The 53,179-nt window shown below is 74.5% G+C and carries 57 protein-coding genes and 2 pseudogenes; 33 read left to right on the top strand and 26 right to left on the bottom strand.

The features are described 5' to 3' along the window. Positions 1 to 46: 46 nt before the first annotated feature. From ACSUPR_RS01930 to ACSUPR_RS01915, 4 genes are all read left to right on the top strand, one after another. The gene (locus ACSUPR_RS01930) at positions 47 to 850 is read left to right on the top strand and encodes a class I SAM-dependent methyltransferase (protein ID WP_436888989.1); all 804 of its coding nucleotides are present in this window, start codon (positions 47 to 49) and stop codon (positions 848 to 850) included. Positions 851 to 1,860: 1,010 nt separating this feature from the next. Beyond that, on the top strand, positions 1,861 to 2,856 hold the full coding sequence (locus ACSUPR_RS01925; protein WP_436888988.1) for an RNA polymerase subunit sigma-70: 996 nt from the start codon (positions 1,861 to 1,863) through the stop codon (positions 2,854 to 2,856). A gap of 5 nt (positions 2,857 to 2,861) precedes the next feature. After that, on the top strand, positions 2,862 to 3,347 hold the full coding sequence (locus tag ACSUPR_RS01920) for a hypothetical protein (RefSeq protein WP_436888986.1): 486 nt from the start codon (positions 2,862 to 2,864) through the stop codon (positions 3,345 to 3,347). A gap of 129 nt (positions 3,348 to 3,476) precedes the next feature. Beyond that, a complete protein-coding gene (locus ACSUPR_RS01915; RefSeq protein WP_436888984.1) occupies positions 3,477 to 4,298 on the top strand; it encodes an MBL fold metallo-hydrolase in 822 nt (273 codons plus the stop codon). A 166-nt stretch (positions 4,299 to 4,464) separates the two neighbouring features. Here the strand turns inward: ACSUPR_RS01915 and ACSUPR_RS01910 are convergent, their stop codons facing one another. Beyond that, positions 4,465 to 4,692 (bottom strand): hypothetical protein, encoded by a 228-nt coding sequence (locus tag ACSUPR_RS01910; RefSeq protein WP_436888982.1) that lies wholly within the window; start codon positions 4,690 to 4,692, stop codon positions 4,465 to 4,467. A 646-nt stretch (positions 4,693 to 5,338) separates the two neighbouring features. Further along, on the bottom strand, positions 5,339 to 6,283 hold the full coding sequence (locus tag ACSUPR_RS01905) for an alpha/beta fold hydrolase (RefSeq protein WP_436888981.1): 945 nt from the start codon (positions 6,281 to 6,283) through the stop codon (positions 5,339 to 5,341). 188 nt (positions 6,284 to 6,471) lie between these two features. Here ACSUPR_RS01905 and ACSUPR_RS01900 point away from each other — a divergent pair, with 188 nt between their 5' ends. Then, positions 6,472 to 7,419 (top strand): helix-turn-helix transcriptional regulator, encoded by a 948-nt coding sequence (locus ACSUPR_RS01900; protein ID WP_436888979.1) that lies wholly within the window; start codon positions 6,472 to 6,474, stop codon positions 7,417 to 7,419. A gap of 291 nt (positions 7,420 to 7,710) precedes the next feature. Further along, positions 7,711 to 8,175 (top strand): hypothetical protein, encoded by a 465-nt coding sequence (locus ACSUPR_RS01895; RefSeq protein ID WP_436888977.1) that lies wholly within the window; start codon positions 7,711 to 7,713, stop codon positions 8,173 to 8,175. Between the two features lie 166 nt (positions 8,176 to 8,341). Here the strand turns inward: ACSUPR_RS01895 and ACSUPR_RS01890 are convergent, their stop codons facing one another. After that, positions 8,342 to 8,815: an RrF2 family transcriptional regulator gene (locus ACSUPR_RS01890; protein ID WP_436888975.1), complete on the bottom strand. Its 474-nt coding sequence runs from the start codon at positions 8,813 to 8,815 to the stop codon at positions 8,342 to 8,344. Between the two features lie 91 nt (positions 8,816 to 8,906). Between ACSUPR_RS01890 and ACSUPR_RS01885 the strand changes: the two genes are divergently transcribed. Beyond that, on the top strand, positions 8,907 to 9,665 hold the full coding sequence (locus ACSUPR_RS01885; RefSeq protein ID WP_436888973.1) for an SDR family oxidoreductase: 759 nt from the start codon (positions 8,907 to 8,909) through the stop codon (positions 9,663 to 9,665). Positions 9,666 to 9,736: 71 nt separating this feature from the next. Here the strand turns inward: ACSUPR_RS01885 and ACSUPR_RS01880 are convergent, their stop codons facing one another. Next, positions 9,737 to 10,225: a macro domain-containing protein gene (locus ACSUPR_RS01880; RefSeq protein WP_436888971.1), complete on the bottom strand. Its 489-nt coding sequence runs from the start codon at positions 10,223 to 10,225 to the stop codon at positions 9,737 to 9,739. 112 nt (positions 10,226 to 10,337) lie between these two features. On the opposite strand from ACSUPR_RS01880, the gene ACSUPR_RS01875 reads away from it, so the two are divergent. Next, positions 10,338 to 10,757 (top strand): MarR family winged helix-turn-helix transcriptional regulator, encoded by a 420-nt coding sequence (locus ACSUPR_RS01875; protein WP_436888969.1) that lies wholly within the window; start codon positions 10,338 to 10,340, stop codon positions 10,755 to 10,757. A 6-nt stretch (positions 10,758 to 10,763) separates the two neighbouring features. Here the strand turns inward: ACSUPR_RS01875 and ACSUPR_RS01870 are convergent, their stop codons facing one another. After that, entirely contained in the window at positions 10,764 to 11,324 is a 561-nt protein-coding gene (locus ACSUPR_RS01870; protein WP_436888967.1) for a GNAT family N-acetyltransferase, read from the bottom strand. A gap of 466 nt (positions 11,325 to 11,790) precedes the next feature. Here ACSUPR_RS01870 and ACSUPR_RS01865 point away from each other — a divergent pair, with 466 nt between their 5' ends. After that, positions 11,791 to 13,674 (top strand): ABC transporter ATP-binding protein, encoded by a 1,884-nt coding sequence (locus ACSUPR_RS01865; RefSeq protein ID WP_436888965.1) that lies wholly within the window; start codon positions 11,791 to 11,793, stop codon positions 13,672 to 13,674. Between the two features lie 229 nt (positions 13,675 to 13,903). After that, entirely contained in the window at positions 13,904 to 14,158 is a 255-nt protein-coding gene (locus ACSUPR_RS01860; RefSeq protein WP_436888963.1) for a hypothetical protein, read from the top strand. 53 nt (positions 14,159 to 14,211) lie between these two features. Here the strand turns inward: ACSUPR_RS01860 and ACSUPR_RS01855 are convergent, their stop codons facing one another. The 3 genes from ACSUPR_RS01855 to ACSUPR_RS01845 all read right to left on the bottom strand — a co-directional run bounded on the left by ACSUPR_RS01855 (position 14,212) and on the right by ACSUPR_RS01845 (position 16,706). After that, complete coding sequence (locus tag ACSUPR_RS01855; protein WP_436892201.1) at positions 14,212 to 14,754, bottom strand: sugar O-acetyltransferase; 543 nt, start codon at positions 14,752 to 14,754, stop codon at positions 14,212 to 14,214. 132 nt (positions 14,755 to 14,886) lie between these two features. Then, positions 14,887 to 16,053, bottom strand: a complete 1,167-nt coding sequence (locus tag ACSUPR_RS01850; RefSeq protein ID WP_436888961.1) for an acyltransferase family protein — start codon at positions 16,051 to 16,053, stop codon at positions 14,887 to 14,889. A 32-nt stretch (positions 16,054 to 16,085) separates the two neighbouring features. Beyond that, positions 16,086 to 16,706: a TetR/AcrR family transcriptional regulator gene (locus ACSUPR_RS01845; RefSeq protein ID WP_436888959.1), complete on the bottom strand. Its 621-nt coding sequence runs from the start codon at positions 16,704 to 16,706 to the stop codon at positions 16,086 to 16,088. A gap of 128 nt (positions 16,707 to 16,834) precedes the next feature. Here ACSUPR_RS01845 and ACSUPR_RS01840 point away from each other — a divergent pair, with 128 nt between their 5' ends. From ACSUPR_RS01840 to ACSUPR_RS01830, 3 genes are all read left to right on the top strand, one after another. After that, complete coding sequence (locus ACSUPR_RS01840) at positions 16,835 to 17,581, top strand: class I SAM-dependent methyltransferase (RefSeq protein ID WP_436888957.1); 747 nt, start codon at positions 16,835 to 16,837, stop codon at positions 17,579 to 17,581. Between the two features lie 103 nt (positions 17,582 to 17,684). After that, on the top strand, positions 17,685 to 18,404 hold the full coding sequence (locus ACSUPR_RS01835; protein WP_436888955.1) for a hypothetical protein: 720 nt from the start codon (positions 17,685 to 17,687) through the stop codon (positions 18,402 to 18,404). Positions 18,405 to 18,580: 176 nt separating this feature from the next. Continuing rightward, positions 18,581 to 18,967, top strand: a complete 387-nt coding sequence (locus ACSUPR_RS01830) for a hypothetical protein (RefSeq protein WP_436888953.1) — start codon at positions 18,581 to 18,583, stop codon at positions 18,965 to 18,967. Positions 18,968 to 19,151: 184 nt separating this feature from the next. Here the strand turns inward: ACSUPR_RS01830 and ACSUPR_RS01825 are convergent, their stop codons facing one another. Continuing rightward, positions 19,152 to 20,210: a saccharopine dehydrogenase NADP-binding domain-containing protein gene (locus ACSUPR_RS01825; protein ID WP_436888951.1), complete on the bottom strand. Its 1,059-nt coding sequence runs from the start codon at positions 20,208 to 20,210 to the stop codon at positions 19,152 to 19,154. A 72-nt stretch (positions 20,211 to 20,282) separates the two neighbouring features. Here ACSUPR_RS01825 and ACSUPR_RS01820 point away from each other — a divergent pair, with 72 nt between their 5' ends. Then, positions 20,283 to 21,239, top strand: a complete 957-nt coding sequence (locus tag ACSUPR_RS01820; protein ID WP_436888950.1) for a GlxA family transcriptional regulator — start codon at positions 20,283 to 20,285, stop codon at positions 21,237 to 21,239. A gap of 153 nt (positions 21,240 to 21,392) precedes the next feature. Then, entirely contained in the window at positions 21,393 to 21,548 is a 156-nt protein-coding gene (locus ACSUPR_RS01815) for a hypothetical protein (RefSeq protein WP_436888948.1), read from the top strand. 128 nt (positions 21,549 to 21,676) lie between these two features. Here ACSUPR_RS01815 and ACSUPR_RS01810 read toward each other — a convergent pair whose 3' ends face one another. Next, on the bottom strand, positions 21,677 to 22,222 hold the full coding sequence (locus ACSUPR_RS01810) for an EF-hand domain-containing protein (RefSeq protein ID WP_436888947.1): 546 nt from the start codon (positions 22,220 to 22,222) through the stop codon (positions 21,677 to 21,679). A 582-nt stretch (positions 22,223 to 22,804) separates the two neighbouring features. Between ACSUPR_RS01810 and ACSUPR_RS01805 the strand changes: the two are divergent. Beyond that, positions 22,805 to 23,191 (top strand): annotated as a pseudogene (locus ACSUPR_RS01805) (DUF4158 domain-containing protein); the annotation flags it as partial. A 234-nt stretch (positions 23,192 to 23,425) separates the two neighbouring features. On the opposite strand, the gene ACSUPR_RS01800 reads toward ACSUPR_RS01805, so the two are convergent. Beyond that, entirely contained in the window at positions 23,426 to 24,286 is an 861-nt protein-coding gene (locus tag ACSUPR_RS01800) for a helix-turn-helix transcriptional regulator (RefSeq protein WP_436892199.1), read from the bottom strand. Positions 24,287 to 24,373: 87 nt separating this feature from the next. Between ACSUPR_RS01800 and ACSUPR_RS01795 the strand changes: the two genes are divergently transcribed. Then, a complete protein-coding gene (locus ACSUPR_RS01795; protein WP_436892198.1) occupies positions 24,374 to 25,138 on the top strand; it encodes an SDR family oxidoreductase in 765 nt (254 codons plus the stop codon). 303 nt (positions 25,139 to 25,441) lie between these two features. Next, positions 25,442 to 25,651, top strand: coding sequence for a 4-oxalocrotonate tautomerase family protein (locus ACSUPR_RS01790; protein WP_436888945.1), 210 nt, complete (start codon positions 25,442 to 25,444; stop codon positions 25,649 to 25,651). Between the two features lie 326 nt (positions 25,652 to 25,977). On the opposite strand, the gene ACSUPR_RS01785 is transcribed toward ACSUPR_RS01790, so the two are convergent. Further along, positions 25,978 to 28,245 (bottom strand): ATP-binding cassette domain-containing protein, encoded by a 2,268-nt coding sequence (locus tag ACSUPR_RS01785; RefSeq protein ID WP_436888943.1) that lies wholly within the window; start codon positions 28,243 to 28,245, stop codon positions 25,978 to 25,980. A 70-nt stretch (positions 28,246 to 28,315) separates the two neighbouring features. On the opposite strand from ACSUPR_RS01785, the gene ACSUPR_RS01780 reads away from it, so the two are divergent. Beyond that, positions 28,316 to 29,125 carry a TetR/AcrR family transcriptional regulator gene (locus tag ACSUPR_RS01780; RefSeq protein ID WP_436888941.1) on the top strand — a complete coding sequence of 270 codons (810 nt, stop codon included), beginning with the start codon at positions 28,316 to 28,318 and terminating at the stop codon, positions 29,123 to 29,125. Here the strand turns inward: ACSUPR_RS01780 and ACSUPR_RS01775 are convergent. Then, a complete protein-coding gene (locus ACSUPR_RS01775; protein ID WP_436888940.1) occupies positions 29,114 to 29,953 on the bottom strand; it encodes an alpha/beta fold hydrolase in 840 nt (279 codons plus the stop codon). The genes ACSUPR_RS01780 and ACSUPR_RS01775 overlap by 12 nt on opposite strands. A 268-nt stretch (positions 29,954 to 30,221) precedes the next feature. On the opposite strand from ACSUPR_RS01775, the gene ACSUPR_RS01770 reads away from it, so the two are divergent. The 3 genes from ACSUPR_RS01770 to ACSUPR_RS01760 all read left to right on the top strand — a co-directional run bounded on the left by ACSUPR_RS01770 (position 30,222) and on the right by ACSUPR_RS01760 (position 33,206). After that, positions 30,222 to 31,520, top strand: a complete 1,299-nt coding sequence (locus tag ACSUPR_RS01770; protein WP_436888938.1) for an MFS transporter — start codon at positions 30,222 to 30,224, stop codon at positions 31,518 to 31,520. A 71-nt stretch (positions 31,521 to 31,591) separates the two neighbouring features. Next, entirely contained in the window at positions 31,592 to 31,948 is a 357-nt protein-coding gene (locus tag ACSUPR_RS01765) for a hypothetical protein (RefSeq protein ID WP_436888936.1), read from the top strand. A gap of 85 nt (positions 31,949 to 32,033) precedes the next feature. Further along, entirely contained in the window at positions 32,034 to 33,206 is a 1,173-nt protein-coding gene (locus tag ACSUPR_RS01760) for a GDSL-type esterase/lipase family protein (protein ID WP_436888934.1), read from the top strand. A 132-nt stretch (positions 33,207 to 33,338) separates the two neighbouring features. Here ACSUPR_RS01760 and ACSUPR_RS01755 read toward each other — a convergent pair. From ACSUPR_RS01755 to gdhA, 5 genes and pseudogenes are all read right to left on the bottom strand, one after another. Further along, positions 33,339 to 33,557, bottom strand: a pseudogene (locus ACSUPR_RS01755) (SDR family NAD(P)-dependent oxidoreductase); the annotation flags it as partial. Positions 33,558 to 33,615: 58 nt separating this feature from the next. Beyond that, positions 33,616 to 33,951 (bottom strand): ArsR/SmtB family transcription factor, encoded by a 336-nt coding sequence (locus ACSUPR_RS01750; RefSeq protein WP_436888932.1) that lies wholly within the window; start codon positions 33,949 to 33,951, stop codon positions 33,616 to 33,618. Positions 33,952 to 34,147: 196 nt separating this feature from the next. Further along, on the bottom strand, positions 34,148 to 34,987 hold the full coding sequence (locus ACSUPR_RS01745; protein WP_436888930.1) for a MerR family transcriptional regulator: 840 nt from the start codon (positions 34,985 to 34,987) through the stop codon (positions 34,148 to 34,150). An 11-nt stretch (positions 34,988 to 34,998) separates the two neighbouring features. Continuing rightward, entirely contained in the window at positions 34,999 to 35,889 is an 891-nt protein-coding gene (locus ACSUPR_RS01740) for a DUF2268 domain-containing protein (RefSeq protein ID WP_436888928.1), read from the bottom strand. Between the two features lie 104 nt (positions 35,890 to 35,993). Continuing rightward, positions 35,994 to 37,373 (bottom strand): NADP-specific glutamate dehydrogenase, encoded by a 1,380-nt coding sequence (gdhA, locus tag ACSUPR_RS01735; RefSeq protein ID WP_436888926.1) that lies wholly within the window; start codon positions 37,371 to 37,373, stop codon positions 35,994 to 35,996. Between the two features lie 230 nt (positions 37,374 to 37,603). On the opposite strand from gdhA, the gene ACSUPR_RS01730 reads away from it, so the two are divergent. The 4 genes from ACSUPR_RS01730 (at position 37,604) to ACSUPR_RS01715 (ending at position 41,008) form a co-directional block, all read left to right on the top strand. After that, positions 37,604 to 38,281: a GNAT family N-acetyltransferase gene (locus ACSUPR_RS01730; protein WP_436888924.1), complete on the top strand. Its 678-nt coding sequence runs from the start codon at positions 37,604 to 37,606 to the stop codon at positions 38,279 to 38,281. A gap of 38 nt (positions 38,282 to 38,319) precedes the next feature. Then, positions 38,320 to 38,823, top strand: coding sequence for a hypothetical protein (locus tag ACSUPR_RS01725; RefSeq protein ID WP_436888922.1), 504 nt, complete (start codon positions 38,320 to 38,322; stop codon positions 38,821 to 38,823). Next, complete coding sequence (locus ACSUPR_RS01720) at positions 38,820 to 39,875, top strand: Gfo/Idh/MocA family protein (RefSeq protein WP_436888920.1); 1,056 nt, start codon at positions 38,820 to 38,822, stop codon at positions 39,873 to 39,875. Before ACSUPR_RS01725 ends, ACSUPR_RS01720 begins: the two co-directional genes overlap by 4 nt. 332 nt (positions 39,876 to 40,207) lie before the next feature. Next, positions 40,208 to 41,008, top strand: a complete 801-nt coding sequence (locus ACSUPR_RS01715; protein WP_436888918.1) for a phosphotransferase — start codon at positions 40,208 to 40,210, stop codon at positions 41,006 to 41,008. Positions 41,009 to 41,081: 73 nt separating this feature from the next. Here the strand turns inward: ACSUPR_RS01715 and ACSUPR_RS01710 are convergent, their stop codons facing one another. Then, positions 41,082 to 41,645: a helix-turn-helix domain-containing protein gene (locus tag ACSUPR_RS01710; RefSeq protein ID WP_436888917.1), complete on the bottom strand. Its 564-nt coding sequence runs from the start codon at positions 41,643 to 41,645 to the stop codon at positions 41,082 to 41,084. Between the two features lie 41 nt (positions 41,646 to 41,686). Between ACSUPR_RS01710 and ACSUPR_RS01705 the strand changes: the two genes are divergently transcribed. Further along, positions 41,687 to 42,205, top strand: a complete 519-nt coding sequence (locus tag ACSUPR_RS01705; protein ID WP_436888915.1) for an N-acetyltransferase family protein — start codon at positions 41,687 to 41,689, stop codon at positions 42,203 to 42,205. 100 nt (positions 42,206 to 42,305) lie between these two features. Then, on the top strand, positions 42,306 to 43,268 hold the full coding sequence (locus ACSUPR_RS01700) for an EamA family transporter (RefSeq protein WP_436888913.1): 963 nt from the start codon (positions 42,306 to 42,308) through the stop codon (positions 43,266 to 43,268). A 40-nt stretch (positions 43,269 to 43,308) separates the two neighbouring features. Here the strand turns inward: ACSUPR_RS01700 and ACSUPR_RS01695 are convergent, their stop codons facing one another. Continuing rightward, positions 43,309 to 43,701, bottom strand: coding sequence for a DUF2784 domain-containing protein (locus ACSUPR_RS01695; RefSeq protein ID WP_436888912.1), 393 nt, complete (start codon positions 43,699 to 43,701; stop codon positions 43,309 to 43,311). A gap of 117 nt (positions 43,702 to 43,818) precedes the next feature. Here ACSUPR_RS01695 and ACSUPR_RS01690 point away from each other — a divergent pair, with 117 nt between their 5' ends. Continuing rightward, on the top strand, positions 43,819 to 44,658 hold the full coding sequence (locus tag ACSUPR_RS01690) for an SDR family oxidoreductase (protein ID WP_436888910.1): 840 nt from the start codon (positions 43,819 to 43,821) through the stop codon (positions 44,656 to 44,658). 46 nt (positions 44,659 to 44,704) lie between these two features. Here the strand turns inward: ACSUPR_RS01690 and ACSUPR_RS01685 are convergent, their stop codons facing one another. After that, entirely contained in the window at positions 44,705 to 45,151 is a 447-nt protein-coding gene (locus ACSUPR_RS01685; RefSeq protein ID WP_436888908.1) for an HIT family protein, read from the bottom strand. Between the two features lie 146 nt (positions 45,152 to 45,297). On the opposite strand from ACSUPR_RS01685, the gene ACSUPR_RS01680 reads away from it, so the two are divergent. The 3 genes from ACSUPR_RS01680 to ACSUPR_RS01670 all read left to right on the top strand — a co-directional run bounded on the left by ACSUPR_RS01680 (position 45,298) and on the right by ACSUPR_RS01670 (position 48,305). Then, the gene (locus ACSUPR_RS01680) at positions 45,298 to 46,305 is read left to right on the top strand and encodes a DUF2804 domain-containing protein (protein ID WP_436888907.1); all 1,008 of its coding nucleotides are present in this window, start codon (positions 45,298 to 45,300) and stop codon (positions 46,303 to 46,305) included. A 342-nt stretch (positions 46,306 to 46,647) separates the two neighbouring features. Further along, positions 46,648 to 48,192, top strand: a complete 1,545-nt coding sequence (locus ACSUPR_RS01675) for a sodium-dependent transporter (protein ID WP_436888905.1) — start codon at positions 46,648 to 46,650, stop codon at positions 48,190 to 48,192. Continuing rightward, a complete protein-coding gene (locus tag ACSUPR_RS01670; protein WP_436888903.1) occupies positions 48,192 to 48,305 on the top strand; it encodes a methionine/alanine import family NSS transporter small subunit in 114 nt (37 codons plus the stop codon). The genes ACSUPR_RS01675 and ACSUPR_RS01670 overlap by 1 nt, the downstream gene beginning before the upstream one ends. A gap of 73 nt (positions 48,306 to 48,378) precedes the next feature. Here the strand turns inward: ACSUPR_RS01670 and ACSUPR_RS01665 are convergent, their stop codons facing one another. The 4 genes from ACSUPR_RS01665 to ACSUPR_RS01650 form a co-directional block, all read right to left on the bottom strand. After that, a complete protein-coding gene (locus ACSUPR_RS01665) occupies positions 48,379 to 48,924 on the bottom strand; it encodes a type 1 glutamine amidotransferase domain-containing protein (RefSeq protein ID WP_436888901.1) in 546 nt (181 codons plus the stop codon). Between the two features lie 113 nt (positions 48,925 to 49,037). Continuing rightward, a complete protein-coding gene (locus tag ACSUPR_RS01660; RefSeq protein ID WP_436888900.1) occupies positions 49,038 to 49,871 on the bottom strand; it encodes an SDR family oxidoreductase in 834 nt (277 codons plus the stop codon). Between the two features lie 101 nt (positions 49,872 to 49,972). Continuing rightward, on the bottom strand, positions 49,973 to 50,674 hold the full coding sequence (locus ACSUPR_RS01655) for a hypothetical protein (RefSeq protein WP_436888899.1): 702 nt from the start codon (positions 50,672 to 50,674) through the stop codon (positions 49,973 to 49,975). Positions 50,675 to 50,720: 46 nt separating this feature from the next. After that, the gene (locus ACSUPR_RS01650; protein WP_436888897.1) at positions 50,721 to 51,335 is read right to left on the bottom strand and encodes a helix-turn-helix domain-containing protein; all 615 of its coding nucleotides are present in this window, start codon (positions 51,333 to 51,335) and stop codon (positions 50,721 to 50,723) included. 130 nt (positions 51,336 to 51,465) lie between these two features. Here ACSUPR_RS01650 and ACSUPR_RS01645 point away from each other — a divergent pair, with 130 nt between their 5' ends. Continuing rightward, on the top strand, positions 51,466 to 52,191 hold the full coding sequence (locus ACSUPR_RS01645; RefSeq protein WP_436888896.1) for a Clp protease N-terminal domain-containing protein: 726 nt from the start codon (positions 51,466 to 51,468) through the stop codon (positions 52,189 to 52,191). Positions 52,192 to 52,236: 45 nt separating this feature from the next. On the opposite strand, the gene ACSUPR_RS01640 is transcribed toward ACSUPR_RS01645, so the two are convergent. Next, positions 52,237 to 53,007 (bottom strand): MerR family transcriptional regulator, encoded by a 771-nt coding sequence (locus ACSUPR_RS01640; RefSeq protein ID WP_436888894.1) that lies wholly within the window; start codon positions 53,005 to 53,007, stop codon positions 52,237 to 52,239. Between the last annotated feature and the right edge of the window lie 172 nt (positions 53,008 to 53,179).

The following is a 53,179-nucleotide window of genomic DNA, read 5'->3' as shown; positions in this document are numbered from 1 at the left end:
TGTCGGGCTACCGCGAACACGGCGGTCCCCGACGGAAAGGGCGACGATGACGCGCTACACCCACGGCCAGCACCCCTCGGTCACCGACTCCTACCGCTGGCGCAACGCCGCCAACTCGGCGGGGTACGCGCTGGCGGAGATGACGCCGGGCCGATCCCTGCTGGACATCGGCTGCGGGCCGGGCACCATCACCGTCGACCTGGCCGCGCGCGTGGCCCCGGGGCGGGTGGTGGCGCTGGACTCCTCCGCCGAGGCGGTGGAACTGGCCCGCGCCACCGCCGAGAAGGAGGGTGCGGACAACGTCGAGTTCCGGGTCGGCGACGTCCACGACCTGGACCTGCCCGATGACTCGTTCGACGTCGTGCACGCCCACCAGGTGCTGCAGCACGTGGCCGACCCGGTGCGGGCCCTGGCCGAGATGCGCCGGGTGACCGCCCCGGGCGGGGTGGTGGCGGCCTGCGACAGCGACTACTCGGGCATGTACTGGTACCCGCGCCCGCCGGAGCTGGACGAGTGGATGGACCTGTACCAGCGGGTGGCCCGCGGCAACGGCGGGGAACCCGACGCGGGACGGCGCCTGCGCGCCTGGGCGCGCGCCGCCGGGTTCGAGGAGGAGGGGATCACCTACGCCGCCGAGGTGTGGGACCACTCCTCCCCCGAGCGCCGCTCCTGGTGGGGAGGCATGTGGTCGCGCCGCATCCTGGAGTCGGACCTGGCCCGCCAGGCCGTGGACGAGGGCTACGCCACCCGCGCCGACCTGGAGCGCATCTCCGCCGGCTGGGCGGCCTGGAGCCGGGACCCCGACGCGGTGTACGTCGTCCCCCGCGGCACCGTCCTGTGCCGGGTCTGAATCCGGCTTCCCGTCCCTGGGACGGCCCCGGAGGGCCTTCGCGGGCCCGCGAGGCGCCGCGACCGTCCGTCCCCCGCCCGCCGTCATCGCCGAGGACCGGCGCGGGGCCCGCATGTGCCGGGGTTCCCCGTCCCTGGGGTGGACAAGGTGAGCCGGAAAGGGGCGGCAGACCGGTGAGACGGTCTTCTGGGCGGAGGTGAGACCGCCCTTCGGGGCCGAGCCGAAGGGGGGACCCGCCTACGCCGGAGAACCGCGCACGGGTAACGACCGGACCGGCGGAGGACCGGCCTGCGGGAACCCGGCGGCCGGTGGGGCGGCTCGTCTCCACCGCGCGCCGCTCCGGTGGTGAGCGGCGCGCGGCCTGCGAGGCGGACGCCCGGAGCGTTCGGCGCCCCTTGCGCGTGTAGGCGCGCAGCGACAGCGGGACGGAGATGACCGGCGGCGCGGCCGACCGGACCAGGACGGCGGGCACCGGATGTTCGAGTGGCCAGGCCACGTCTCCGGGCGGTGCGCCCGGGTCGCCGGACGGCTCCCGTGAGGCGGCGGTGAGCGCGCTCACCGGGTTCCGGTCGGCCAGGAAGCGCGACCAGCCCGGCATTCCGCCGGTCGGGACGAACGCCTTCGACAGCGTTGTGAACGGCAGGCCCGGCGGTGGGACGAGACCGGCACGGTCGGGCTCGCGCACGACATCGGAGAGCCGCAAGCGGCCGCCCGGCGGGGCGACGCTGCGGCGGTCGGCGGCCACCGTGGGATCGGTCCCGGCCAGGGTGTTCGGCACGGTCGCCGCCGTGCCCGGGGCGGCGGGGTCTTCGAGGGTCGCGTCGATGCGGTCGCCGATCGCGGAAGGCCACCGGCAGGGTGGGCGCCCCGGGGAGCCGGCGACAGCCGATCAGGGGAGCCCACCGGTACCGAGGCCGTACCCAGGCATGGCGACCGGCCCCGGTGATGAGTTTTCGCGCCCGTACCCGTCATAACCACGTGGGGACACGATGAGACGGAAGGATGACGTGATGGGTGCGGACACACGGCTGGAGGAGATGGGCGTGAGCGGTCCGGGCGAGGTCGACGAGCCGGCGTTCTCGGGACTTGCGGAGCGGCACCGGCGGGAGCTGCACGTGCACTGCTACCGGATGCTCGGGTCGTTCGAGGACGCCGAGGACACCGTGCAGGAGACGTTCATGCGTGCCTGGCGGCGGCGGGAGACCTTCGAGGGGCGGTCGACGTTCCGGGCCTGGTTGTACAGGATCGCCACCAACGTCTGCCTGGACCTGCTCGCCGAGCGCCGTCCGGAGCCTGCGACCGGCGGTGAGGTGCCGTGGCTGCAACCCTACCCGGACCGGCTGCTCGACGAGTTGCCCGCGGACGACGCCGACGAACCGGAGGCCGTCGCCGTCGCGCGGGAGACCATCGAGCTGGCCTACCTGGTCGCAGTCCAGCACCTCGCGCCGCGCCCGCGGGCCGTGCTGATCCTGCGGGATGTGCTCGGCTGGCCGGCGAAGGACGTCGCGCAGATCCTGGGGGACTCCGTCAACTCCGTGAACAGCGCGCTGCAGCGGGCCCGCGCCGGCATGCGGGAGCACCTGCCCGCCGAGCGGCAGGACTGGACCGGCGGCGAGGAGGACGCCGGGACGCGTGAGCTGGTGCGCCGCTACACCGAGGCGAGCGTGGCCACGGACGTCAAGGCGCTCGCCTCGATGCTGCGCGAGGACGTCCGTTTCTCGATGCCTCCCACGCCGGGGCTGTACGTCGGCCGCGACACGGTGGTGGACTACATGGTCGAGAGCGGCTTCGAGGGCATGAAGGGCCTGCGCGCCGTCCAGACCACCGTGAACCGGCAGCCCGCCCTCGCCTTCTACCTCTGGCAGCAGGAGGGCGCGTACCTGCCGCTGACGATCGACGTCCTGCGCGTCACCGGCGGGGCGATCACCGGGATCGTCACGTTCCACGACGACCGGTTCCCGCGGCTCGGGCTGCCGGAGCACCTGCCGGCCGACGGCACGGAGTAGTCCCGGTGCGGACGCTCGCGCTGCGCGGCGGCGCGCGTATCGCCGTGGTCGCGGCGGAGTGGCACGACGCGTTCTGCCTCGTCACCGGCGGCCGAGTGCAGCTGGAGCTGCGCGATGGCGAGCCGGGCCCGGTCCTCGAACGCGGTGCCGGGTTCTGGCTCCGCGGCACCGGCGTCCGCGCGCTGCGGAACCCGGGCCGCCGCACGGCGAGGGTGGGCGTCATCACTGCGCCCGGGAGCCGGGGGCCTCGCATTCCGGTCACGCCACCCCGTACACCCATGACCCAACGACGGAGGAACGGCATGAACAGCACGAAGGAAACCGGGACCGCGGCCGCCGGCCGGACCGGCCGTCCCCACCGACTCCGCCGACTCGTCGGCACCGGCTTCACCGCCGCGCTCGCGGCGATGCGGGCAGCGGTCGTGTCGTGGAAGCCGGGCGCGCGCGATGACCGGTGCGGGAGGTTCGGCGAAGGCGAACCGCCGTCCTGACCGGATGCTCGGCCCCGAGCAGCAGGTCGGGCTCCGGCGGATGCACGCCGGCGGCGACCACACGACCACCGACCTCACCGAGCCGTCCACGAACGGCTCGACCAATCCGCGAAGAAAGGCAGGACCGCCGTGCTGACACAGGTCGCGGAGGGTGTGCTGATCCACCGGAGCGAGTTGCTCCGGAACAACGCCGTTGTCGTGCAAGGCCGGACCGGCGTGTTGCTCATCGACCCCGGGCTCACCGGCGGCGAACTGACCTGCCTTGCGAACGACCTGTCCGAGATGGGCCGGCCCGTCGTGGCAGGCTTCTCGACGCATCCTGACTGGGATCACGTGCTCTGGCACGCCGACCTCGGCGAAGTGCCCCGTTACGGCACGGCCCGCTGCGCGGCCGGCATGCGAGACGTGCGGTCGGACGCGGACTGGAAGGCCCGCGTCGCCGAGGGGCTACCGCCGGAGATCGCCGAGGAGACACCGCTGGACCTGTACGGCCTCATCACCGGTCTGCCCGCCGGAACCGTGCGGATCCCCTGGGACGGCCCTGGAGTCCGGATCATCGAGCATCCGGCGCACGCCCCGGGCCATGCGGCGCTGTTGGTCGAGGAACGCGGGGTGCTCGTCGCCGGCGACATGCTGTCCGATGTCTTCGTTCCGATGCTCGACGACTTCAACGGTACCGATGACCCGGTCGAGGGCTACCTCGTCGGGCTGCGACTGCTCGAGGGCGTGGCGGGCGGCGTCGATGTCGTCATCCCCGGTCACGGGTCCGTCTGCGGAGCCGATCAGGTGCACGCACGGATCGAACAGGACCGCGCGTACGTACACGCCCTGCGTGAGGGCGGTGTTCCCGACGACCCGCGGGTCGACTCGCCCGAGCCCGGCTGGGAATGGGTGAGCGACATCCACGCGGGGCAACTTCGGCGGCTCGCCCGAAGAAGGGGAGCGTCATGAACCGTGGGACGGCGACGGCGCCGCCGGGCGCGTGAGCGTCCAGTGGCCGGAACGGGGCCTTCGGAGAACGACCCTCAGCGGACGCGGCGTTCGGCCGCCGGTCCATCCGCCGTCGCCAGAGGCCCTTCGTCGTGCGCACAGGCAGTGGTCATGCTCGGTCACCAGGTCAGCCGGTGCCGGCGATCTGTTCCAGTGGGTGGATGGTGCGGGCCGGGGTGAGGGCCTCAGGGGTCAGTCGAAAGTACTGTTCCAGGTCGGCCACCGACGGTTCGTCGGGGCAGCGGCCGTAGCGGGCGATCCGGTCACCGGAGAGGTACTCGTGCGGCACGGCCACGAACGCGGGGGCCGCGAACAGGGCGGCCCGGCCCCACCGCCGAACCGTCGCCCGGGTCACGGCGGCGGCCCCCGCCGAAGCCCCGGACGAATTCCTCCCGCCCCTCCTCGACCGCACCGTCCACCGAGGCGCGGCACACGCCACACGCGGGTGCTCCTCCGTGCTCGTATCCCCCGCACCCGGCACACCGCCGCGGCTCGGCTCCCACCGCAGGTCGTCCCATCCGCCCTCCCCGTCCGATGCAGACGGTACGGGAGGAGCCCGCCGGGGCGGGCATGGTCTTCCACGTCCGCGGACCCGCCAGGGTGGGGGGCGATGCCCTTTTCCCCCACCGGCGGTCAGGCGCCGAGGCCGGCGGGGCGGGGACGCATGCCGCATGCGGATCTCCTCGAAGGGCACGGCGGCCGCCCCCGACAGGTGGGGGCGGCCGGGGCGGCCCGAGCATAGTCCAGGGCGTGGCAGGCGCTGCACCGCCCTCACCCGTACCGGCTGCGCCGCAGCCGTCCGCCCCGGCCGACGCCGACCTGCGGGGCGCCACCTACCTGGGCCCGCCTTGGATCCGCGCACCAGGGGTCTCCTCCTCCGGCAGGCGCCCCCCGTGCCCGCCTGCCCCCTTCTCCCCTGCCGCTGCGGCCCGGCCGGGCCACAGCGGATCATGTCCCGATGACGGTCGCCGGCTTCGCACTCCTCCGGTGGAAGTCCGGGGTCAGACGGCCTCCTGGCGTTCCAGCCACGCCAGGATCGCCCGGTTGGTCTCCTCCGGCTTCTCCTGCTGGATCCAATGGCCGCAATCCAGTTCGATCACCTCCACGTCGGGCACGAACTCCGCCGGGTTCTCGGACTTGGGGATCGAATCCCGGGTGCCGTGGATCATGAGCGTGGGCTGCCGGATGACCGGGTCCGCGTCCGCCAGCAAATGCCAGTTGCGGTCGACGTTCCTGTACCAGTTCACGCTGCCCGTGAATCCTGTCGATTCGAAGGCGGAGACGAAAACGGCGAGTTCGCCCTCGCTCATCACGGGCTCACCGAGCGGTGTCCCCGCTCTGGCGAGGTCGATCAGCGCCATACCCGGCCGAGGCTCTTCGGGGGGCTGGTTCTTCCGGTACAGGTTGCGGAGGAACCGGGACGTGTTCTCTGAGAACACGGCGTCGGCGACGCCCGGCCGTCGGTTGAAGTGGACGAAGTAGAAGTCCTCGCCGAGCGTTTCCTCCATCACCTCGACCCAGGGCCTCTCTCCGCGCTCGAGGTAGGGCAGGCTCAGGTTGACCACCTTGTCCACGCGCTTCGGATGCAGCAGGGCCATCCCCCAGACGACCATCGCGCCCCAGTCATGGCCGACGAAGGTGGCGTCCTCGTATCCGTAGTGGTCGAGGAGTGCGACGAGGTCGCCCGTCAGGTGCTCGATGTCATAGTCCGTCACCTCGGCCGGACGGGACGAGGCGCCGTAGCCCCGCTGGTTCGGGACGATGACGTGGTGGCCCGCTGCGGCGAGGGCGGGCACCTGGTGGCGCCAGGAGAAGGCATGCTCCGGCCAGCCGTGGCAGAGCACGATGGGTTTCCCCGCGTTCTCCCGGCCCGCTTCGAACACCTCGAGTTCCACACCGTTCACCGGAATGAGGGTGGGCTCGGGAAAGTCCTTTGGATCGAACATTGCGTTCCCTCTTCATCTTCTCGGGGTTCTCAGGCGGCGAAGGCGCCCGCGGACGGCTTTCGCACGCCCCTGGGAGACCGGGGGCCGATACGGTCCCGGGTGGTGGGACCCTCGGCCAGGTCGTGTCTCCATCCTGTCGACCGAAACCGGTCACCCCATGACCGGTTTCATATGAAAATGTTGTCGGCATGCGAACCGACCGGCTGGTGGCCGTCCTCCTCCTGCTGCAACGGCGCGGGCAGGTGACGGCGGCGGAGGTCGCCCGGGAGCTGGAGGTCTCCGAGCGCACCGCCCGCCGCGACCTGGACGCCCTGGCCATGGCCGGGGTCCCCGTGTACTCCACGCAGGGCCGGGGCGGCGGCTGGCGCCTCGTGGGCGGCGCCAGCACCGACCTGTCCGGGTTGACCGCGGGTGAGGCCCGCGCCCTGTTCCTGGTCGCCGGCCCGGCCTCGGCCACGACGCCGACCGTGAAGGCGGCCCTGCGCAAGCTCGTCCAGGCCCTGCCGGAGCCCTTCCGGGTGCAGGCCGAGGCGGCGGCGTCGTCGTTGGTCACGGACCCGGAACGATGGGGGACGAGTCGGGTCGGGCACCGGCCGCCCCGCTTCCTCGGCGAACTCCAGGACGCGGTGATCCGCGGAGTCCAGGTGCGGCTCGGCTACGTCGACCGCGATGGCGCCGAGACCGGGAGGACCGTCCACCCGCTGGGCATCGTCGCCAAAGGCCCGTCGTGGTACCTCGTCTCCGACACCGAGGCCGGCCGGCGGACCTTCCGGATCGACCGCGTGTCCTCCGCCGAGCCGACCTCAGATCCCGTGCACCGTCCCGCGGACTTCGACCTCGCCGAGAGCTGGCGCGAGATCGCCGACGAGGTCGACCGCAGGCGAACGCCCCTCGAGGTCCAGGCGGTGTGCGTGCCCCGCGGGATGGACGTGCTCCGGATGGCGTTCGGCGGTCGGCTCGACGTGGGCGGCTCCGCGGCCGACGGCCGCATCGAGGTCGTGATCCGCGGCTCCGACGAGTACGTGCTCGCCGGCGAGCTCGCCGGGCTGGTCGAATGGCTCGAGGTGACCGGCCCCGCGGGTGTGCGGGACCGCCTGGCCTCGATCGGCGGCGCGCTCGTCGAGCGATACGGCTGAGATCCTCCCGCGGTGTCGGGCTCCGGGGCCCCACGGCCCGGCGGTGCCGGGGGCCGACGCCCCTGCCCCGTCGTTCCCATGCCGACACGCGCCGCACGCCCCCGCCGCGGCGAGCGGAAAACCGGTCGGCCGGGGGCGCCGGCCCCGGCTACCCTTTCGGAGGCCGTGCGAGAGACCGAGGAGGTGGTACCCGTGAACGCAGTATCGACACGGGTGCTCTCCTGCGGGGTCACGGTCGGGCGGTAGGTCGTCCGGGAGCGCCGTCCACGAGCACTCCCGAAGGACACGACCATGCACTTCACCTCCGAACAGCGCCTCGACGACGATCTCCTGGAGCGCGCGTTCACCCTCGACGGCATCCCCGGCGTCCTGTGGACGCCCCGATCCGCTTCGGCCTCCGCACCTGCACCGCTGGTCCTGCTCGGCCACCCCGGCGGCCCGGTCGGGTACTCGGGCGGGATCATCTCCCTCGGTATCCGGCTGGCGGCGGTCGATCCGCGTATCGCGGCCGCCGTTCTCTTCGCCGGGACCTTCGTTCCCCGTTCCATGTTCGACGACGCCCGCCGGATCACCGTTCCGCTGCACGTACTCCTGCAGTGGGACGACGAGCACAACGACCGACGGCTGGCGCTGGACCTGTTCGACGCCCTCGGCTCCGGGGAGAAGACCCTGAACGCCGACATGGGCGGGCACACCGGCGTCCCGCGGTCCGCGGGCGAGGAGGCCGCCCGGTTCCTCGCCCGGCACCTGAGGTAGGGCCGGGCCGCGGCGGCGGCAGAAGGAGCACGAGGCACCCGCCCGCCGGGGCGGCGGGCCTTCGGACCGCCTGCGACTCCGGCTCCGAGATCATGTGCCGCTGGGCCGGGCGTCCCGTGGGCCGGGCGTCCCGCGACGCCTCCCGGCGGCCGCCCGCCCGCCCGCGTCAGCGCGCGGCGGCCAGGCGGGAGCGGGTGCGGGCGGGGGCGCCGGGGGGCAGGGCGGCCAGGATGTCGGCGAGCGTGCTCCCCGCCAGGCTCCGGCGCCAGGCCTGGTGGGCCTCGTCCATCTTCCGCGCCAGCACGCACCTGTCCCGGCACTCCTCGGGAGGAAGCGCCCCCGCCCCCCGCTGCCGGATCTCCGCGCACAGGTAGGGCGAGGACGCGCCGTCCACGGCCTCGACGATCTGGAGCAGGTCGATCTCCCCGGCCGGGCGCGCCAGCCGGAAGCCGCCCCGCGGCCCCGGCGTCGCGCTCAGCACCCCGGCCTTGACCAGTGCCTTGAGCTGCTTGGCCAGGTACGGCGCGGGCAGGTCGAAGTACAGGGACAGCTGTGCGGTGGACGCGGTGTCCCCGGGTTCGAGCTGGGCCAGGGCGGTGGCGCAGTGCAGGACCCACTCGGTGCTCGCGGGAAGCTTCATCGGGCCATTCTACTGGAGACATTGTGGATCTTTTTAGTCCACGATAGGTTCGTTCCGTCGACCACCACAACGACCGGAAGAAGGAAGCACCATGCGCGTCGCCGTCGCCGGGGCCACCGGCAACATCGGATCCCGCACCCTCGCCGCCCTGCGCCGCCGGGGCCACGAGGTCGTCGGGATCAGCCGCTCCCAGGGCGTGGACCTGGCCACCGGCGAAGGGCTCGCCGAGGCCCTGCACGGGGTCGAGGCGGTCGTGGACGCCACCAACATCGCGGCCGCCGACCGCGAGGGCTCGGTGGAGCGCTTCGCGGCACTGACCCGCACCCTGCTCGCCGCCGAGGCGCGCGCCGGTGTGCGCCACCACGTCCTGCTCTCGATCGTGGGCATCCACCGGGTCGAGGGCAACGCCCACTACGCGGGCAAGCGCGAGCAGGAGCGCCTGGTGGAGAGCGGCCCGGTGCCCTGGACGATCGTGCCCGCCACCCAGTTCCACGACTTCGCCGCGATGGTGGCCGGGTGGACCGAACAGGACGGGGAGGCCGCCATCGCCCCGCTGCTGGTGCAGCCGATCGCGCCCGGGGACGTCGCCGAGATCCTCGCCGAGGTCGCGGTGGGCGCGCCGGCGGGGCGCCACGCCGACATCGCGGGTCCCGAGACCCAGGACCTGGTCGACATGGCCCGGCGCACCCTGAAGGCCCAAGGGCGGCGGGTGCGCCTGGTGCCGACCTGGTCCGGGATCTTCGGCACGGCCATGGCCGGTGAGGTGCTGCTGCCCGGTGAGGGGGCGCGCATCGCACCCACGACCTTCGAGGAGTGGCTGGAGTCCCAGGCGGCCGGTCCGGCGTCGTAGCGGGGCGGCCCGGCGGGGACGCGGGGAACCCGGGATCTCCCGCTCGCGGGGCCCGGCGTCCCGCAGGCCCCCTAGTCGGCGTCGTAGACGGTGACGGCCACACCACGGGCGCACAGTGCCTCGCGGACCAGCGGCTCCACGCGCTCCCACCTCCCGCCCGCCAGACCGCAGCCGATGCGCGGCATGTGCACGGTAGCGCCCAGCTCCAGGGCGTGGTCGGCCACCGTGCGCAGGGCGGTGGCGATCGCCTCGTAGCGCACCGGCGGGCCGCCGCTGCCGCGCCTGGTGCCGTTCTGGCCGACCATGTTCGCCACCCGGATATCGGGCGCGACCTCGACCAGGCGCACCGCGCCCAGGCCGAAATCGTTGCGGGCCCGGTCGCGGTGCCAGGCGCGGTAGTCGCGCTCGGGTTCGGGCCAGCGCCGGGACAGGGCCAGGACGAACCCCCTGCCCCAGCCGCCGCGGTCGTTGCACACGTGGGCGATGATCTTGGGCCCGGCGGCCCGGGGGCTGGTGGCGTCGCCTCGGATGACGCGCAGGGGGGCGGGGGTGTCGGACATGCCGGGCACGTTAGCGGGCGGGTAGGACACTCACCGCGGGGAGAGACACCCGGAAGATAAAGATGTATCTTCAGCGGTGTCGATAGTACGAGTTCGTCTCCAGGGGGAGAACATGTCCGACCTGCCCATCGGCTACTGGCTCAAGCACCTGGACCGGCTCATCGAGAACGACTTCGACCGGACCCTGGCCTCGGAGGCCCTGACCCGCCGCCACTGGCAGGTGCTCCACTCCCTGCACGGGGAGCCCGGCACCCTGGCCGACCTGGACCGCAGGCTCGCCGCCTTCCTGGACGAGACCGAGGTGAGCGTGGCCCCCGCCGTGGAGGAGCTGCGCCGGCGCGGCTGGCTCGAGGGCCTGGTCGCCCTGGACCTGACCGCCGCGGGCCGCCGGGCGCACGAGGACCTGTTCGCCAAGGTGGGCAGCGCCCGCGAGCGCCTCTCGCGCGGTATCAGCGCCGAGGAGTACCGGACCGCCGTGGACGTCCTGGAGCGGATGTCGGCCAACCTGGAGGCCGGGCCCGACGCCCGGTGAACCCGCTCAGGCGGGCAGTTCCCGGGTCAGCTCCACGAAGGCCAGGTCGTCGCGGCGCGGAAGCCCGAATGCCTCGTCGCCGTAGGGGAAGGGCTCGGTGCGGCCGGTGTTGGTGTACCCGCGCCGCTCGTACCAGGCGATCAGCTCCGGGCGCTGCTTGAGGACCTTCATGCGCATGAGGCGGCAGCCCCACTCACGGGAGGCGGTGCGCTCGGCCTCGGCCAGGACGCGCCGCCCCAGGCCGCCCCCCTGGATGTCGGGGCGCACCGAGAACATCCCGAAGTAGGCGCCGTTGACGCCGCGCTGGAGTTCGCAGCAGGCCACCAGGTCGCCCCCGGCCTCGGCGATCAGGACCAGGGTGTTGGTGCGCTCCAGCAGCGCGGCCATCCCCTGGGCGTCCACGCGCTGGCCTTCCAGCAGGTCGGCCTCGGTGGTCCACCCCCCGCGGGAGGAGTCGCCGCGGTAGCAGGAGTTGACCAGCTCGACCAGGGCGGGCACGTCGGCCCGCCCGGCTCGGCGGTAGGTCAACTCCGGGCCGGTGGTCTTCTCCGTGCTGTCCGTGCTCACCCGTGCCTCCCCCGTGATGGTGTCGCTGCGCACACCCTAACGGCCCGCACCAGGCACCCGAAATCCGGACCTTGGTCACAGGAGGCGCAAAAGGGGAACCCTCAGGCCTCGTCGGCACCCTCCTTCTCCCGGTGCCCGGCCGCCTGGCTTCCGGCGCTCGCCGCCTACGACGCCGCCATGGTCGCGCCCGGCGCCCTGCTCCACCTGGGGCACCGGCTGCCGGGAGAGCGGGTGCGCCCCCGCCTGGAGAAGCGGCGGGCCGGGGTGGAGGCGAACGGGTGCGGGGCGCCGCCCTGGATCGCCGGCCTCCTCGTGCTAGGCCAGGGCCTGTGGCTCACCGGCGCCCTGGAGGGGTTCGGGGCCTTCGCCGGCCGAGTCCTGCCGCCCGGGTTGACCTCAACATTAGTTTAGGTCATAGCGTTCCCGGTGTGTCCGCCCCACCCAGAACGGAACCGGTGACCCCGACATGAGCATGGAGATGGCCGCGTGGAACTCGATCTACCACGCCATGCACGCCCGTGAGGACCAACGCCCCTTCTCCCTACCGGTCCTACGCCGCATCGCCGCCTTCGCCCGGCCCCACACCCGCGTCCTGACCTGGTTCCTCGCCCTGAGCGTGGCCGTGTCGGTGCTGGCGGTCGCCGCACCGCTGCTGGCCGGCCGGGTCGTGGACACCATCGTCAAGGGCGGGACGCCCGACACCGTCCTGCTCCTGGCCGGGCTCATCGCCGCCGTCGCCCTGCTGGAGGCCGGCCTGGGCCTCATCGTGCGGCGCCTGTCGGCCGGGCTCGGCGAGGGCCTCATCCTGGACCTGCGCACCACCGTCTACGACCACGTCCAGCGCATGCCGGTCGCGTTCTTCACCCGCACCCGCACCGGAGCCCTGGTCAGCCGCCTCAACAACGACGTCATCGGCGCCCAGCGGGCCTTCAGCAGCGTCCTGTCCGGAGTGGTCAGCAACCTGGTCACCCTCGTCCTCGCCCTGGCCGTGATGCTCACCCTGTCCTGGTGGATCACCCTGGCCGCCCTGGTGCTGCTGCCCGTGTTCGTCTACCCCGCCCGCCGCATGGGCGCCCGCCTGGCCCGCATCGAACGCGAGCGCACCCAGCACAACTCCGCCATGAGCACCCAGATGACCGAGCGCTTCTCCGCCCCCGGCGCCACCCTGGTCAAGCTCTTCGGCTCCCCCGACCGCGAGTCCGCCGAGTTCGCCCGCCGCGCCGGACGCGTCCGCGACATCGGCGTGCGCACCGCCATGGTCCAGGAGGTGTTCTTCACCGCCCTGACCCTGGTCTCGGCCCTGGCACTGGCCCTGGTCTACGGGCTGGGCGGATTCCACGCGCTGGCCGGGAACCTGGACGCCGGCACCGTCGTGGCCCTGGGCATGCTCCTGACCCGCCTGTACGCACCGCTCACCGCCCTGGCCGGGGCCCGCGTGGAGGTCATGAGCGCCCTGGTGGCCTTCAGCCGCGTCTTCGAGATCCTGGACCTGCGACCCCTGGTGCACGAGGCCCCCGACGCCGCCGAACTGCCGCCCGGCCCGCTGTCCCTGGAGTTCGACCGGGTCTCCTTCGCCTACCCCGCCGCCGACAAGGTGTCCCTGGCCTCCCTGGAGGAGGTCGCCACCCTGGAGCCCGCCGAGGGGCGCCAGGTCCTGCACGATGTGTCCTTCACCGTCGAGCCCGGCACCACCGTCGCCCTGGTCGGCTCCTCCGGCGCGGGCAAGTCCACCATCGCCCAGCTCGCCCCGCGCCTGTACGACGCCGACTCCGGGACCGTCCGCCTGGGCGGGCGCGACGTGCGCGAGCTCTCCTTCTCCTCGATCCGCTCGGCGCTGGGCATGGTCACCCAGGACGGGCACCTGTTCCACGAGTCCATCCGCGCCAACCTGACCCTGAACCGCCCCGACGCCACCGACGAGGAGATCTGGGACGCCCTGCGCCGCGCCCGCCTGGAGGAGCTGGTGGCGTCCCTGCCCGACGGTCTGGACACCGTCGTCGGCGAACGCGGCTACCGGTTCTCCGGAGGCGAGCGCCAGCGCCTGACCATCGCCCGGCTCCTGCTGGGCGACCCCGAGGTCGTCATCCTCGACGAGGCCACCTCCGCGCTGGACTCCACCTCCGAGGCCGCCGTCCAGGCGGCCCTGGCCGAGGCACTGGAGGGGCGCACCGCCCTGGTCATCGCCCACCGGCTGGCCACGGTCCGCGCCGCCGACACCATCCTGGTCGTGGAGGAGGGGCGCATCGTCGAACGCGGTGACCACGCCGCGCTGCTGGCCCTGGGCGGGCGCTACGCGGAGCTGTACCGCACCCAGTTCGCGACCGGGGAGACCTCCCCCGCCGCCCACTGAGGGCCCCGCCGACCCCGTCCCCCGGTGGCGCCACACCGGGGGACGGTCCTGTGCCGGGGCCGCACCCCCGAAGCGCCCGAGCAGGGCCGGCGGCAGCGGCACTCCGACCGCCGTCCCGTACGGGGCAGCCGGACCGGGCCGGGCCCGGGGCGGCCGAGGCGCACCCCGCGGTTCGGAGGCGGCCGGGGACAGCGCCTCGAATGTGGCGTCGTAGCTGCACAGGCACGCCATGACCAGCGGACCCGCTGCGACCGCGGCCCCGACCGGCCCGGCGCTCGGAGCCCCCTCCGCCACCAGGGGCACGGTCCTGCCGGGGCTGCGGTTCCACGCCGTCGTCGGTCGGCCGGAGCGGGCGAAGGCCCTCGCCGGTGCCGAGCCCGCGAGCCCGAGCCCCCTGACGGTCGCCTCCGGGCGCTCCCCCATCCCGGCGCCCAACGCGCTGGGCACCTGGGGCGAGGAGAACATGGAGCGCCTGCAGAACTGACGCCGGGGGCCGCCCCGCGGCGGGGCGGCCCCCGGCGAAGGGGTCGGGCGGGGTCAGGAGTCGGGGTCGATCTCGCGGATCACCCGGGCCGGGTTGCCCACCGCGACCACGTTCGCGGGCAGGTCGCGGGTGACCACCGCGCCCGCGCCCACCACCGTGTTCTCGCCGATGCTCACCCCCGGGCAGACGATGGCGCCGCCGCCCAGCCACACGTTGTCGCCGATGGTGATGGGCTCGGCCGCCTCCCACTTGTCGCGGCGCGGGCCCGGCTCGATCGGGTGCGTGGGCGTGAGCAGCTGGACGTTGGGGCCGATCTGCACGTCCGCGCCGATCCGGATCGGCGCCACGTCCAGCATCACCGCACCGCAGTTGACGAACGAGCGGGGGCCGATGGTGATGTGGTAACCGAAGTCGACCCGCAGCGGCGACCGGATCCAGGTGTCCTCGCCCAGGTCGCCGAGGAGTTCGGACAGCACCTCGCGGCGCTCGGGGTCGTCCGGCTCCATGGTGTTGTAGCGGTGCGCGAGCTTCTCGGCGCGGATCAGCTCGGCCTGGAGCTCGGGGTCGTCGGACCGGTAGAGCTCACCGGCGAGCATGCGTTCCTTCTGACTGGCCACACGGGTCCTTTCCCAGGGATGGTCGACCCCCGCACCCTAGCCTCCCCGCCTCCCCGCGGACATCCGGAAAAAGCGGGGCCGCCCCGCACGGGGCGGCCCCGCCGGATCAGGTCACAGGACCTTCCCGGCACCCGGGACCGCCCGGACCGCCGCGGCCAGCGCCCAGCAGCCGGGCACCGCCAGCGCGGACAGGGCCAGGAACTTCACCGCCGCGGGCGCCTCCCACCCGGCCAGCAGCACCCCGCCGGCGACCAGCACCAGCGGGTGCAGGACGTAGACGGCGAACGCGTTGGCGGACAGGAACCGGGCGAGGGGCCCGCCGCCGGTGACGAACCGGCGGAAGAACACCAGCAGCGCCAGCATCGTCCCGACCGACAGGAAGGTCTCCAGTACCAGCAGGACCAGCGCCTGCGGGGTGCCCGCGGTGATCTCCGGCCCGCCCAGGGCCCCCTGGGCCAGGGCGAAGACGACCAGTGCCGCCAGCGCCGTGCCCGCCCCGTACCACCCGGCCGCGCCGGGCAGGCGGGTGAACAGGTTGCGCCGGAAGGCGAGGACGCCGACCGCGAACAGGGAGACGTACTGCGGCAGGTAGTCGGGGCTGGGCAGGCCCAGGACCGGCCAGTAGGGGGCCGGGTTGACCCACCGCCACAGGAACGACACCGCGGCCAGGGCCAGGGTGAACCCCACCACCGGCCACAGCCACCGCAGCGGCGCGTCGTCGGCCGGGCGGGGCGCCGGGGCCTGGGCGCGGTCCCGGCGCAGCCGCCGGACGAGCGCGTAGGCCAGGCAGAAGACCAGCAGCACCTCCACGAACCACATGGGCCCCGGGTCGTAGGAGACGAGCACGAACAGCCAGTACGGCAGGTCGCCCACCAGGCCCTCGGCGACCGCGCCCCGGTAGGCCGGGACCATCAGCAGCGGCCGCGCCAGCAGCACGAACAACAGGAACGGCACCCCCAGGCGGACCAGGCGCTCGCGTACGAACCCGCGCCCGCCCCGGCGGTCCGCCGAACCCGGCGTGAAGTAGCCCGACAGGAGGAAGAACAGGCCCATGAAGTAGGTCTGGTTGAGGACGATGAACAGGTCCAGCAGCCCGGCGGAGGCGTCCCCCACCGGTTCCAGGTAGAACCACACGGGGATGTTGCTGTAGGTCAGGGCCGCGTGGTGGAGCACGACCAGGACGGTCAGCGCCACCCGCAGGTTGTCGATGTAGTGCAGGCGGGTGCGGGACCCGCCGCCGGGTCCGGCGGCCGTGTCGGGTGGGGCGTGCTGTGACATGGTGTCCTCGTCCAAGGGGATGGGGGTGCGGCTCAGTCGGGCCGCACCGCGCGTACCAACAGGTCTGCGAGCTCGCGGGCGTGGGCGAGCAGGTCGGTCCCGGGCCGGGAGATCCAGTAGCCGAACATCGCGTCGATGGCCGCCTGCTGGGTGACCGCCATGACCCGGACGTCGAAGGGGCGCATCTCCCCGGCCTCCTGCCCCTGCCTGTACAGCCCCTCCAGGGACTCGTACAGGGGCTCGGCGGCCACGGCGCCGTAGCGGGGGACCCCGTCGGCGTCGCGGGCGTGGATGAAGATCTCGGTGACCGCCCGCAGCCGGTCCGGATGGGCCAGCCCGTACTCGGCCACGCCCATGACGTGGGCGCGCACGGCGTCGAGGGTGTTCTCCTGCCCGGTGAGCCGGGGCAGGAGTGATTCGGCGATGTCGGTGTACACCGTGATGACCACCTGGTCCATCAGCTCGTCCTTTCCGGCGAAGTGGTAGGAGATGACGCCCTTGCTGACGCCCGCCGTGGCCGCGATACGGGCCAGGGAGGCCTTGGGGAATCCGGCCCCGGCGATGGCCTCGATCGCCGCCGCGATGATCTGCTTCCGCCGGGCCTCCTCGATGAAGGACCTTTTCTGACCGCTCGGCTCATTTTTTGACCGCATGGCCAGAATCTAGCACGGGCGGCCTGGAATCCATCGGGGATGCCCCTGAGCCGTCCCCGGTCCGCCCCCGGGACCCGGGTGCGGAGAACCCCTCGCTCCGCCCCGGCCGTGCGGCTGGCGTCCCCGGCATGGACACCGACCCCAGGGAGACCGTGCGGCGCGGCTACGACGCCCTGTCCCACCGCTACGACGAGGCCTTCGGTACCGACACCAAGTACGGGCCGTGGATCGCCGACCTGCTGGACCGGCTGCCGGAGACCGCCGAGGTGCTGGGCCTGGGCTGCGGCACCGGGGTACCGGTGGCCCGCGACCTGGCCGCGGCCGGGCACCGGGTGCGCGGGGTGGACATCAGCGGGGTGCAGATCGAGCGGGCGCGCGCCCTGGTGCCCGCCGCCGAGTTCGTCCGGGCCGGCGCCGCCGCCCTGGACCTGCCCGAGCACGCCCTGGACGCGGTGGTGTGCCTGTACGCGCTCATCCACCTGCCGCTGGCCGAGCAGCCCGCGCTGCTGGGCCGGATCGGCCGGTGGCTGCGCCCGGGCGGGCTGCTGTTGGTCACCACCGGGCACCGTGCCTGGACCGGGACGGACCCGGACTGGCTGGGCGGCGGCGTCCCTATGCGGTGGAGCCACGGGGACGCCGCCCACTACCGGGAGTGGATCACGGCGGCGGGGCTGGTGGTGCAGGACGAGGAGTTCGTGCCCGAGGGGAGGTCGGACACGCCCTGTTCCGCGCCCGCCGCCCCTGACCGGGCACCGGGTGCGGGGGTCGTGCACAGGACCGGTCCGGCCTGGAGAAACCGGTGGGGGCGGAGTACCCTGGAGGTCGGCGCGGTCCCGCGCCCAACCCCCGGTTCCGGTGCCCACGCCGCCGGCTGAGAGGGGGCAAAGGGGACCTTCGAGTCCTCGGGACGCCGGTCTGATGCGCCCCACCGGCGGGGCGGGCGAGCGTGGGTCGGGTCGCCGTCGCCGAGGAGCCGCCATGACCAGGCACAAGTCCTTCAAGCAGCAGGTGCGCACCCGGATGGCCAAGACCGGGGAGAGCTACACCGCGGCCCGCTCCCACCTGCTCCCCGCCGCACCCGCTCCCGCTCCCGACCCGGCCGGGACGCCCGAGCCGGACCGCACCCCCGGGCCCGCGGCCCGGCCCACCGCCGCCATGCGCGCCCGGGTGTCCTCCGAGGCGGTCCGCGAGCGCACCGGGCACGGCTACGACGAGTGGTTCGCCCGGCTGGACGCCTGGGGCGCCACCGAGCGCACCCACAAGGAGATCGCCGCCCACCTGGTGCAGGACCTGGAGGTCCCGGGCTGGTGGGCCCAGTCCCTGACGGTCGCCTACGAGCAGGAGCGCGGCATGCGCGCCCCCGGCCAGCGCAAGGACGGGTACTCGGCCGGCGTCTCCAGGACGGTGCGGGCACCGATGGAGGAGATCTTCGCGGCGTTCGTGGAGGAGTCCGTCCGCGAGCGCTGGCTGGCGGACCCGGAGCTGACGGTGCTCTCGGACAACCCGCCCAGGCGGGTCACCGCCGACCTGGACGACGGCACCCGGGTGGTCCTCTACCTCACCGCCCGGGGCACCGACCGGGTGTCGGTGGCGGTGGAGCAGTCCCGGCTGGCCGACCAGGAGGCGGCCGCCGAGGCCAAGGAGTTCTGGCGCGAACACCTGGGCCGCCTCAAGGCCCTGCTGGAGCCATCCTCCTGACCTGGCCCCTCGCAGGTCCGGTGCGGCCGTCCCACGGACGGCCGCACCGGGAACACCGCTCCCCCTGCCCGGGCCGCCGCGCGGGCACCCGTCCCACCGACCGCGCTCTCCGGCGGCGCCGGTGAGCACGGCACCGACCGCGGGACGCCCACCACGGGCGGTACGCTGGCCCCGTGATGCACAAGAGGACGGGTGGACGACGGCTCCTCGCCGTGCTCGCCGCTTGCGCGGTGCTCGTCTCGGGGTGCTCGGGGGCGGTCGACCCGGAGAAGCTGCCCGGCGTGTACCGCAACGACGACGGCGGGCAGATCGAGCTCTCGGCCGACGGCACGTTCTCGGCCACCGGTGTGACGATGGGCGAGGGCGCGGACCCGGTCGATTTCGGCGGCAGCTGGGAGTACGAGGACCCGGACGTCTCAAGCGGTTTCGTGTACCTGGGAGTCGAGGACGGCGGACTCGGCATGACCGCCGGGGTCCAGCTCCATGTAGGCGACCAGGACACGCTGTACTTCCGGTCCGACCCGGACGGACCGGTCAGGCAGGAGCTCCGCAGGACGGGCTGAGCGCCCCGGCGGCGCCGGGCGGTGAAGCCGCGGAGCCCCCTGCGCACTCCTTTCCCTCCCAGCCCGGACGCCTCTCGCCGGACACCTCCCCGCACACCCGTGCCACCGGCCGGTCCGCAACCGTGGCGCCGGGCGGACGGCGCCGCGCCGCTCGGGAGCGGTCGGCTCCCGAACGGCGCCGCACTCACCGCACCGCGTCCGCCGGGGCGCGTGCGGGCAGCTCCACGGCCAGCGGATCCGGTGCCAGCGCCGCCAGGAAGCCGGCGGCGTCGAACGCCTCGCCCGGGGACAGGGCCCCGACCCCGCGGAAACGCCCGTCCAGCAGGCGCACCACCGCCTCGGCCAGCAGCGGCGCGGTCACCGCGTAGATGTCCCGGCCCGAGGCCGCGGCCCGCCGCTCGACCCCGTCCACCCGCACCCGCACGTCGACGGCGAACCGCTGGGCCGATCGCCCGGTCCCGTCGGCCGCCTCCGGCGCCGGTGTGGCCGGGTCGCGCAGCTCGGCCAGGGGCGCCTCGTTGAGATAGGAGGTGATCCGCTCCGCCCCCAGGTGGCGGTGCATCAGCACGATCTCGGAGAAGGGCAGCGGAACGACCGCCTGGCGCCCCAGCGGTGCGGGGAAGTCCCAGTCGCGGCGGCCGCGGCCGGATCCCTCCAGCGGCACCAGCCGCCCGCCGTCCACGACCAGGCGGGGCGCCGTGTTGCGCTCACCGGTGACGCGCGTACCCGCGGTGGGCCGCCACCCGTCCAGGCCGACGGCCACGGTGACCTCCCGGACCGGGTCGCCGTCGGCCGCGGCGGTGGCCAGCAGGTCGGCCAGCCCGCCGTAGAACGCCATCGCGGGCAGGACCGCCACCCCCGCCGCGGCGGCGGCCCGCCCGTGCTCGCGGTGGACGGCCGCCGCCGCGGGCTGCTCGGCACTGACGTCCAGGTAGTGGGCCCCGGCCGCCACGGCGGCCGCCGCCACCGGTCCGGCCGTGTCCAGGAACGGCCCGGCGGCGTTGACCACCGCGGCCGTCCCCTCCGCCGCCGCGGCCAGCGCCCGCGCGTCCGCCGCCGGCCGCACCTCCAGGCCCGGGTACTCCCGGGCCAGGCCGGCGAGCCGCTCCGCGCTGCGCCCGGACAGCACCGGCTCCAGCCCGCGCCGCACCAGCTCGGCCACCGTGAACCGGCCGGTGTGACCGTAGGACCCGTACACCAGCACCTTGCCGCCCGCGGGCGGAACCGTCATCGAGGAGTTCATGGCCCCCATCCTTCTCTCCCCCCGGGCGCACCGGCCAGCGTCCGATCCGACGCCCTGCGTACACTTTCGGACATGCACACGGTCGGGATCGCCCTGCACGAGCACACGATGCCCTACGAGACGGCGATCGCCGCCGAGGTCTTCGGGGTGGACCGCTCCGACCTGTCCGCCGACGGCGACTGGTACCGGCTGAGCGCGCACACCGCCGACGGCGCTCCCGCTCCCCTGCTGCCGGGGGCGCCCGCCCGCCGCTGGGAGGACCTGGCCGGGGTGGACACCGTGGTCGTGCCCGCCTCCCACCGGCCGCTGGAGGAGCCCGACCCGGTGTTCCTGGCGGCGCTGCGCGCCGCCCACGCCGCCGGGCGGCGGGTGGTCTCGCTGTGCACGGGGGCGTTCGTGCTGGCCGCCGCGGGGCTGCTGGACGGCCTCCCGGCCACCACGCACTGGATGCACGCCGCGGAGCTGGCCCGCCGCCACCCGCGTGTGGACGTGCGCGCCGACGTCCTGTACACCGACGGCGGCCGGGTCCTGACCGCGGCGGGCAAGACCGCGGCCCTGGACCTGTGCCTGCACCTGGTGCGCACCGACCACGGGGTCGCGGCCGCCAACGGGCTGGCCCGCCGCCTGGTGGCCCCCGCCCACCGGCCCGGCGGGCAGGCCCAGTTCATCGCTGCCCCGGCGGTACCGCGCACCCGCGACGGCCTGGGCCGGGCCCTGGAATGGGCCCGCGCCCGGCTGGACCGTCCGCTCACCGTGGCCGACCTGGCCCGGCAGGCGGGACTGAGCCCCCGCCAGCTGGCCCGGCGCATGCACGCCGAGACCGGGACCGCACCCCTGGAGTGGCTGCACCGCCAGCGCGTGGGCCTGGCCAGGGAGCTGCTGGAGGGCACCGACGCCACCGTGGAGCAGATCGCCGCCCGCTGCGGCATGGGCACGGCCACCACCCTGCGCCGCCACTTCCACCGGGCCGTCGGGGTGAGCCCCCTGGCCTACCGTTCGGCCTTCCGCGCCTCCCGCGCGCCCCGCTGATCCCGTTCCGGCGCCCCTCGCGCAGCGCACCGGGAACCGCCTGCACAGGCCTGCGCGCGGCCGGGACCGTCGCCCTGGACGTCGCCGATGTCCGCCTGTCGGCCCCGCGAGGGCGGCGTGCGGGTAGGCGGAGAGGACCGCGAACACCGTGGTGTGCGCCCTGGGACCGCGGCGGGGATCGGCCCGGCCGACGACGAGGCCTTCGGGCCGCACGTGCTGCGCCGCACCCTCGGCACCGACCGCCGCCGCACCTTGCCGAGCGAGGCCGACGGGACCCGCGTGCTGGAGGCGCTCACCATCGACCGCTGAACAGGTGAAGGTCCGCCGCCGAATCCCGCGGTCATTCTCCCCGGCCCCGCTTCGGACACGGAAAAGCCCCCGTGCGCCCCAGGTGGTCGCACGGAGGCCGTCATGGCCGGGGCGTGACCTGCGGCGGGTCAGACCGTCCCGAGGAGGACCCCGCCGGCGCCGCGCTCGTCCGGGGAGTAGAAGAACTCCCGCCAGGCGCGGAGCACCTCCTGCCGGGACAGGACACCGTCGCCGTCGATGTCCATCACGTCGAAGCGCTCGCGGGCTTCGGGACCCGGGACTTTCAGGGCGCCGAGCAGGGTCTGGAACTCGTCGCGGCTGATCTGGTTGTCGCCGTCCGCGTCCAGGACGTCGAAGATGGCGTGCGGCACGCCGTCCAGCATGTTGAACCGGCTCATGTCCATGATCACCATCCGCAGCGCCTGGATGTACTCCTCACGGGAGAGTCGACCGCCCTGGCCCCGGCCGTGGCGCAGCAGCTCCATCCACCACATCTGGAAGGTCGCCTTCAGGGCGTGGGCCCTGCGGTCGGCGCTGTCCACCTTGGCGGCGTCCAGGTAGGCCTTCACCAGGCGGTCGTAGTCGGACCAGTCGATGTGGCCGTCGTTGTCGGTGTCGTGGGCGTCGAAGAGACGGTCGAACTTGCCGTCGATCGCGGTGGGCGTGGTGGTCACGCGCGTCCTTCCACTTCTCGGGCGGGCGCGGATCGCCCCCCGTGGCACCGTCATCTTCACGGGCACGGCGGTGCGGCGGGGGGAGAACGGGTCGGTGTCGGCACAGGTGCTGTGTGCGGCGGGGTTCTGGTGGGGGTATGGGCCGGTACGGCAGGCCCGCGCCGGGCGGATCCGGTGGGCCCGAAGGACGTCTTTGTGCGTGACCGAGACCATCTCACCCCGCAGGCCGCGCGAACGCGACGGGCCCCGCCGGAGGACGCCGGGGAGCCCGCTGTCGGGAGTGAGGCCGGCCCGGAAGGAACCGCTGGTGGGGCTTGTTCTGTCGGTCCACTGGACGGGCTCGTCGCCGGCGTCCGCACCGGTGACCGACAGGACCCTGCCGCTGTGGCGGCTCTCCAGGGCGGAATAAGGGGATCGTGGAGGATTACCACAGGATTCGGCGGTAGAGCCGTGTCCTAGGCGACGGTTCGGCGGTGGGGCCGGGCCGCCCTGTTCGCGGCCCCCGCGTTCGTGGCCGTGCCGCACGAGTACCTCTCCGGTGACCGGATCGCCCGCTACGGCCGCTGCCCCGACGAACCGTCGATGGCCGACCTGGAACAGTGCTCTCGCCTGACCCCTGAGGCCCTCACCCCGGCCTCCAGCAAACACACACCCGCCACCCGGCTGGGGTGGGCGGTGCAGTGGGGCACCGCGCGCATGCTCGGCATCTTCCAGGCCGACCACCCCGCTCGGGCGCCCGAGCGCGCGGTGGCCTTCGTCGCCGACCAGCTCGACGTCGACCCGGGATGCCTGCCCGAGCACCGGTCCCGAGAGAAAACCGCCTACGAGCACGCCTGGCAGATCCGCGACACCTTCGGCCACCGCCGGTTCGCCGCCGGGGAAGAGGACCTGCGCGCCTACCTGGCCGCCCGGGTGTGGGCCGGCGAGGAAGGGCCGCGGGCTCTGTTCGACCGGGCCGTGCTCTACCTGAACGAGCACCAGATCCTGCTGCCCGGCCTGAGCGTGCTCTCCCGGCTGGTGCGCCAGGCTCGGCGGGAGGAGAACGCCCGCCCGCACACCCACCTGGCCGGGCGCGTCCCCACCACCGTGCACGCCGACCTTCTCGACCTGCTGCGGGTGCATGACGACGCCCGCTTCTCCGAGCCGGAACTGCTGCGCACCGAACCCGACCGCATCTCCAGCCCCGGCCTGGTCCAGGCGCTGTCAGAGTGCCGGTCCGGTGACCTCCTGGGTGCCCAGGACGGCGAGCAGGTCGAGGAGGTCGGCGCTGTCGGTACCGACCGCGGGGGTGAACCAGAGCAGCCGCTGTCGGCCGTCCTCGCTGAACAGGTGGAGGCAGTTGACCTCGATCAGGCCGAGCACGGGGTGGTCGAGGCGTTTGCGGTCGTGGCGCCGGAACGCCACGTCGTGTTCGGCCCACAGGGCGGCGAATTCGGGAGAGGCGTCGACCAGCGAGCTGATCATCGAGCGGGCTTCGGTGTCCTTGGCGTCTCGTCTGGCGGCGGCTGCCCGCAGGTCGGCGACGAAGGCCCGGGACTGGCCCTCGTGGTCGGCTTCGGGATACATCCGCCGGGCGCCGGGGTCGGTGAACCACCGGTGGACGAAGCTGGCCCGAGCACCGCGGAAGCCGGAGTGGTCCCCCAGCAGCGCCACCGCCAGCGGGTTCTGTACGAGGGTGACGTGCAGGTCGGTGATGACCTGCGCGGGTGTCGACGTCAGACGGGTGAGCAGGTCGAGCATGCCGGGGTGGACGTGCGAGGCCGGTCCGCCGTGCGCGGGCACCGGCCGGTCGGCCAGGTGGTAGAGGTAGTCGCGCTCGTCAGCGGTCAGGCGCAGAGCCCTCGCCAGCGCGGCGACCATCTGCTCGGAGGGCTGGGATCCGGCGCCGCGTTCGAGTTCGTTGTAGTAGTCCACCGACGCGCCCGCGAGCTGGGCGACCTCCTCGCGGCGCAGCCCGGGCACCCGGCGGCGGAGCCCGTGGGGAAGTCCCACATCGGCTGGACGGATGCGTTCACGCCGCGAGCGCAGGAAAGCCCCCAGCTCGGTGTATCTCACAGAACCCATGCCATCCATTCTGCGCCCGGCCGGGCCGCCGACCCAGGGGACGGGATCCCCTGGTTCCGCCGGTCGGCGGCGTGCACCGTGGAGGGCATGACTACGGACCACACCACGACCACCCCTTCACCGGACACGCGCGTCGCCGTCGTTACCGGCGGATCACGCGGCATCGGCCGGGCCGTCGCCCTCAGGCTCGCCCAGGACGGCCTCGCCGTCGTGGTGAACTACGCCCGCGATGAGGCTGCCGCCGAGGAGGTGGTGGCGGCGATCACCGCCGCCGGCGGGCGGGCGGTCTCGGTGCGGGCGGACGTGGCGGACGAGCAGGCGGTCGCCGGGCTGTTCGACCGGGCCGAGCAGGTGTTCGGCGAGGTGGACGTCGTGGTGAACTGCGCCGGCCGACTCGCTCTGTCGCCCGTCGCCGACCTCGACCTGGCGGTGCTCGACGCCGTGCACCGCACCAACATCCGCGGCGCTTTCGTCGTCGCCCAGCAGGCCGCCCGGCGACTGCGCGCGGGCGGCTCGTTCGTGGGCTTCTCGACCTCCGTGGTCGGCACCAGCTTCCCCGCCTACGGTGCGTATGCGGCGAGCAAGGCGGCCGTCGAGTCGATCACGCTGATCCTCGCCCGTGAGCTGCGCGGGCAGGACATCACCGTGAACACCGTCGCCCCGGGCCCCACGGCCACGGACATGTTCCTCGAAGGCAAGACGCCCGAGCAGGTCGACCGGCTCGCCAAGGCCGCGCCCCTGGAGAGGCTGGGCACCCCGCAGGACATCGCCCAGGTGGTCGCCTTCCTCACCAGCCCGGCCGGGCACTGGGTGAACGGCCAGATCCTTCGGGCCAACGGGGGCATGGTGTGACGCCACGGTCGAACGCCCCACCCCGTCGTCCCCGGCGCCCGACCGAACGGTACCGACCGCTTCTCCCGCGCCGACGCAACCGTTGACGCACGCATCGATCCCAGCCGTGACGGCGGCGAGGTGAAGCCGCTCATGTGCGCCCGGATCCGGGTGCGGTCCCGCCAACGGCCCGGCACCGACGAACCGCTGACCCCCGCGTCGGCATCCGCCAACGCCTACACCAACCGAGAACGGCACCGCGGCCACACGTTCTCGGACACATGCTTCCGCATCACGGGAGAACCCATCCAAGGAGGAACACCCATGCCTTTCGCCAACTTCAAGGTCCCCGCGGGCACCATCACCGCCGAGGACAAGAAGAAGCTCGTCGAGCGCACCACCGACCTGTACGCGGAGATCTACGGTGAGCGGGCCCGACCCACCACCGTCGTGCTGGTCGACGAGGTCGCCGACGGCGGCTGGGGCGTCGCCGGCGGCGTCCTGACCGCCGCCATGCTCAACGGAGACGCCTGACCTCTCTCCTGTGCGGGGTCCGGCGCCGTGGCGCCGGACCCCGGCGGTGAAGTCGTGAACACCGCTGTCCCCGGAAGGGACCCGACCAGCACACACAACCCCGGGCGGAGGTCCGCCACTCGTGGCGGCATGCGGTCGCCGTGGTGCGGGAGGGGCGCCGGGGGTGGCCCCGCGGCCCTGGACACGTCGGTCCCGGGGCCGCGGGCCCCGAGCACATGAGAACCCCGCCCCCGGAAGGATCCGGGGGCGGGGTTCGGCGGTGCGGGGCGTCCGGTCGCGGCGCTACCGCTGAATCCCGTGCTGATCCTCCCCCGCCCCGGACGCGGTCACCGGCCCAGGTAGGTGCGCAGGTGGCGGGCGGTCAGGGTGTCGGACTCCTCGACCAGCTCGGCCGGGGAGCCCTCGAACACCACCCGGCCGCCCTCGTGCCCCGCGCCCGGACCCAGGTCGATGATGTGGTCGGCGTGCGCCATCACCGCCTGGTGGTGCTCGATCACGACCACCGTGTTGCCGTCGTCCACCAGCCGGTCCAGCAGCGCCAGCAGCCGGTCCACGTCGGCCAGGTGCAGGCCGGTGGTGGGCTCGTCCATCACGTACACCGCGCCCTGGCGGGCCATGGAGATCGCCAGCTTCAGGCGCTGGCGCTCACCCCCCGACAGCGTGGTCAGCGGCTGGCCCAGGCCCAGGTAGCCCAGTCCCACGTCGTGCAGCCGGTCCAGGACCACCCGGGCGCCGCCGGAGGGGAAGAACTCCCGGGCCTCCACCACGGACATGGCCAGGACCTGGCTGATGTCCTTGCCGCGCAGGGTGTGGACGAGGACCTCGGGGCGGAACCGCTTGCCCTCGCACTTCTCACAGGTGGTGGCCACCCCGGCCATCATCGCCAGGTCGGTGTAGATGACCCCGGCGCCCCTGCACTCGGGGCAGGCGCCCTCGGAGTTGGCGCTGAACAGCGCCGCCTTGACCCCGTTGGCCTTGGCGAAAGCGGTGCGGACGGGGTCCAGCAGCCCGGTGTAGGTGGCGGGGTTGGAGCGCCGGGACCCCTTGATGGGCGACTGGTCGACCACGACCACGCCCTCGCGGCCCGGCAGCGCCCCGTGGATGAGCGAGCTCTTGCCCGACCCGGCCACCCCGGTGACGACGGTGAGCACCCCCAGGGGGATGTCCACGCTGACGTCCTTGAGGTTGTGGGAGGTCGCCCCGGTGATGGGCAGCACCCCGCGGGGGGTGCGCACCCGCTCGCGCAGCCGCGCCCGGTGGTCCAGGTGGTCGCCGGTGAGGGTGCCCGAGGCGCGCAGCCCGGCCACGTCGCCGGTGTAGGTGATGCGCCCGCCCGCCGGTCCCGCACCAGGGCCCAGGTCGACCACGTGGTCGGCCAGGGCGATGGTCTCGGGCTTGTGCTCGACCACCAGCACGGTGTTGCCCTTGTCGCGCAGGCTCAGCAGCAGGTTGTTCATCCGCTCGATGTCGTGCGGGTGCAGCCCGACGGTGGGCTCGTCGAACACGTAGGTGACATCGCTGAGGCTGGAGCCCAGGTGGCGGACCATCTTGACCCGCTGGGACTCCCCGCCCGACAGCGTGCCCGACTCCCGGTCCAGGCTGAGGTAGCCCAGACCCACCTCCACGAGGGAGTCCAGGGTGTGGCCGAGGCTGTCCAGCAGCGGCTTGACCGAGGGCTCGTCCAGGCTCCGCACGAACGCCGCCAGCTCGTCGACCTGCATCGCCGAGCACTCGGTGATGGTGCGGCCGGCGACCTTCACCGACCGGGCGGCGGCGTTGAGGCGGGTGCCCCCGCACTCGGCGCAGGTGGAGAAGGTCACGGCGCGGTCGACGAACGCGCGCAGCCCCGCCTGCATCTTGTCGCGGTCCTTGGCCAGGTAGGTGCGCTTGATCTTGGGGACCAGGCCCTCGTAGCTGATGTTGTTGGTGCCGACCCTGACCTTGGTGCCCGGGTGGTACAGGAAGGTCTCGCGCTCCTGTTCGGTGTAGTCGCGCACCTTCTTGTCGGGGTCCAGCAGCCCGGAGGACGCGAACACCTGCCAGTACCAGGTGCCCACCCCGTAGCCGGGGGCGGTGATGGCGCCCTCGTTCAGGGACAGGTCGGCGTCGACCAGCTCGCCGATGTCGATGGTGTCGACCCGGCCCAGGCCCTCGCACCCGGGGCACATTCCCTCGGCGCTGTTGAAGCTGAAGGCGCTGGAGGGCTCCAGGCGCGGGGTGCCCACCCGGCTGAAGACGACCCGGAGCATGGCGGCGGCGTCGGTGGCGGTGCCCACCGTGGAGCGGGAGTTGGCGCCCATCCGCTCCTGGTCGACGATGATCGCGGCGCTGAGGTTGCGCAGCCCGTCCACCTCGGGGCGGCCCACGCTGGGCATGAACGACTGCACGAACGTCGTGTAGGTCTCGTTGATGAGCCGCTGGGACTCGGCGGCGATGGTGCCGAAGACCAGGGAGGACTTGCCCGACCCGGACAGGCCGGTGAAGACGGTCAGACGGCGCTTGGGGATGTCGACGTCGACCCCCGCCAGGTTGTTCTCCCTGGCCCCGCGGACCTGGATGGTGTCGTGGCCGTCGGCCGGATGCTCGGTTCGCACGCTGCGCTCCAGGTTTGCTTATGCGATAAACTTTCGGACCGATCGAGTTTATGCCATAAGGAGGACAATCTTGGTCGTGTACCCCGGACACGGTGACGCACGCCGCGCGATGTCCCTGCTGTGGCGGCCCCCGCAGGGCGCGCCCCGGGCCGCCGCCGGCCGCCGCCCCGAACTCACCGTGGACCTGGTGGTGGCCACGGCCGTGGAGGTGGCCGACGCCGACGGGATGGAGGCGCTGTCCATGCGGGCGGTCGGGGAGCGCCTGGGCCGCACCGCCATGTCCCTCTACACCTACGTGGCCAGCAAGAACGAACTCGTCGAGCTGATGTACGACCACGTCTTCGGCGAGCCCGCCGACGCCGCCGAGGCCGACGGCTCCCCCGACTGGCGCACCGCGACCGAGGCCTGGGCCGTGCGCCTGTGGGACTTCTACCTGCGCCATCCCTGGACCCTGGAGGTCTCCACCGCACGGCCGGTGCTGGGACCCAACGAGTACCGGCTCTTCGAGGCGCTGGCGGCGGTGCTGCACCGGGCCGGCCTGGCACCGGTACGCATCCGCACCACCTACGGGACCCTGTTCAACCTGGTGCGCGGCCAGGTGCGGGTGGCCGCCGAGGCCCGCCGCGCCGAGGCGGTCACCGGGATCGCCGAGGACGTGTGGTGGCACGAGCGGTCGTCCCTGCTGGAGGAGGTCGCGCCGGACTTCGACGCGCGCTTTCCCACACTGACCCTCATGGCGCAGGCCGGGGCGTTCGCCAACGAGAACGAGTCCGAGCCCTACCTGGAGCAGGAGGCCCGCGAGACGTTCCGCGCGGGGCTGGCCTCGGTCCTGGACTCGCTGGAGGCGTCCCTGTCGGGCCCCGGGCGCTCACGCCCGTAGGAAGTCCAGCACCGCGGGGCCCTGTCCGACGACGGCGTGGCCCACGCCGGGAAGCACGCTGACGGCGGCGTGCGGAACGTGCGCGCGCAGCCGCCGCGCGGTGTCGGCCGAGTCGATCATGACGTCGCGCCCGCCCACGACCGCCAGCACCGGCATGTCCAGACTCCGCAGGTCGGCGTCGGAGAACACGGGCAGCGTCTCGGTGCGCGGCCGGAACTCCCCGAACGTCGCGGCCACCTCCCGCACCAGCGGTGCGTGCTCGGGGGCGTGCAGGCCCAGGACGGCGCGCACCGACCGCAGCCTGCCCCGTCGGCCGAACGCGCTCCAGGCCAGGGCGCGGGCCAGGCGGAGGGGGGTCTGGCGGCCGATGCCGCCGGGGCACACCAGGGCCAGCCTCTCGACCCGGCCGGGACGGCGGACCGCCTGGTCCAGGGCGGTCCACCCGCCCAGGGACATGCCGACGAAGGCCGCCCGGGACAGTCCGAGCCCGGCCATGACGTCGTCCAGCCACAGGGCGACGGCGTCGGAGGCCAGGGCGGGGCGGGAGGGGGCGCTCAGCCCGGGCTCGCCGACGATGTCCACGGCGTGCACCCGCAGGTGCCGCGACCAGGAGGCGACATCGCCCGCCCACACCGAGGAGTTGGCGCCCGAGCCGTGGAGCAGTACCACGGGCGGCGCCTCCGGAGGGCCGCTGACCAGGACGAACGTCTCCCCCTCGCGGGTGGGCACCCGCACCTGCTCGGCGGGCACCGGCCAGGACTCCAGCGCCCGGCGGTACCGCCTCAGGGCCTCCCGTTCCCCGGCCTCGGTCCGGTAGATGGCGACCATCGAACGTCTCCTCCCCCTGGTGTGCGCATGAGGGCGCATCACTCCTCAACAGACCTCAGGAACATACCTTAAACTTCCCTATTCTGGCCAATATGGGGAACTTCAAAGAACTCAGGGGAAGCAGGCGCCGTCCCCGCTTCACCGGCGGGGGCCCTGGAGGACGAAGAGCGGGAGCGTGTCCACCGGGGCCGGGACCACCGCCGCCGACCCCGGGCCGACGGGAAAAACAGTGGCCGCCGACCGCGTCCGCGAACCAGCGTGAGCGCACGTGACCGACACTCGCCGGGTTCCCGCCGAAGGCCTGTTCTCCCGCCCCCACGCGGCCGCCACCACCGGGTTCGCGGTGGTGATGTTCCTGACCGGGCCGGCGGCGCTGGCGGTGGTCCCCACCCTGCCCACGGCCGCCCGCGACCTGGACGGGGTGCCGCTCTACCCGCTGGTGGCCGGATGCTTCGTGTCCGCGAGCCTGCTCGGCGGGGTGGTGGGCGGCCACTGGGCCGACCGCGCCGGGGCGCACCGCCCGCTGGCCGCGGGCCGGTTCCTGGACGGGCTGGCGGGCGGCATGGTCGCGGTGTCGGTGAACACCGCCATCGGCCAGTCCTTCCCCGAACGCCTGCGCCCGCGCGCCCTGGCGCTGATGAGCGCCTGCTGGGTCATCCCCTCCCTGGTGGGGCCGCCGCTGGCCGGCGTGGTGACCGAGCTGTGGACCTGGCGCGCGGTGTTCCTGGGCCTGGCCGGGCTCACCCTGCTCCCCGCCCTGGCGGTGGCGTTCCTGCTGCGCGCCCGCCCGCTGTCCGGTGCCGTCCGGGCGGAGGACCCCGCCCGGCGGCCGCCGCTGCTCGTCGCCGCGGCGGTCAGCGCGGGCGCCGCCGCGGGCCAGTACGGGATCTCGGGGTGGGACGCCCGCCACCTGGCGTTCGCGGCGGCAGGGATCGCCCTGCTCGCGGTGTTCGCACCCCGGCTGCTGCCCCCGGGCACCTGGCGGGTGGTGCGCGGACTCCCGGCCACGGTGCTGCTGTGCGGAGCGGGGTCGGGGGCCTTCTTCACCCTGGAGGCCCTGGTGCCGCTGATGCTGGTGGCCGAACGCGACGCCGCCCCGGTGATGATCGGCCTGCTCTTCACCGGGGCGGCGGTCCTGTGGGCGGCCGCCTCCTGGGTCCAGGGCCGACTGCTGGAACAGGTCCCCAGACACCGGCTGGTGGCGGCCGGGGCGGCGGTGATGGTCGCGGCGGTCGCCGTGGCCGTGACCGGCGCGCTCCCGGCGGTCCCCGCGCCGGTGGCCGGGGCCTCCATGCTCGTGGCCGCGGCGGGCATGGGGATGCTCGCCCCCTCGCTCACCGTGCTGTCGCTGGCGCACAGCCCGGGGCGGCAGGGGTACGCCGGCAGCGCGATGCAGATCAACCAGAACCTGGGGCAGGTCATGGTGCTGGGCGCCGCCGCGGCGGTCTCCAGCCTGGCCCTGGTCCTGGGGGCGGCCGCACCTGCGGGGTACGCCGCCGCCTTCGCCCTGCTGCTGGTCCCCTGTGCGGGGGCCGCCCTGCTGGCCGCCCGCACCCGTAGCGCCTGACCTGGAAAAACCGGGTGCACAACCCCGGCGGTCGGACTATCGTCGACGGGTCGCCACCGAGAAAGGACGGCATGCCGACCGATCGCCCCCGCACCTTCGAGGTCCTCGTCCCCGGCCACGGCACCGACGAGGAGGTCTCGCAGGCGTCCGACTCCGTCGCCCGCCTGCTGTGCCCCGAACCCGGGCACGAGGGCCCCTGCCCGATCCCCTGGAGCCTGGGCTCGCGCCTGGAAGAGGAGGAGCCCGACCCCGTGGGCACCGGGCACAGCCTCGTCGTGGGCCTGTACGCCTCCGCCGCCGAGGCCCGCGCGGCCGCCGAGCGCATCGAGGCCGCCCTGGGCCGCCCGGCGCACCTGGTGGAGGCACTCCCGCAGGATTACCCCTACCTCGCCGGGCAGTACCGCATCGAGCGCGGGCCGGAGGCGTAGGGCCCGCCGGGCCCCGCACCATCGACGCCCTGGAAGCCCCGCTGCGGAACCGGCCCGCACCCGACCACCGCTAGGAACACCACCCATGGACCCCGTCACCACCCCGGTCACCGCGGACCTGCTGCGCGGCGCCGTCGAGATCCAGCCCACCGAACACGGACCGCGCCCGGTGCGCCTGCCCCGGTGGGCGCTGGCCCAGGCCCCCGACCCGCTGATGGACGACCTCGCCGCCCAGACCTCCGGCGTCCGCCTGGCCCTGCGCACCCGCGCCACCCGCATCGAACTCCGCACCCTGCCCACCAAGCGCTCCTACACCGGCGCCCCGCCGCGTCCCGCCGGCGTCTACGACCTCCTCGTCGACGGGCGCCTCACCGCCCAGGGCACCGCCGACGGTGGCGACACCCTGGTCATCGACCTGGCCACCGGGAACACCGAACGCCGCCCCGGCCCCGTCGCGACCGTGCGCTTCACCGGCCTGCCCGACCACGACAAGGACGTCGAGATCTGGCTGCCGCACAACGAGGCCACCACACCGGTCGCCCTGCGCACCGACGCGCCCGTGGCCCCCGCACCCGACCGCGGGCGGCGGGTGTGGCTGCACCACGGCAGCTCCATCAGCCACGGCTCGGACGCGGCGAGCCCCACCGCCACCTGGCCCGCGGTCGCCGCCGCCCGGGCCGGGGTCGAGCTGGTCAACCTGGGGCTGAGCGGCAACGCCGTGGTGGACCCGTTCACCGCCCGTACCCTGCGCGGCATCGCGGCGGACGCGATCAGCGTCAAGCTCGGCATCAACGTCGTCAACCAGGACGCCATGCGGTTGCGCGCGTTCGGCCCGGCCGTGCACGGGTTCCTCGACACCGTCCGCGAGGGCCACCCCGACACCCCGCTGCTGGTGGTCTCCCCCCTGCACTGCGCCCTCCACGAGGAGGTCCCCGGCCCCACGCAGATGGACACGGCCGCCCTCGCCCGGGGACGGCTGTCCTACCGGGCCCAGGGGGATCCGGCCGAGCGCGCGGCCGGGCGCCTGGCGCTCACCGACATCCGCCGCGAGCTGGCCCGCATCGTGAAGGAGCGGGCGGCGCACGACCCGCACCTGCACCACCTGGACGGACTGGAGCTTTACGGGCGGGCCGACGAGGCCGAACTGCCCATGCCCGACTCCCTGCACCCGGACACCGCCGGCCACCGCCGCATCGGCGAGCGGTTCGCCGCGCTGGCCTTCTCCGAGGACGGGCCGCTGGCCGCCCCGCGGCCCTAGGGTGTTCGGCGGATCGTTCCGGGTCGCGGCCGTCGGGCCGCCTCCCGCCGCGCCGACCGCGCTCGGACGGCCGAACCCGGCCCGGCCGGCGTTGTCGACCAGCACGTCGATGCGTCCGAAACGGTCCGGCACCGCCCGCACCAGGGGCGGTGCCGCGGCGGTGTCGCGGGCGTCGTACTCCAGGGCCGGGAAGCGGCCGGGGTGACCGGCCGCCAGGTCGGACACGGCCTCGGGGCGGCGCACGGCCGCCGCCACGCGCCCGCCCGACGCCAGGGCCGCCTCGGCCAGGGCGCGCCCCAGGCCGCGGGAGGCGCCGGTGATGATCCGGGTACGTGTCGGTGTCGTCGTCATGGGGGCGACGCCAGGCCTTCGAGCGCGCTCGAAGGCAAGCCCGCGCGGCGGTGCGCCTTCAGCGCGCGGCGGCCCGCCCGGCCCGGTCGGCGGTCACGACCGCGTCCAGCAGACCGGGGAAGGCGGCCTCGACCTCCGGGCGGCGCAGCGTGTTCATCCGCGAGGTGCCCTCGTAGTACTGCCGGATGAGCCCGGCCTCGCGCAGGATGCGGAAGTGGTGGGTGGCGGTGGACTTGCTGACCGGCAGGTCGAAGCCCCCGCAGGCGATATCGGCCGGTGCGTCGTAGAGCTGCTCGACGATGCTGCGCCGCACCGGGTCCACGAGCGCCTCCAGGAGCCGCTGCAGGGTCAGGGACGCGGCGTCGGGGTGGCGGGGAATGCGCTCGTTGTCCATGCGGTCATTGTACGAGCAGCATCGAAATTCGGTGCCGCCCAGGCCCCGCGGCGCATCCCGGGCCCCGCCCCGGTCTCAGGCGCGGGCGTACTCGGTGACGGCCGCCCCGTTGTCGAACTCCCCGCCGGGCCCCGCGATGCGCCCGCCCGGGGAGACGGCGACGTAGTAGACGGGCTCCCGCATAAAATCACTCCATTCAAAGTACTTCACTCGAAGTGATTGTGGGCCCGGCAGGCGCCCCGGGCCCCGGCCGGCGATATCCCGGGAGAGTCCCCGGCTCTCGAACACAGGCACGGACGTGCAGGTGCAGTGCCTCGCGCACGAACGCCGCGACCTCCCGGTCCCCGTAGATCCCGCCGTAGGCGGGATCCTGTACGTAAGCATCGGCCAGGCACCGCACCATCTCGATCGACCGCTCGCGGTCGCCCGCGTGGATCGGGGTGCCCGGGACCGCCAGCCACGCCACGTGCCGGACGGCCAGCTTCCGGACGCGCCCGGAGTCCGGGGCCGCGCCCTCGCGCCAGGCCGCCGCCCACCCGGCCACCAGGTCCTCGGCCCCGCGCTTCCACTCCTGCTGCTCGCGCAGGCTCTTGGAGTGCCACCACTCGTTGGCCGCCCGGAACGCCTCCCCGCCCCAGCGCCGCACGACCTCGTCCTCGTACCGGTCGTTGAACCCGTCCAGCAGCACGTCCGGGTCGGGGTCCATCCCCGCCTCCCGCGCCTCCAGGGTGCGCCGCACCGCCCGCAGGTGCTGGTCGATCCGGTCGCGCTCCTGCTCCAGCGCCGTGACGTGCGCCCGCAGTCCCTCGACCTCGTCGACCTCCTCGGCCAGCACCCGGCCGATGGCGGCCAGCCCCATCCCGGTACGGCGCAGCAGCAGGATCCGCTGCAACCGGGCGACCTGGACGGGACCGTAGAGGCGCAGGCCCCCCGGCCCCGTCCGGGCGGGGGCCAGCAGCCCCGCCTGGTCGTAGTGGCGCAGGGTACGGCTGCTCACGCCCGCCCGGGCCGCCAGCTCACCGATCGTCCACTCCACCGCCGCCCCCGTCACCGGCCCAGGCGGCCCAGCGCCGTGGCGACGACCTCCGCATGGTCCGCGCGCAGCGCCTGTGCCGCGCTGAGCCCGGTCTCCGCCAGGTAGGCGTCGACCAGCCGGTTCCCGGCCGCGTACCCGGCCCCGGGGGGCAGCCCCACCGGAGCCGTGCCGAAGCGCCTGGCGCTCTCGTCGCCGTGCACCCAGGCCGTGAAGTTCTCCATACCGGTCACCTCCAGTCCCGACAGCACCTTGTCGAACGCGGCGTCATCGTGCAGGGGCGGCACACCGATGCGGGCGCGCCCCAGCTCGTCGCCGTACAGCTGCCGGGCGAACGCGTCGGCCAGCCCCTCGCCCACCACGTGCTCGCCGACCGTGACCGTCGCCGGGTCCCACACCACCCCGCCGGGACCGTAGCGCAGGTTGTGGTGCAGCTCGTGCACGGCGGTGGCCTCCAACCGCTCCAGGTTCTCCGGGAACGGCCACAGCGTGATGGAGACGTACCCGGAGATCCCACCGAAACCGGCCACGCCCAGGGCGGTGTCCGTGAAGTGGGCGTCACCCGGGTCGCCCAGGGCGAGCAGCACCGTGATGTCGGGGACCTCCAGTCCCGGCACCGCCCCGCCCAGCACGGCGGCGGCGCCGTCCAGGGCCTTGTGCACCCGGTTCCAGGCGTCGGCCCCCGCCAACTCCTCCAGCGCCGCCAGGCAGCGCTCCTCCTCGCGGTCCAGGGGGAAGCCCATGCCCCGCAGGTGCACGTCGGCGAGGTCGACCTCCCCGGGCGCGAAACGGTACATCCCCCGCAGGGGTTCCAGCATCTCCCCCAGCAGGCGGCGGCGGTCGGCGGCGGGGGCGCGCAGTACGCGCTCCATGCCGGTACGGGTGTCCACAACGGTGATCGTCATGTCGTCCGACGGTAGGGGTTGACGCTGCGTCAACCGCAAACCGGCGCCCGGCCGCCCAGGAGCCGGTCCCCGTCCGCGCGCCCCCGCCCCGCCCTCGCGGCCGGCTAGATGAGCCCCTGGGCGAGCATGGCGTCGGCCACCCGCTCGAACCCGGCGGCGTTGGCCCCCACCACGTAGTCGCCCGGAGCGCCGTGCCGCTCGGCCGCCGCCTCGCAGCGGTCGTGCACGTCGGCCATGATGCGCGCCAGCTCCGTCTCGGTGTGTTCGAACGACCACGACTCGCGGCGGGCGTTCTGGCGCATCTCCAGGACGCTGGTGGCCACCCCGCCCGCGTTGGCCGCCTTGCCGGGGGCGAACAGCACACCGGCCTCGCGCAGCACCCGCACCGCCTCGGGCGTGGTGGGCATGTTGGCCCCCTCCACCACCGCCGCCACCTCGTTGCGCACCAGGGTGCGGGCGGCGTCGACGTCCAGCTCGTTCTGGGTGGCGCACGGGATCGCCACCGCGCACGGCACGTCCCACACATCGCCGCCCGCCACGTACCGGGCGTCCCCGCCGCGCCGGGCGGGGTAGTCGGCGACCCGGCCCCGCTCCACCTCCTTGATCTGCTTCAGCAGCTCCAGGTCGAGGCCCTTGTCGTCGATCACGTAGCCGCCGGAGTCGGAGCAGGCCACCACCACGGCCCCCAGCTGCTGCGCCTTCTCCACCGCGTACAGGGCGACGTTGCCCGCCCCCGACACCACCACGCGGGCGCCCTCCAGGGACCGGCCCCGGCGCTCCAGCATCCGCTGGGCGAACAGCACCGCCCCGTACCCGGTGGCCTCGGTACGCACCCGCGAGCCGCCCCACTCCAGTCCCTTGCCGGTGAGCACCCCCGCCTCCCAGCGGTTGGCCAGCCGCCGGTACTGGCCGAACAGGTAGCCGATCTCGCGGCCGCCCACACCGATGTCCCCGGCGGGCACGTCGGTGTGCTCGCCCAGGTGGCGGAACAGCTCGGTCATGAACGACTGGCAGAACCGCTCGACCTCGGCGTCGGAACGGCCCTTGGGGTCGAAGTCGGAGCCGCCCTTGCCGCCGCCGATGCTCATGCCGGTCAGGGCGTTCTTGAAGATCTGCTCGAAGCCGAGGAACTTCACCACCCCCAGGTCCACGCTCGGGTGGAAGCGCAGACCGCCCTTGTAGGGGCCCAGCGCACCGTTGAACTCCACCCGGAAACCCCGGTTGACGTGGACGCGGCCGCGGTCGTCGCGCCAGGGGACGCGGAACACGATCTGGCGCTCGGGCTCGCACAGGCGCTCCAGGATCCCGGCCTCGACGTACTCGGGGTGCTGGACCAGCACCGGGGAGAGCGTCTCCAGGACCTCCAGGACGGCTTGGCGGAACTCCGGCTGGTCGGGGTCGCGGCGCACCACCCGCTCGTAGGCGGCGCGCACGGCGGGGTGGTGGTCGGCCAGGCCGGTGGCGTGAACGTCGAACTTGCGCAACGCGGTCCTCTCGGTGGCGGCGCCCCGACGCCGGGTGGGGCGGCCGCGGCAAAGGTGCTGTCGTGGCTGTTTCGGTGGCGTGTCATCGACGTTACACACGCCCCGTCGGGCATCCCCACTCCCGGGGTGTGCCGACGGTCACCCCGGCCGGGGATGTCACCGAGGTGTGATCGAATACAGACATCAGACCCAGGGGTCGCACCCGCCCCGCGCCCCGCTAAGGACACCCCATGCCGAACCCGACCACCGCACCCCTGCCCGGCCTGGTCCGCCGCTGGCAGCACGGCTGGGGGACGGCGCGCTCCCTGCCCGACCCGGTGGAGGAGGACGGAGCGCTGCGCGTGCACTTCGGGTTCGAGCACCGCCACGACGAGTACGTGCTGCTGGACGCCGACGGCGCCCCCCACACCCTCGGCACCGCCGCCGAACGCGCCCTGGCCTCCCCGCACACCGACTGGCTGACCGTGCCCACCACCGCACCGGACAAGGCCGCGCTGCTGCTGGAGGAGGCGGGGCTCGAGGTCGACCCGGGCACCGAGACGCTCATGGGGATCGACCTGGACGAGCACCCCATCCTGGACCCGCCCCGCCCCTACCGGGTCACGGTCGGGCGCGCCCGCGCGGTGATCAGGGTGCGCGCCTCCACACACGAAGGGGAGGAGGCGGCGAGCGGCGCCATGGGCATCACCGACGGCGACGCCGTCGCCGACTCCATCACCACCGAACCCGACCACCGCCGCCGCGGCCTGGGCGCGGCGGTCATGTCCGCCCTGGCCTGGCACGCCCGCCGCGCGGGCGCCACCGAAGGCCTGCTGGTCGCCTCCCCGCAGGGACGCCACCTGTACACCTCGCTGGGCTGGACCCCTCTGGCCACCGTCCTCATCGCCCGCACCCCGCCCGGAAAATAACGCGCGCCCGCACCCCGTCCCGCGCCATCATGGGCGCCATGGACGATCCGCTCCGGACCGAGGTGTCCGACCTCTTCGACGCCGACCCGGCGGGTTCGCCGCCCGACGTGTACATCCACGGCACCACCGGGGGAGGGCCGCGTCGGCTTCTGGACCCGGTGCGGGAACGCGGCCGGCCCCACCGCCACCCGGAGGGGGACGACGAGCGACCGGTGCCCCGGGCCGCGGCGGTGCTCGCGCGTCCGGCCGGCGCCGGACGCCCCGGACCGCGGGCCGACTCCGCCCACGGCGCCCCGGCGGTCTCCCGTTCCCCGAACCCCGGGGAGACCGGCTTCGGCGTCCACGTGCGCGAACTCCGGGGCCGGGAGCGCCCGGACCGCTCCTGGGACCTGCCGTCCTCGATCGGGCGGCGCCCGCACAGGCCGGTCCTGATGTACCCGGAAGGGGCCTCCCGCCATCCCCTGCTCGGCCACGCCCCGGCCGAGGACCGCACCGTGCGCGTCTGCGGGCCCGGCCCGGTGCATGCGAAGGGCCGCCCGTGAGCCCGGTACGGCTGGGGGTGGTCGGCCTGGTCCAGGGCCTCCACCTGGCGCGGTGGGCCCGCAGGGTCGGCATGGACGTGACCGCCGCGTGCGACACCGACCCCGGAGCCCGTGAGCGGGCCCGCGCCCACCTGCCCGGTGTCCCGCTGGGCGGGCACTGGCGCGACCTGCTCGACGCCGGCCTGGACGCGGTGCTCCTGGCCGACGACTTCGACACCCACGCCGCCCCGGCCGTGGCCTTCCTCGAACGCGGCGTCCACGTCCTGTCGGAGACCGCGGCCTGCGCCGACGCCGACCAGGGGCGCGCCCTGGTCGAGGCCGCCCGGGCGGCCTCGACCACCTACTCCTTCGCCGAGAACTACGTGCTGCACCCCCACGTGCGGCTGCTCCGGCGGATCGTCGCCGACGGAGAACTCGGCCGCGTCAACCTCATCGAGGCCGACTACCTGCACGGCATGTCCCCAGAGGCGGTCCGCGCCCTCACCGGCGACCCCGCGCACTGGCGCGGCCGAATCGCGTCCACCGCCTACTGCACGCACTCGCTGTCCCCGATCCTGGCCGTCACCGGGGCGCTGCCGGTGGAGGTCACCGCCTTCCCCGTCGACACCGCCGACCCGCGCGGGGCGGCCGTGATGGCGGTGCGCCTGTCCACCGGCGCGCTGGCCCTGACCCGCAACGGCTTCCTCCAGGGCGAGTCCGACGCCCACTGGAGCCGGATGTCGGTGCACGGCACCCTCGCCGCGGCCGAATCGGTCCGGGCCGCCGGGGAGCGCGCCTGGTCGGTGCGGGTGCGCCACGAGGGCTGGACCCGCCGCGACGGCAGGGCGCACGAGGAGGAGCGCACCGAGCCGCCGGTGCTCGTGGACGGTGCGCCCGTGGCGCGCGGGGAGGAGGGGACGGTCCTGGTCCTGCGCGGCCTGCGCGACACCGTCGAACACGGGGCGCCGCCCCTGGTCGGAGTGCGCGAGGCGGTGGCCGCCTCCCTGGTCGGGGTGGCCGGGGCCCGCTCCCTGGCCGAGGGGTCGCGGCCGGTCCCCGTCCCGCTGCCCTGACCCCGGCCGCGCGCCGGCGCGGACGCGGTCCGGCGGGCGCCCTGCCCTCCCGGCGGCATGCCGGGGCCCTCCGCGAAGCGGACGCGCCGGGGCCGACGGTGGCGCGCCCCGGCCGGGGCCGCGGCCCGCGCGCGCCTGTCGCGGCGCGAGACCCCGATCCTGGTGCGGGTCGGGTTCGCGCGCGAGGCCCTGCCGTTCTCGCCGTACCGTTCGCGGGTGCGGGGCAGCGGCTTCTCCTCCCGGGAGAACGGTGACGGGCCGTGGGCCTCCCTTCCGGACGTGGTCCCCCGCCGCTCCCGCCCCCGGCCGGCCCTCCGTGCCAGGCTGGGCACATGGACGACCCCCGCCCCACGCCGCTGCCCGGCGGCATGATGAACACCGTCACCCGCCGCGGCGACCGGGTGCTGCGCACCGCCCCCGCCACCGCGGCCGCCCTGCACACCCACCTGCGCGCCCTGCCTGCGGCCGGGTTCGACGGCGCCCCCCGCCCGCTGGCCCTGCACCCCGACGGCCACGAGGAGCTGGGCTTCGTCGAGGGAGAGGTGGCCCTGCCCCCCTTCCCCGGCTGGATCGCCGACGACGCGGTCCTGGCCTCGGCCGCGCGCCTGCTGCGCCGCTACCACGGCGCCGCCGCCCGGATCCCCGTGGACACCGCCGCCCCCTGGCCCGCCGACCTGGCCGACCCCCGCGGCGGCCCGCTGCTGTGCCACAACGACCCGTGCGTGCAGAACCTCGTGTTCGACGGCCGCCGAGCGGCGGCCCTCATCGACTTCGACCTGGCCGCCCCGGGCCGCCCGCTCTGGGACGTGGCCGCCCTGGCCTACTACATGGGCCCCACCCTGCCCCCCGAGGCCGCCGCGGGGAGGGTGTGGGAGGGCCTGGACACCGCCCGCCGCCTGCGCCTGCTCGCCGACTCCTACGGCCTGGCCGGCCCCGACCGGGCGCTGCTGCCGCAGACGGTGGAGGAGTACCTGGCGGTGGCCCGCGCCTTCGTGGCCGGGCGCCTGGAGGCGGGCGAGGAGGCGTTCGTGCGCGCCCACACCGACGGCGGCGGCTGGGCCCCCTGGGACGGGCGCCGGGACTGGCTGGCCGAGCAGCGCCCCCGCCTGGTCCGCGCCCTCACCGACGCCTGAGGGGCCCGTCTCCGGGCCGCCCGCCGCAGGACGGCAGGGGGCGGCCCGGAGGCGGGACCCGGCGGCGGCCCCCTCAGGGGGCGCGGCGGGTGACGGCCACCAGGTAGCGGCACTCGGCGCGCCCGGGGTTGTGGAACTCGCACGGGGCGGCCGGGCCCAGCTGGAGGCAGTCGCCCCTGTCCAGTGCGTGCACGGTCTCCCCCTCCCGGAACTCCAGCGCCCCCTCCAGCACCCAGATCTGGTGGTGGGTGAAGGCGTAGGCCTCAGCGGGGAAGGCCACCCGCGCCCCCGGCGGCAGGTGCACCTCCACGAGTTCGAGGCGGCCGTCGGAGCCGGGCGAGACCGCCCGGCGGGTGTACCCGGTGTCGGGGTCGGTCCACACCGGCTGCTCGTCTCGGCGGGCCAGGCGGCGCTCACCGCGTTCGGCACTGGCGATCAGCTCCGACAGGGTGATGCCCAGCGCCGCCGACAGCCGCCCCAGCAGGGAGGCGGTGGGCTGGACGTCGCCGTTCTCGATCCGGCTGATCATGGCCCGGGAGACCCCGGAGCGGTCGGCCAGGGCGGCGCCGGTCAGGCCCCGGTCGGCACGCAGGCGCTGGAGGGTGGTGGCGAGGGCCACAGAGAGGTCATCGCTCATGGGGTTCATCATAGTGGACGAATTCGTTTACCATCCTCAATATGAACGCGATGCCCGCCCTCCACACCGTGCGTGACGCCACCTCGGCCGACGCCGCCGCCTGCGCCGAGATCTACGCGCCCTACGTGACCGACACCGCCATCACCTTCGAGCTCGAACCCCCCACCGCCCAGGAGATGGCCGCCCGCATCACCACCGCCCAGCGCGCCCACGCCTGGCTCGTCCTGGAGGACGCCGACGGCACCGTCCAGGGCTACGCCTACGGCGGCACCTTCCGCACCCGCGCCGCCTACGACCACAGCTGCGAGGTCAGTGTCTACCTGCGCCGCGGCCTGCGCCGCACCGGCGCCGGACGCACCCTCTACACGGCGCTGCTGCCCCGCCTGGCCCGGCGCGGCATGACCCGCGCCATCGCCTGCATGACCCTGCCCAACGACGCCAGCCTGGGCCTGCACCGCGCCCTGGGCTTCACCGACGTCGGCGTCATGCACAAGGTCGGCCGCAAGCACGGTGCCTGGCACGACGTCGCCTGGGCCGAACTCGACCTCACCGCCCCCTGACCGGGCCGCCCGGCCGGCGCGAAACCGATGGAGGGCCGACCCCGCGGCCCCCTATCCTTCAAAGATCCCACCTTTACCGCGCCGTCCCCCGGGAGAGCCCGTGCCCGCAGCACCCGCCCGCCACCGCCCCACCGGCCTGGCCTTCGCCCTCGCCTCGGCCCTGGCCTTCGGCGGCTCGGGCGTCTTCGCCCGCCCCCTGCTCGACGCCGGCATGGACTCCGTCCACGTCACCTGGCTGCGCCTGGCCGGCGCCGCCCTCCTGCTGCTGCCCGTCGCCGTGCGCCACCGCCGCCTGCTGACCCGCAGCCCCCTGCTCATCCTCGCCTACGGCGTGTTCCCCATGGCCGGCGTCCAGGCCCTGTACTTCGCCGCGATCGCCCGCATCCCCGTCGGCATCGCCCTGCTCATCGAATTCCTCGGCCCCGTCCTGGTCCTGCTCTGGCTGCGCGTGGTGCGCCGCACCAAGGTCTCCCCGGCCGCCGTCGTCGGCGTCGTCCTGGCCGTCACCGGCCTGGTCCTGCTCCTGGAGGTGTGGGCCGGCATGCGGCTGGACGCCGTCGGCGTCGGCCTGGCCCTGGGCGCGGCCGCCGGCCAGGCCGCCTACTTCCTACTGTCGGACCGCACCGGCGAGGACGCCGACCCCCTCGCCGTCATCGCCTTCGGGTCCCTCACCGCCACCCTCCTGCTGCTGCCCCTGGCCCGACCCTGGAACCTGGACTGGGAGCTGCTCGCCGCCACCACCGCCCTGGGCCCGCTGCCGCTGCCCGGCTGGTCCCTGGCGCTGTGGCTGGGCCTGGTGTCCACGGTCCTCGCCTACTTCACCGGCATCGCCGCCGTGCGCCGCCTGTCCCCGCAGATCGCCGGAGGAGTCGCCTACCTGGAGGTCGTCACCGCGATCGTGCTGGCGTGGATCCTGCTGGGCGAGGCCCTCACCCCGGTACAGATCCTCGGCGCGGCCGTCATCGTCGCCGGGGCGTTCATCGCCCAGACCGCCGTCCCGGGCACCCCCGAACCCCCCGCCGCGGCACCCGCCGACCCCGACCGGCCCGCCGCCCTGGCCTGACCCCGGCCCGCGGCCCGCCCCCCGGCGGGCCGCGCGGCGCTCACCCCACCGGCGACGGCTCCCCCTCACGGGCCGTGCGCCGCCGCGACAGCCACCAGGCCCCCGCCCACGAGCAGGCGACGAGCGCCCCGATCACGTACCGCGAGGTCATCAGGTGCTCGCGCGGGTACAGGGTCCCGGTCAGGTAGTGGTCGATGAAACCGGACCCCATCACCGGCCGCCCCGTCGCCGCCCGCGACCAGTTCTCGATCTCGGTCAGGAAGCACGGCCAGTCCACGATCACGATCCCCAGCGCGTAGGCGGCCACCCCCAGGTGCACCCAGAACAGGCGGGGCCGCCACCACGCGGCGAAGCCGCCCAGGACCACACAGGCGAAGAACACGAAGTGCAGGGCCGCGGCCGTGTGCCCGGCCAGCAGGATGAGGAGGGTCATGCGCCCGAAACTACGCAGCCCCGCCCCCTCCGGCATCGGTACGGCTACTCACCCCCGCTGAGCACCCGTACTCAGAAACCGCCCCCGGCGGACCCCGGCCCGGTAGCGTGGCCGTCCATGACCACCGTTCTCGTCCTCGGCGCCGGCGGACACCTGGGCGGCGAGGTCGTCCGCCGGGCCCTGGCCGCGGGCCACCGTGTGGCCGCCACCTCCACCGGCCGCGCCCACCGCGCCCCGGGCCCGGCCTGGCACACCCTGGACCTGCGCGACCGCGACGCCGTCACCGACCTGCTGTGCCGGGTGCGCCCGGACACGGTCGTCAACACCGCCTACCGGTACGGAGACTGGGCCGTCACCGCCGACGGCGCCGCCCACGCCGCCCTGGCCGCCGCCGCGGCCGGCGCCCGCCTGGTCCACGTCTCCAGCGACGCCGTGTTCTCCGGCGCCGCCGACTCCTACCCCGAGACCGCCCCGCCCGACCCCGTCAACCCCTACGGCGCCGCCAAGGCCGCGGCCGAGACCGCCGTCAGGGCCCTGCACCCCGACGCGGTCATCGCCCGCACCTCCCTCATCGTCGGCGACGGCGGCTCCGCCCACGAGCGCCTGGTCCACGACCTGGCCTCGGGCGCCACCGCCGGCGCCCTGTTCACCGACGACGTCCGCTGCCCGGTCCACGTCGGCGACCTGGCCCGGGCCCTGCTGGAACTGGCGGCCACCGACCGCACCGGGATCCACCACCTCGCCGGACCCGACGCCCTGAGCCGCCACGAACTCGGCGTCCTCATCGCCCGCCGCGACGGCCTGGACCCCGACCGGCTGCCCCGCGGGCGGCGCGCCGAAAGCGGTCCGCCCGGCCCGCTGGACGTGCGCCTGGACTGCACCGCCACCCAGGCGGTGCTGCGCACCCGCCTGCGCGGGGCCCGCACCTTCCTGGCCCCGGCCCCGCGGCCGCACTGACCCGAGAGGCCGGGAACACGGGAAGCGGGATCCGCCCGGCCCGCCGTCAGCCGCCGGGCAGCAGGGAGCTCAGCCGCGCCGCCTGCCCGTCCAGCACCGCCCGGTCGGCCTCCTCCCACACCGCCTGGACGGAGAACGTGTCCCCCGCGAACCGCGGGAAGACGTGCAGGTGCACGTGGAAGACCTCCTGCCCGGCGGCCTCGCCGTCGGCCAGGAACAGGTTCACCCCCTCGCAGCGCACCGCACCGCCGCGCAGCGCCGTCCCCACCCGGCGGGCCACGCTCCACATCCGCGCGCCCACCGCGTCGTCCAGGTCGCCCAGCCCCGCCACGTGCACCCGCGGCACCACCAGCACGTGTCCCGGCGTCACGGGGAACAGGTCCATGAACGCCAGCACCGCCTCGTCCTCGTAGACCGTGCTGACCGCCGCACTCCCGTCGCGGATCGCACAGAACACGCAGCCGCCGCCGTCCACGGGAACCCTCCCTCGCATCGCGCACCCCGCGGCGGGGGCACCGCGGGAGACCACCGTCGCACGCCCCCCGCGCCGGGCGCCAAGCCTTTTCACCCGGCCACGCCCCGCGCCCGGCGGGACCGGCCTTCCCCCGAGGGCGGCCCGTGCCCCCTATGCTGCCGGTCATGCCTACTCACGAGCCCGAGATCACCGCCCCCGTCGACCTGTGCACCCCCCGGGGCCACCTGGACCCCCGGGCCGTGGGCTGGTCGCGCACCCCCCTGCACACCACCGCCCTGCCCCGCGGCCGGGGGCGCCGCAAGAAGTGGGAGTACTGGTGCGTCCTCACCCCCACACACCTGGTCGCCCTCACCCTCGCCGACCTCGACTACCTGTCCCTGGCCTCCGTCTACCTGCTGGAATACGGGGGCGTGGAGACCGGCCGCACCGCCCTGGGGCCGCTCGGACACGGCGTGCGCCTGCCCGACACCCTGGACGCCGGACCCGCCGCCGCCCTGGGCCCCGTCCGCGCCCGCATCACCCCCGGCCCCGACGGCACCCGGCTGGTCTTCGCCTGCGACACCGACCGGGGCCGACTGCACGCCGACCTCACCGTCGACCTGCCCCCGGCCCACGAGACCATGAACGTGGTCATCCCCTGGAGCGAGACCCGCTTCCAGTACACCTCCAAGCACACCGCCCGCCCCGCCCGCGGCACCCTGCGCCTGGGCGGGCGCACCCTGGACTTCACCGGCGGCTGGGGCGTCCTGGACCACGGCCGCGGCCTGTGGCCCTACGACACCCTCTGGAACTGGGGCGCCGCCGCCGGGACCACCGACGGCCACGTCCTGGGCCTGCAACTGGGCGGACGGTGGACACAGGGGACCGGGCTGACCGAGAACGCCCTGTGCGTGGACGGGCGCCTGACCAAGGTCGGCGAGGAACTCCACTGGGACTACGACCCCGACGACGACTCCTCCCCCTGGTGGATCCGCACCCCCTCATCCGACCGGGTGGACCTGGTGTTCACCCCCTTCCACCGGCGCCTGGACCGCATCGACACCGGGATCCTGGTCAACGACACCCGCCAGTGCTTCGGCCACTACACCGGCACCGTGCGCACCGACGAGGGCACCGAGATCTCCGTGGACGGCCTCACCGGCTTCGCCGAACACGTCCACATGCGCTGGTGACGCCCCGCGCCGCCGCACCGGTGCGGGCGACCCCGGATCCCGCCCCGCCGGGGAAGGCGTCCGCGGCGGCGCGACCCCGCCCGCCCCCGGCCCCCACGCCCGCCCGCGCCCCCGCCCCGCCTGGACCGTCCTCGCCGGACCGCCCCCGTGAGGGCGACTGAACACCGGCCTTAAGGAGCGCTCACCGCCCACCGCACAATCACCACAAGTGTGGACATCAGAGTGCCGGATCTCCGACCAGGCAAGACGAACAGCCGACATCGGGTTCTGGAACATGCCGTTTCGTCCAAATCCTGCTAGCGTGCGGGGCGCGCAACGACGGCATGATTAGGAGACCTCACCATGGTCCAACAGACTCGCGAGCAGTGGGGGACGCGCGCGGGCTTCCTGATGGCGGCGATCGGTTCCGCCGTCGGACTCGGGAACATCTGGCGATTCCCCTACATCGCCTACGACAACGGCGGCGGCGCCTTCCTGGTGCCCTACCTCGTCGCCCTGCTCACCGCCGGCATCCCGCTGCTCATCCTCGAGTACGCGATCGGCCACCGCTACCGGTCCTCGGCCCCGCTGTCCTACCGGCGCATCGCCCGGCCCGCCGAGGCCATCGGCTGGTGGCAGGTGGCGATCTGCTTCGTCATCGCCGTCTACTACGGGGCGATCATCGCCTGGAGCGCCTCCTACGTCTGGTTCTCCCTCACCAAGGCCTGGGGGCAGGACCCCAACGGCTTCTTCTTCGGCGACTACCTCCAGATGAGCGAGGCACCCGGCGGCATCACCGGATACGTGCCCGCCGTGGCCTGGCCCCTCATCGCCGTCTGGGCCGTCGTCCTGGCCATCCTGGCCCTGGGCGTGCGCAAGGGCATCGAGAAGGCCAACCGCATCTTCATCCCGCTGCTGGTCGTCCTGTTCCTCATCATGGTCGTCCAGGCACTCACCCTGGACGGCTCCGCCACCGGACTGAACGCCCTGTTCACCCCCGACTGGAGCGCCATGGCCAACGGGAGCGTCTGGGTGGCGGCCTACGGCCAGATCTTCTTCTCCCTGTCCATCGGCTTCGGCATCATGGTCACCTACGCCTCCTACCTCAAGCGCAAGGCCGACCTGACCGGCTCCGCCCTCGTGGCGGGCTTCGCCAACAGCTCCTTCGAGCTGCTGGCCGGCATCGGCGTGTTCGCCGCCCTGGGCTTCATGGCCACCGCCGCGGGCACCGCCGTGGACCAGGTCGCCACCTCCGGCATCGGCCTGGCCTTCATCGCCTTCCCGCAGATCATCTCCACCCTGCCCTGGGGCGGATCGGTGTTCGGCGTGCTGTTCTTCGCGTCCCTGGTCATCGCGGGCCTGTCCTCCCTGATCAGCATCGTCGAAGTCGTCATCTCCGCGGTCAGGGACCGCACCGGGATGGGACGCGTGCAGTCCACCCTGCTGGTCGGCGGCCTCATCGCCCTGGTGTCCATCCTGATCTTCCCCACCCACCAGGGCCTGCACTACCTGGACGTGTTCGACCACTTCATCAACCAGTACGGCATCGCCCTGGCCGCCCTGGTGATGCTCCTCGTGTTCGGGTGGATCCTGCGCCGCCTGCCCGTCTTCCAGAAGCACGCCAACAGCGTCTCCTCCCTGCGCCTGGGCGCCTGGTGGCGGATCACCCTGGGCATCCTCACCCCCGTCCTGCTGGGCTTCATGATGTGGGACAGCCTGCGCGCCGAACTCGCCGAGAACTACGGCGGCTACTCCGAGGCCTTCCTGCTCACCGCCGGATGGGGCGTGGCCATCGGCGCCATCGTCTTCGGCGCGATCATGGCCCTGATCCCCTGGAGGCGCGCCGACGAGATGGCCGCAGCCGACGCCCGGAACACCGCAGCCGACACCGAGGAGGGTGAGCGCTGATGTCCGCCATCGCGATCGTCATGATGGTCGTCTCCATGGTGCTGCTGTGGGGAGGGCTGGCCGCCGCAGTCCTGCACCTGCGCCGCCACCCCGAAGCGCCCGGGGACGACTGACCCGACGCACACCGCACGAAGAAAAGGGGGCGGGGCCCGGACCGGGCCCCGCCCCCGCGGCTTCCCGCCCGGGTCAGGCCCGGGAGAACTCCTCGATGATCCGCTCGCAGAACGCGGGCAGGTCATCCGGGTTGCGGCTGGTGGTGAGCCCCCCGTCGGTCACCACCTCGGCCTCCACCACCTCGCCCCCGGCGTTGCGCACGTCGGTGCGGATGCTCGGGTAGGCGGTCAGCCTGCGCCCGCGCACCAGGTCCGCCTCCACCAGCGTCCAGGGGCCGTGGCAGATCGCCGCGATCGGCTTGCCGGCCTCGGCGAACTCCCGCACGAACCGCACCGCGTCGGCGTCGGCGCGCAGGTTGTCGGGGTTGACGGTGCCCCCGGGCAGGACCAGGCCGTCGTAGTCGTCCACCGACGCCTCGCCCACCCGCCGGTCCACCGGGAACCGGTCGGCCGGCTCGATGTCCCCGTTCATCGCCTGGATCTCACCGTCCTTGAGCGAGAGCAGCTCGGTCTCGGCACCGGCCTCGGCCAGCGCCCCGCGGGGCCGCTCCAACTCCACCTGCTCGACACCGTCCGCGGCCAGGAACGCCACCCTGCGCCCGGTGAGCACACCCGTCATCGCTCTCCACCCCTCTTCTTCTCCGGTTCCCGGTACCGCCCCTCGCGGCACCGCGTCGACCCCCTACCCGACCGGCACCGGCCCATCACCCGCACCGGCGCCCCGGGGGCGGATCAGCCCGCCCGCCAGGTGGCGTCCTGCAGCGCCCCCGCTGCCTGGGGCCCCATCAGGGTCAGCCCGCCGTCCACCAGGAGCGAGGCCCCGGTGACATAGGACGACCCCGGCCCGGCGAGGAACGCCACCGCGTCGGCCACCTCCTCGGCGTGCCCCGGCCGGGCCAGCGGGTACCCGGCCCGGGAGTCCAGGCGGGGCTCCTGCTCGTGCTGGCCCGTCATGGGCGTGGCGATCTCCCCGGGCGCCACCGCGTTCACGGTGATCCCGTGCAGGCCCAGCTCCAGCGCCAGGACCCGGGTGAGCATCCGCAACCCGCCCTTGGCGACGCAGTAGGCGCCCGCCGTCACCCGCGGGTACTCCTCGTGGACGCTGGTGATGTTGATGATGCGGCCCCCGCGGCCGGCCTCGCGCATGTGCCCGGCCGCGATCTTCGAACACAGGAAGGGCGCGTCCAGGTCCACCGCCAGCACCTGGCGCCAGCGGTCGTAGCCGGTGTCCAGCAGTTCCTCACCCGACCCGGTGCCCGCGTTGTTGACCAGTACGCCCACACCCCCCAGGTCGTCGATCAGGTCGGCGACGGCCTGCGAGCCCCGCTCCGGGTCGGTCAGGTCGTGCCGGCGCACCGACACCCGGCGCCCGGCCTCGCGGATCTCGGCCTCGGTGCGCCGCACCCCCTCCTCGTCGCTGTGGTAGGTGATGCCGACGTCGAAACCGTCCCGGGCCAGGCGGATCGCGCTCGCCCGCCCGATACCGCTGTCGGCGCCCGTCACCAGGGCCACCCGGTCGTAGTCGTCGAACGCCCGCGCACCCGCGATGCGATCCTCGTCCGCCATGGTCTCCCCCCTTCCTCTGCGCCGCCGTCGGCGCACACGCTCACCGGGGCGGCTACCCGACGCGGCCCGCGCCACACACGCCCCGGGCGCGGCGGGGGTCCTCAGCCCACGGTGTCGCGGCGGTCCCCCCACACCCCGGCGGGCACCCGCTCCAGCAGGTCCACCAGGGCCCGCGCGCGCCCGGCCGCCCACTCGGGGTCCAGCTCCCCCTCCTGCCACGACACCAGGTGGGCCCCGCCGAACCGCAACGGCACCGGCGCACCGGACTCCAGCAGGAGGGAGCGCACCCGCCCGTCCAGGACCCGGCGGGCGAAGTCCTCCCCGGCGGCGGCGACGTGGAACCGCTCGTCGAAGGCGGCGTCGCCCGCCCGCACCTCGCGCGCCCCGGCCGCCCCCGGTTCCCCGGTGTCGCGGGCCCGCACCTGCAGGACCGGTACCGGCCCGGGCAGGGCCACCGCCACGACGGTGTGCACGTGCCCGGTGGTGGCCTCGGACCGCCCGTCGCGGTGGGAGGAGGTGTAGGAGTACTCGTAGGCCATCACCCGGTGGCCGCCCATCCGGGAGCACAGCACGTGCCTGGCGCGGGCGTTGGAGCGGCCCGCCACGAAGGGGTGCCCCTGGAACCGGTCGACCAGCTCCGGGCGCTCGCGGTCGTGGCTCCACCCCCGCTCGCGCGCCCACGCCGCCAGCCGCTCGCCGCGCCTGCGCTCGGGGACCGCCGCCGCGACCCGGGCGACGACGACGGCGGCGGCCAGCAGGACCACCACCCCCAGGACGAGGGTCTCCACGGCGACGGTGTCCATCGGCGAGTCTCCTTGTGGCGGGCGGCACTTACCGGTGAGACGCCCATCACCGGCCCGAAGGTTCCGCCTCTCCTTCGCCCCCGCCCCCGGTGGGCCGCACCCGCACGTGCGCCCGCTCCCCCTGGGGCCCGAACAGGCCCAGGTAGGACACCGGGCCCGGCCCGGGGTTGTAGAACCCGTGCGGGATCCGGGTGTCGAACTCGGCGACCTCCCCCTGCTTGAGGACCATGTCATGCGGCCCCAGCAGCAGGCGCAGCCGCCCCTCCAGCACGTACACCCAGTCGTGCCCCTCGTGGCTGCGCTGCTCGGCCTCCACATGCCCCCGGGGCGGGGGGATGGTGATGCGGAACGCCTGGATGCCCCCGGGGTTGCGCGACAGCGGCAGGTACTCCACACCGTCGCGGGTGAAGGGGCGCAGCCGCACCCGCGGGTCGGCGGTGTCGGCGCCCACCAGCTCGTCCAGCGGCACCCCGTGCACCCGGGCCAGCGGCAGCAGCAGCTCCAAAGTGGGGCGGCGCCCGCCCGACTCCAGGCGGGACAGAGTGCTCACCGAGATCCCGGTGGCCTCCGACAGGCGGGACAGGGTGATGCCGCGGTCCCGGCGCAGCTCCCGCAGACGCGGGCCCACCGCGTCCAGCACCGGGGCGAGTTCGTCGTCCATGGCGGCCAATCTGCCACAGCCTCGACCCCCGGAGAAGGAAGGACCCCCACCGGGGGAGCAAGGGGGTTAGGTCGGATCCCAGTGGGGGTATGGAGGGGGTTACATCATACCCCCTCGGAAGGGCGTTCCGATGCCGAAGATCAACGTCTACCTGCCCGAAGACCTCGCCGAGGCCGTCCGCGACAGCGGCATCCCGGTCTCGGCCGTGTGCCAGCGCGCCCTGGAGCACGAGGTGCGCCGCCTGGCCGCCGCCCGCGAGGCCGTCCGCGGGCGGGCCCGCACCGACTCCTTCGACACCCTCTTCCCCGCCTTCACCCCCCGGGCCCGCACCGTGCTGCGCACCGCCGCCCGGGCCCGCGGCACCGACGCGCACATCACCACCGCCGACCTGCTCGCCGCCCTGGTCTCCGAGGACTCCGGCCCCGTCCCGCGCGTCCTGGGCACCCTGGAGATCGACCCGGTCCGCATCACCACCGCCCTGGCCGACCGCGACACCGCCGAGGAACCCGGCCCCAGCGACCCGCCCGCGTTCAGCGCCCCGGCCGCCGCCGCACTGGAGGCCGCGCTCACCGAAGCCATCGCCCTGGGCCACGACCGCGTGGACTGCGAGCACCTGCTCCTGGGCCTGGTCGCCCACGGGCACGGAGCGGGCGGCGCCCTGCTGCGCGACCTGGGCGCCGACCAGCGCGGCACCCGCCGCGCCGTCGCCTCCGCCCTGACCGGGCACGTCCACCCGGGTTCCCGCCACGGCACCTCAGGGGCGGCACCCGCCCCGGAGGACGCGCTCGACGCCCGCCTGTCCCCCCTGCTGGCGCGGATCGAGCGCCTGGAGGAGCGCCTGGACGCCCGGGGGTGAGACCGCCCCGAGGCGGGCGCCGGCCGGCGCGGAACGGCCGTCCCCTCAGGGCCGCGGGGCCGCGGACAGGTCCAGGTAGTCCTGCAACCGTGCCACCCCCGCGGCCAGGGCGCGGGCCCTGGCCGCCACATCCTGCTCACGGCGGCGCAGCGCCCCCTCCAGCGCCCTCCCGCCGCCCGAGGCCCGCAACTCCTCCATCACCGGCGCGATCTGCTCCAGCCCGTACCCGCCCCGGCGCAGCTCCGCCACCACCCGCGCCTCGCGCACCTGCCCGGGCCCGTACACCCGGTACCCCGTCCGCGGATCCCGCACCGGCCGCACCAGACCGGCCCGCTCCCACACCCGCAGCGCCGAGGCCCGCACCCCCACCAGGCGCGCCACCCGGCCGATCCGCAGCGGCTCCCCCCTCCCCCGCGCCCCCACCCCGGACAGCACCGCGGGGGCCTCGCGCTCCACCGGGCCGGCGGCCCGGGCCACCGCGGACAGCGCCCGTGCCGCCTCCCGCACCGCCCCCCGCTCGCGGTGCGCCCGCGCGAACGCCTCCTCCACCAGCTCCAGCGCCGCGTCCTCCCCGCGCGTGTGCAGGGTCCGCAGCACCTGCCCGGCCGCCGCCACCCCCATCCCCGCGGCCAGCGCCCGGTAGGCCACCAGCGCCGCCAGGTGGCGCCCGGTGAACCGCCGCTGACCCGACGCCGTGCGCCGCGCCGGCGGCAGCACCCCCGAGGCCTCGCAGTCGCGCACCGTCTGCGCCGACACCCCCACCGCCCGCGCCAGGTCCACCGGCCGCAACTCCCTCTCCGCCGGCTCCCCGACCACCGCGACCTCCCTCTCCGCCACCCCCGCCGCCCCGCGAACCGTGTTAGCGTGGTCGGCGCTGCGAACGACGGTACAGACGGCACAGGGGAGGTGGGACCGATGACCCGGGCGCACACCGCCACCACGCGCGGTACCCCCCACGTCCACACCTTCGGGGTCCCCACCTGAACAG

This window comes from Nocardiopsis dassonvillei, from assembly GCF_964273065.1.
Taxonomy (GTDB): Bacteria; Actinomycetota; Actinomycetes; order Streptosporangiales; family Streptosporangiaceae; genus Nocardiopsis; species Nocardiopsis dassonvillei_B.
The sequence above is the reverse complement of the archived record's forward strand: the minus strand, read 5'-3'. Positions and strand labels throughout refer to the sequence as shown.

What these genes read in the sequence shown, in the direction of transcription:
- ACSUPR_RS01825 (WP_436888951.1), bottom strand. Translation starts at nt 20,210, where the DNA reads ATGAACTCCTCGATGACGGTTCCGCCCGCGGGCGGCAAGGTGCTGGTG.
- ACSUPR_RS01650 (WP_436888897.1), bottom strand. Translation starts at nt 51,335, where the DNA reads ATGGACGACGAACTCGCCCCGGTGCTGGACGCGGTGGGCCCGCGTCTG.
- ACSUPR_RS01715 (WP_436888918.1), top strand. Translation starts at nt 40,208, where the DNA reads ATGGACGACCCCCGCCCCACGCCGCTGCCCGGCGGCATGATGAACACC.
- ACSUPR_RS01885 (WP_436888973.1), top strand. Translation starts at nt 8,907, where the DNA reads ATGCGCGTCGCCGTCGCCGGGGCCACCGGCAACATCGGATCCCGCACC.
- ACSUPR_RS01860 (WP_436888963.1), top strand. Translation starts at nt 13,904, where the DNA reads ATGACCAGCGGACCCGCTGCGACCGCGGCCCCGACCGGCCCGGCGCTC.
- ACSUPR_RS01690 (WP_436888910.1), top strand. Translation starts at nt 43,819, where the DNA reads ATGACCACCGTTCTCGTCCTCGGCGCCGGCGGACACCTGGGCGGCGAG.
- ACSUPR_RS01675 (WP_436888905.1), top strand. Translation starts at nt 46,648, where the DNA reads ATGGTCCAACAGACTCGCGAGCAGTGGGGGACGCGCGCGGGCTTCCTG.
- ACSUPR_RS01800 (WP_436892199.1), bottom strand. Translation starts at nt 24,286, where the DNA reads ATGGGTTCTGTGAGATACACCGAGCTGGGGGCTTTCCTGCGCTCGCGG.
- ACSUPR_RS01850 (WP_436888961.1), bottom strand. Translation starts at nt 16,053, where the DNA reads ATGTCACAGCACGCCCCACCCGACACGGCCGCCGGACCCGGCGGCGGG.
- ACSUPR_RS01685 (WP_436888908.1), bottom strand. Translation starts at nt 45,151, where the DNA reads ATGCGAGGGAGGGTTCCCGTGGACGGCGGCGGCTGCGTGTTCTGTGCG.
- ACSUPR_RS01840 (WP_436888957.1), top strand. Translation starts at nt 16,835, where the DNA reads ATGGACACCGACCCCAGGGAGACCGTGCGGCGCGGCTACGACGCCCTG.
- ACSUPR_RS01670 (WP_436888903.1), top strand. Translation starts at nt 48,192, where the DNA reads ATGTCCGCCATCGCGATCGTCATGATGGTCGTCTCCATGGTGCTGCTG.
- ACSUPR_RS01695 (WP_436888912.1), bottom strand. Translation starts at nt 43,701, where the DNA reads ATGACCCTCCTCATCCTGCTGGCCGGGCACACGGCCGCGGCCCTGCAC.
- ACSUPR_RS01655 (WP_436888899.1), bottom strand. Translation starts at nt 50,674, where the DNA reads ATGGACACCGTCGCCGTGGAGACCCTCGTCCTGGGGGTGGTGGTCCTG.
- ACSUPR_RS01665 (WP_436888901.1), bottom strand. Translation starts at nt 48,924, where the DNA reads ATGACGGGTGTGCTCACCGGGCGCAGGGTGGCGTTCCTGGCCGCGGAC.
- ACSUPR_RS01900 (WP_436888979.1), top strand. Translation starts at nt 6,472, where the DNA reads ATGCGAACCGACCGGCTGGTGGCCGTCCTCCTCCTGCTGCAACGGCGC.
- ACSUPR_RS01740 (WP_436888928.1), bottom strand. Translation starts at nt 35,889, where the DNA reads ATGACGATCACCGTTGTGGACACCCGTACCGGCATGGAGCGCGTACTG.
- ACSUPR_RS01835 (WP_436888955.1), top strand. Translation starts at nt 17,685, where the DNA reads ATGACCAGGCACAAGTCCTTCAAGCAGCAGGTGCGCACCCGGATGGCC.
- ACSUPR_RS01880 (WP_436888971.1), bottom strand. Translation starts at nt 10,225, where the DNA reads ATGTCCGACACCCCCGCCCCCCTGCGCGTCATCCGAGGCGACGCCACC.
- ACSUPR_RS01845 (WP_436888959.1), bottom strand. Translation starts at nt 16,706, where the DNA reads ATGCGGTCAAAAAATGAGCCGAGCGGTCAGAAAAGGTCCTTCATCGAG.
- ACSUPR_RS01645 (WP_436888896.1), top strand. Translation starts at nt 51,466, where the DNA reads ATGCCGAAGATCAACGTCTACCTGCCCGAAGACCTCGCCGAGGCCGTC.
- ACSUPR_RS01725 (WP_436888922.1), top strand. Translation starts at nt 38,320, where the DNA reads ATGGACGATCCGCTCCGGACCGAGGTGTCCGACCTCTTCGACGCCGAC.
- ACSUPR_RS01925 (WP_436888988.1), top strand. Translation starts at nt 1,861, where the DNA reads ATGGGTGCGGACACACGGCTGGAGGAGATGGGCGTGAGCGGTCCGGGC.
- ACSUPR_RS01830 (WP_436888953.1), top strand. Translation starts at nt 18,581, where the DNA reads ATGCACAAGAGGACGGGTGGACGACGGCTCCTCGCCGTGCTCGCCGCT.
- ACSUPR_RS01760 (WP_436888934.1), top strand. Translation starts at nt 32,034, where the DNA reads ATGGACCCCGTCACCACCCCGGTCACCGCGGACCTGCTGCGCGGCGCC.
- ACSUPR_RS01795 (WP_436892198.1), top strand. Translation starts at nt 24,374, where the DNA reads ATGACTACGGACCACACCACGACCACCCCTTCACCGGACACGCGCGTC.
- ACSUPR_RS01895 (WP_436888977.1), top strand. Translation starts at nt 7,711, where the DNA reads ATGCACTTCACCTCCGAACAGCGCCTCGACGACGATCTCCTGGAGCGC.
- ACSUPR_RS01855 (WP_436892201.1), bottom strand. Translation starts at nt 14,754, where the DNA reads ATGCTCGCCGGTGAGCTCTACCGGTCCGACGACCCCGAGCTCCAGGCC.
- ACSUPR_RS01775 (WP_436888940.1), bottom strand. Translation starts at nt 29,953, where the DNA reads ATGGTCGCCATCTACCGGACCGAGGCCGGGGAACGGGAGGCCCTGAGG.
- ACSUPR_RS01730 (WP_436888924.1), top strand. Translation starts at nt 37,604, where the DNA reads ATGCCGAACCCGACCACCGCACCCCTGCCCGGCCTGGTCCGCCGCTGG.
- ACSUPR_RS01820 (WP_436888950.1), top strand. Translation starts at nt 20,283, where the DNA reads ATGCACACGGTCGGGATCGCCCTGCACGAGCACACGATGCCCTACGAG.
- ACSUPR_RS01750 (WP_436888932.1), bottom strand. Translation starts at nt 33,951, where the DNA reads ATGGACAACGAGCGCATTCCCCGCCACCCCGACGCCGCGTCCCTGACC.
- ACSUPR_RS01765 (WP_436888936.1), top strand. Translation starts at nt 31,592, where the DNA reads ATGCCGACCGATCGCCCCCGCACCTTCGAGGTCCTCGTCCCCGGCCAC.
- ACSUPR_RS01890 (WP_436888975.1), bottom strand. Translation starts at nt 8,815, where the DNA reads ATGAAGCTTCCCGCGAGCACCGAGTGGGTCCTGCACTGCGCCACCGCC.
- ACSUPR_RS01865 (WP_436888965.1), top strand. Translation starts at nt 11,791, where the DNA reads ATGAGCATGGAGATGGCCGCGTGGAACTCGATCTACCACGCCATGCAC.
- ACSUPR_RS01705 (WP_436888915.1), top strand. Translation starts at nt 41,687, where the DNA reads ATGAACGCGATGCCCGCCCTCCACACCGTGCGTGACGCCACCTCGGCC.
- ACSUPR_RS01660 (WP_436888900.1), bottom strand. Translation starts at nt 49,871, where the DNA reads ATGGCGGACGAGGATCGCATCGCGGGTGCGCGGGCGTTCGACGACTAC.
- ACSUPR_RS01680 (WP_436888907.1), top strand. Translation starts at nt 45,298, where the DNA reads ATGCCTACTCACGAGCCCGAGATCACCGCCCCCGTCGACCTGTGCACC.
- ACSUPR_RS01710 (WP_436888917.1), bottom strand. Translation starts at nt 41,645, where the DNA reads ATGAGCGATGACCTCTCTGTGGCCCTCGCCACCACCCTCCAGCGCCTG.
- ACSUPR_RS01875 (WP_436888969.1), top strand. Translation starts at nt 10,338, where the DNA reads ATGTCCGACCTGCCCATCGGCTACTGGCTCAAGCACCTGGACCGGCTC.
- ACSUPR_RS01930 (WP_436888989.1), top strand. Translation starts at nt 47, where the DNA reads ATGACGCGCTACACCCACGGCCAGCACCCCTCGGTCACCGACTCCTAC.
- ACSUPR_RS01790 (WP_436888945.1), top strand. Translation starts at nt 25,442, where the DNA reads ATGCCTTTCGCCAACTTCAAGGTCCCCGCGGGCACCATCACCGCCGAG.
- ACSUPR_RS01905 (WP_436888981.1), bottom strand. Translation starts at nt 6,283, where the DNA reads ATGTTCGATCCAAAGGACTTTCCCGAGCCCACCCTCATTCCGGTGAAC.